Source organism: Gluconobacter sp. P5H9_a (assembly GCF_018812085.1).
Taxonomy (GTDB): domain Bacteria; phylum Pseudomonadota; class Alphaproteobacteria; order Acetobacterales; family Acetobacteraceae; genus Gluconobacter.
This window is the reverse complement of sequence record NZ_JACRVW010000004.1, coordinates 173,015-230,149: the sequence shown is the minus strand read 5'-3', so window position 1 is coordinate 230,149 and position 57,135 is coordinate 173,015. Positions and strand designations below refer to the sequence as shown.

The 57,135-nt window shown below is 54.5% G+C and carries 58 protein-coding genes and 2 tRNA genes (2 of these 60 only partly in view); 30 read left to right on the top strand and 30 right to left on the bottom strand.

All coding sequences use genetic code 11. The annotated features are described in order from the left end of the window. A protein-coding gene (locus KP708_RS06520; protein ID WP_215749455.1) for a transglycosylase SLT domain-containing protein crosses the window boundary here: on the bottom strand, window positions 1–1,256 show its 5' portion. The gene continues 670 nt to the left of window position 1, outside the view; the window shows 1,256 of its 1,926 coding nt (coding positions 1–1,256); the start codon lies at window positions 1,254–1,256; its stop codon lies off the left edge, out of view. Between the two features lie 210 nt (window positions 1,257–1,466). Beyond that, entirely contained in the window at window positions 1,467–2,273 is an 807-nt protein-coding gene (locus KP708_RS06515; protein WP_198150443.1) for a uracil-DNA glycosylase family protein, read from the bottom strand. A 54-nt stretch (window positions 2,274–2,327) separates the two neighbouring features. Between KP708_RS06515 and KP708_RS06510 the strand changes: the two genes are divergently transcribed. Genes KP708_RS06510 through KP708_RS06500 form a run of 3 tightly spaced genes read left to right on the top strand, consistent with a single transcriptional unit; the run spans window position 2,328 to window position 5,398 of the window. Further along, a complete protein-coding gene (locus tag KP708_RS06510) occupies window positions 2,328–4,091 on the top strand; it encodes a tetratricopeptide repeat protein (RefSeq protein ID WP_215749152.1) in 1,764 nt (587 codons plus the stop codon). Continuing rightward, the gene (locus tag KP708_RS06505; RefSeq protein WP_215749154.1) at window positions 4,088–4,984 is read left to right on the top strand and encodes a 4-(cytidine 5'-diphospho)-2-C-methyl-D-erythritol kinase; all 897 of its coding nucleotides are present in this window, start codon (window positions 4,088–4,090) and stop codon (window positions 4,982–4,984) included. Before KP708_RS06510 ends, KP708_RS06505 begins: the two co-directional genes overlap by 4 nt. Before the next feature lie 15 nt (window positions 4,985–4,999). Beyond that, the gene (locus KP708_RS06500) at window positions 5,000–5,398 is read left to right on the top strand and encodes a hypothetical protein (protein ID WP_252347247.1); all 399 of its coding nucleotides are present in this window, start codon (window positions 5,000–5,002) and stop codon (window positions 5,396–5,398) included. A gap of 7 nt (window positions 5,399–5,405) precedes the next feature. Here the strand turns inward: KP708_RS06500 and KP708_RS06495 are convergent, their stop codons facing one another. The 10 genes from KP708_RS06495 to KP708_RS06450 all read right to left on the bottom strand — a co-directional run bounded on the left by KP708_RS06495 (window position 5,406) and on the right by KP708_RS06450 (window position 13,693). Further along, window positions 5,406–5,732 carry a hypothetical protein gene (locus KP708_RS06495; RefSeq protein ID WP_215749156.1) on the bottom strand — a complete coding sequence of 109 codons (327 nt, stop codon included), beginning with the start codon at window positions 5,730–5,732 and terminating at the stop codon, window positions 5,406–5,408. Between the two features lie 4 nt (window positions 5,733–5,736). Beyond that, on the bottom strand, window positions 5,737–6,132 hold the full coding sequence (locus tag KP708_RS06490) for a response regulator (protein WP_202206336.1): 396 nt from the start codon (window positions 6,130–6,132) through the stop codon (window positions 5,737–5,739). Further along, window positions 6,129–7,205 carry a chemotaxis response regulator protein-glutamate methylesterase gene (locus tag KP708_RS06485; protein WP_305798408.1) on the bottom strand — a complete coding sequence of 359 codons (1,077 nt, stop codon included), beginning with the start codon at window positions 7,203–7,205 and terminating at the stop codon, window positions 6,129–6,131. The genes KP708_RS06490 and KP708_RS06485 overlap by 4 nt, the downstream gene beginning before the upstream one ends. After that, window positions 7,202–8,032, bottom strand: coding sequence for a protein-glutamate O-methyltransferase CheR (locus KP708_RS06480; RefSeq protein WP_215749158.1), 831 nt, complete (start codon window positions 8,030–8,032; stop codon window positions 7,202–7,204). The genes KP708_RS06485 and KP708_RS06480 overlap by 4 nt, the downstream gene beginning before the upstream one ends. Then, on the bottom strand, window positions 8,022–8,450 hold the full coding sequence (locus tag KP708_RS06475; protein ID WP_215749160.1) for a chemotaxis protein CheW: 429 nt from the start codon (window positions 8,448–8,450) through the stop codon (window positions 8,022–8,024). Before KP708_RS06475 ends, KP708_RS06480 begins: the two co-directional genes overlap by 11 nt. Window positions 8,451–8,490: 40 nt before the next feature. Beyond that, window positions 8,491–10,515 carry a chemotaxis protein CheA gene (locus tag KP708_RS06470; RefSeq protein ID WP_215749162.1) on the bottom strand — a complete coding sequence of 675 codons (2,025 nt, stop codon included), beginning with the start codon at window positions 10,513–10,515 and terminating at the stop codon, window positions 8,491–8,493. Continuing rightward, complete coding sequence (locus KP708_RS06465) at window positions 10,512–10,871, bottom strand: response regulator (RefSeq protein WP_215749164.1); 360 nt, start codon at window positions 10,869–10,871, stop codon at window positions 10,512–10,514. The genes KP708_RS06470 and KP708_RS06465 overlap by 4 nt, the downstream gene beginning before the upstream one ends. Next, entirely contained in the window at window positions 10,868–11,137 is a 270-nt protein-coding gene (locus tag KP708_RS06460) for an STAS domain-containing protein (RefSeq protein WP_215749166.1), read from the bottom strand. The genes KP708_RS06465 and KP708_RS06460 overlap by 4 nt, the downstream gene beginning before the upstream one ends. Further along, window positions 11,137–12,480, bottom strand: a complete 1,344-nt coding sequence (locus KP708_RS06455) for a methyl-accepting chemotaxis protein (protein WP_371823797.1) — start codon at window positions 12,478–12,480, stop codon at window positions 11,137–11,139. Before KP708_RS06455 ends, KP708_RS06460 begins: the two co-directional genes overlap by 1 nt. Before the next feature lie 256 nt (window positions 12,481–12,736). Beyond that, on the bottom strand, window positions 12,737–13,693 hold the full coding sequence (locus KP708_RS06450) for a retroviral-like aspartic protease family protein (RefSeq protein WP_215749168.1): 957 nt from the start codon (window positions 13,691–13,693) through the stop codon (window positions 12,737–12,739). A 207-nt stretch (window positions 13,694–13,900) separates the two neighbouring features. Here KP708_RS06450 and KP708_RS06445 point away from each other — a divergent pair. Beyond that, window positions 13,901–13,977 (top strand) — tRNA-Asp (locus KP708_RS06445). A gap of 190 nt (window positions 13,978–14,167) precedes the next feature. Further along, window positions 14,168–14,410: a hypothetical protein gene (locus KP708_RS06440; protein WP_215749170.1), complete on the top strand. Its 243-nt coding sequence runs from the start codon at window positions 14,168–14,170 to the stop codon at window positions 14,408–14,410. 11 nt (window positions 14,411–14,421) lie between these two features. Here KP708_RS06440 and KP708_RS06435 read toward each other — a convergent pair whose 3' ends face one another. Both KP708_RS06435 and KP708_RS06430 read right to left on the bottom strand, forming a co-directional pair. Continuing rightward, the gene (locus KP708_RS06435; protein ID WP_215749171.1) at window positions 14,422–15,186 is read right to left on the bottom strand and encodes an ABC transporter ATP-binding protein; all 765 of its coding nucleotides are present in this window, start codon (window positions 15,184–15,186) and stop codon (window positions 14,422–14,424) included. Between the two features lie 4 nt (window positions 15,187–15,190). Beyond that, on the bottom strand, window positions 15,191–16,030 hold the full coding sequence (locus tag KP708_RS06430; RefSeq protein WP_215749173.1) for an ABC transporter permease: 840 nt from the start codon (window positions 16,028–16,030) through the stop codon (window positions 15,191–15,193). Between the two features lie 122 nt (window positions 16,031–16,152). On the opposite strand from KP708_RS06430, the gene queE reads away from it, so the two are divergent. From queE to KP708_RS06415, 3 genes are read left to right on the top strand one after another with little or no spacing between them, the layout of a single operon-like run. Then, a complete protein-coding gene (gene queE, locus KP708_RS06425) occupies window positions 16,153–16,794 on the top strand; it encodes a 7-carboxy-7-deazaguanine synthase (RefSeq protein ID WP_215749175.1) in 642 nt (213 codons plus the stop codon). Further along, entirely contained in the window at window positions 16,791–17,492 is a 702-nt protein-coding gene (gene queC, locus KP708_RS06420) for a 7-cyano-7-deazaguanine synthase QueC (protein WP_064273714.1), read from the top strand. Before queE ends, queC begins: the two co-directional genes overlap by 4 nt. Continuing rightward, window positions 17,489–18,022, top strand: a complete 534-nt coding sequence (locus KP708_RS06415) for a 6-carboxytetrahydropterin synthase (RefSeq protein WP_215749177.1) — start codon at window positions 17,489–17,491, stop codon at window positions 18,020–18,022. The genes queC and KP708_RS06415 overlap by 4 nt, the downstream gene beginning before the upstream one ends. Window positions 18,023–18,028: 6 nt before the next feature. Here KP708_RS06415 and folE read toward each other — a convergent pair whose 3' ends face one another. The 4 genes from folE to KP708_RS06395 all read right to left on the bottom strand — a co-directional run bounded on the left by folE (window position 18,029) and on the right by KP708_RS06395 (window position 21,417). Then, window positions 18,029–18,667, bottom strand: coding sequence for a GTP cyclohydrolase I FolE (folE, locus tag KP708_RS06410; protein WP_046900061.1), 639 nt, complete (start codon window positions 18,665–18,667; stop codon window positions 18,029–18,031). 8 nt (window positions 18,668–18,675) lie between these two features. After that, the gene (gene folK, locus KP708_RS06405) at window positions 18,676–19,563 is read right to left on the bottom strand and encodes a 2-amino-4-hydroxy-6-hydroxymethyldihydropteridine diphosphokinase (RefSeq protein WP_215749179.1); all 888 of its coding nucleotides are present in this window, start codon (window positions 19,561–19,563) and stop codon (window positions 18,676–18,678) included. Further along, window positions 19,560–20,324, bottom strand: a complete 765-nt coding sequence (folP, locus tag KP708_RS06400; RefSeq protein ID WP_215749181.1) for a dihydropteroate synthase — start codon at window positions 20,322–20,324, stop codon at window positions 19,560–19,562. Before folP ends, folK begins: the two co-directional genes overlap by 4 nt. Window positions 20,325–20,652: 328 nt before the next feature. Next, window positions 20,653–21,417: a DsbA family protein gene (locus KP708_RS06395; protein WP_371822667.1), complete on the bottom strand. Its 765-nt coding sequence runs from the start codon at window positions 21,415–21,417 to the stop codon at window positions 20,653–20,655. A 200-nt stretch (window positions 21,418–21,617) separates the two neighbouring features. Here KP708_RS06395 and KP708_RS06390 point away from each other — a divergent pair, with 200 nt between their 5' ends. Then, a complete protein-coding gene (locus KP708_RS06390; RefSeq protein WP_215749183.1) occupies window positions 21,618–23,012 on the top strand; it encodes a gamma-glutamyltransferase in 1,395 nt (464 codons plus the stop codon). Here KP708_RS06390 and fliP read toward each other — a convergent pair whose 3' ends face one another. Further along, window positions 23,013–23,750: a flagellar type III secretion system pore protein FliP gene (fliP, locus tag KP708_RS06385; protein ID WP_215749184.1), complete on the bottom strand. Its 738-nt coding sequence runs from the start codon at window positions 23,748–23,750 to the stop codon at window positions 23,013–23,015. After that, a complete protein-coding gene (locus tag KP708_RS06380; RefSeq protein ID WP_215749186.1) occupies window positions 23,747–24,040 on the bottom strand; it encodes a flagellar biosynthetic protein FliO in 294 nt (97 codons plus the stop codon). Before KP708_RS06380 ends, fliP begins: the two co-directional genes overlap by 4 nt. 206 nt (window positions 24,041–24,246) lie before the next feature. Between KP708_RS06380 and flgB the strand changes: the two genes are divergently transcribed. From flgB to recA, 7 genes are all read left to right on the top strand, one after another. Next, entirely contained in the window at window positions 24,247–24,639 is a 393-nt protein-coding gene (gene flgB, locus KP708_RS06375) for a flagellar basal body rod protein FlgB (RefSeq protein ID WP_046900068.1), read from the top strand. A 13-nt stretch (window positions 24,640–24,652) separates the two neighbouring features. Beyond that, window positions 24,653–25,060: a flagellar basal body rod protein FlgC gene (gene flgC, locus KP708_RS06370; RefSeq protein WP_046900069.1), complete on the top strand. Its 408-nt coding sequence runs from the start codon at window positions 24,653–24,655 to the stop codon at window positions 25,058–25,060. Window positions 25,061–25,063: 3 nt separating this feature from the next. Then, complete coding sequence (locus KP708_RS06365) at window positions 25,064–25,384, top strand: flagellar hook-basal body complex protein FliE (RefSeq protein WP_215749188.1); 321 nt, start codon at window positions 25,064–25,066, stop codon at window positions 25,382–25,384. Window positions 25,385–25,387: 3 nt separating this feature from the next. Next, the gene (locus KP708_RS06360) at window positions 25,388–25,660 is read left to right on the top strand and encodes a flagellar biosynthetic protein FliQ (RefSeq protein WP_086633790.1); all 273 of its coding nucleotides are present in this window, start codon (window positions 25,388–25,390) and stop codon (window positions 25,658–25,660) included. After that, window positions 25,657–26,484, top strand: coding sequence for a flagellar biosynthetic protein FliR (locus tag KP708_RS06355; protein WP_215749189.1), 828 nt, complete (start codon window positions 25,657–25,659; stop codon window positions 26,482–26,484). Before KP708_RS06360 ends, KP708_RS06355 begins: the two co-directional genes overlap by 4 nt. A 3-nt stretch (window positions 26,485–26,487) precedes the next feature. Then, window positions 26,488–27,564: an EscU/YscU/HrcU family type III secretion system export apparatus switch protein gene (locus tag KP708_RS06350; RefSeq protein WP_215749190.1), complete on the top strand. Its 1,077-nt coding sequence runs from the start codon at window positions 26,488–26,490 to the stop codon at window positions 27,562–27,564. A 197-nt stretch (window positions 27,565–27,761) separates the two neighbouring features. Continuing rightward, window positions 27,762–28,799 (top strand): recombinase RecA, encoded by a 1,038-nt coding sequence (gene recA, locus KP708_RS06345; protein WP_046900074.1) that lies wholly within the window; start codon window positions 27,762–27,764, stop codon window positions 28,797–28,799. Window positions 28,800–28,975: 176 nt separating this feature from the next. On the opposite strand, the gene KP708_RS06340 is transcribed toward recA, so the two are convergent. After that, window positions 28,976–29,965, bottom strand: coding sequence for a ferritin-like domain-containing protein (locus tag KP708_RS06340; RefSeq protein ID WP_215749191.1), 990 nt, complete (start codon window positions 29,963–29,965; stop codon window positions 28,976–28,978). Window positions 29,966–30,019: 54 nt separating this feature from the next. Next, window positions 30,020–30,661, bottom strand: a complete 642-nt coding sequence (locus KP708_RS06335) for an ATP-dependent Clp protease proteolytic subunit (RefSeq protein WP_062023155.1) — start codon at window positions 30,659–30,661, stop codon at window positions 30,020–30,022. Between the two features lie 168 nt (window positions 30,662–30,829). Between KP708_RS06335 and KP708_RS06330 the strand changes: the two genes are divergently transcribed. The 7 genes from KP708_RS06330 (at window position 30,830) to KP708_RS06300 (ending at window position 39,594) form a co-directional block, all read left to right on the top strand. After that, window positions 30,830–31,825, top strand: coding sequence for a hypothetical protein (locus KP708_RS06330; RefSeq protein WP_215749192.1), 996 nt, complete (start codon window positions 30,830–30,832; stop codon window positions 31,823–31,825). 98 nt (window positions 31,826–31,923) lie between these two features. Next, entirely contained in the window at window positions 31,924–33,150 is a 1,227-nt protein-coding gene (locus KP708_RS06325; RefSeq protein WP_046900077.1) for an LL-diaminopimelate aminotransferase, read from the top strand. Beyond that, the gene (locus tag KP708_RS06320) at window positions 33,147–34,436 is read left to right on the top strand and encodes a homoserine dehydrogenase (protein WP_215749193.1); all 1,290 of its coding nucleotides are present in this window, start codon (window positions 33,147–33,149) and stop codon (window positions 34,434–34,436) included. Before KP708_RS06325 ends, KP708_RS06320 begins: the two co-directional genes overlap by 4 nt. Next, complete coding sequence (gene glpX / locus KP708_RS06315) at window positions 34,433–35,434, top strand: class II fructose-bisphosphatase (protein WP_202206310.1); 1,002 nt, start codon at window positions 34,433–34,435, stop codon at window positions 35,432–35,434. Before KP708_RS06320 ends, glpX begins: the two co-directional genes overlap by 4 nt. 10 nt (window positions 35,435–35,444) lie before the next feature. Then, window positions 35,445–37,244 carry a single-stranded-DNA-specific exonuclease RecJ gene (gene recJ, locus KP708_RS06310; RefSeq protein WP_215749194.1) on the top strand — a complete coding sequence of 600 codons (1,800 nt, stop codon included), beginning with the start codon at window positions 35,445–35,447 and terminating at the stop codon, window positions 37,242–37,244. A gap of 41 nt (window positions 37,245–37,285) precedes the next feature. Continuing rightward, window positions 37,286–37,361, top strand: a tRNA-Glu gene (locus tag KP708_RS06305). Between the two features lie 328 nt (window positions 37,362–37,689). Continuing rightward, entirely contained in the window at window positions 37,690–39,594 is a 1,905-nt protein-coding gene (locus tag KP708_RS06300) for a hypothetical protein (RefSeq protein WP_408872091.1), read from the top strand. 52 nt (window positions 39,595–39,646) lie between these two features. Here KP708_RS06300 and KP708_RS06295 read toward each other — a convergent pair whose 3' ends face one another. Further along, window positions 39,647–40,387: a siderophore-interacting protein gene (locus tag KP708_RS06295; protein ID WP_215749196.1), complete on the bottom strand. Its 741-nt coding sequence runs from the start codon at window positions 40,385–40,387 to the stop codon at window positions 39,647–39,649. A 45-nt stretch (window positions 40,388–40,432) separates the two neighbouring features. Between KP708_RS06295 and KP708_RS15935 the strand changes: the two genes are divergently transcribed. Further along, on the top strand, window positions 40,433–40,555 hold the full coding sequence (locus tag KP708_RS15935; protein ID WP_256445235.1) for a hypothetical protein: 123 nt from the start codon (window positions 40,433–40,435) through the stop codon (window positions 40,553–40,555). Between the two features lie 26 nt (window positions 40,556–40,581). Here the strand turns inward: KP708_RS15935 and KP708_RS16020 are convergent, their stop codons facing one another. The 3 genes from KP708_RS16020 to exbB are packed head-to-tail and all read right to left on the bottom strand — an operon-like array spanning window position 40,582 to window position 42,571. Then, window positions 40,582–41,418 carry a TonB family protein gene (locus KP708_RS16020; protein WP_215749198.1) on the bottom strand — a complete coding sequence of 279 codons (837 nt, stop codon included), beginning with the start codon at window positions 41,416–41,418 and terminating at the stop codon, window positions 40,582–40,584. Next, a complete protein-coding gene (exbD, locus tag KP708_RS06285; protein ID WP_046900084.1) occupies window positions 41,415–41,849 on the bottom strand; it encodes a TonB system transport protein ExbD in 435 nt (144 codons plus the stop codon). Before exbD ends, KP708_RS16020 begins: the two co-directional genes overlap by 4 nt. A gap of 8 nt (window positions 41,850–41,857) precedes the next feature. After that, on the bottom strand, window positions 41,858–42,571 hold the full coding sequence (gene exbB, locus KP708_RS06280) for a tonB-system energizer ExbB (RefSeq protein ID WP_046900085.1): 714 nt from the start codon (window positions 42,569–42,571) through the stop codon (window positions 41,858–41,860). Between the two features lie 233 nt (window positions 42,572–42,804). On the opposite strand from exbB, the gene KP708_RS06275 reads away from it, so the two are divergent. Next, window positions 42,805–43,488, top strand: coding sequence for a Fe2+-dependent dioxygenase (locus KP708_RS06275; protein WP_202206305.1), 684 nt, complete (start codon window positions 42,805–42,807; stop codon window positions 43,486–43,488). A gap of 64 nt (window positions 43,489–43,552) precedes the next feature. Here KP708_RS06275 and KP708_RS06270 read toward each other — a convergent pair whose 3' ends face one another. The 3 genes from KP708_RS06270 to KP708_RS06260 form a co-directional block, all read right to left on the bottom strand. Next, on the bottom strand, window positions 43,553–44,266 hold the full coding sequence (locus tag KP708_RS06270; RefSeq protein WP_215749200.1) for a tetratricopeptide repeat protein: 714 nt from the start codon (window positions 44,264–44,266) through the stop codon (window positions 43,553–43,555). Between the two features lie 80 nt (window positions 44,267–44,346). After that, window positions 44,347–46,674, bottom strand: a complete 2,328-nt coding sequence (locus KP708_RS06265; RefSeq protein WP_215749202.1) for a TonB-dependent siderophore receptor — start codon at window positions 46,672–46,674, stop codon at window positions 44,347–44,349. Window positions 46,675–46,899: 225 nt separating this feature from the next. Continuing rightward, a complete protein-coding gene (locus KP708_RS06260; RefSeq protein ID WP_215749203.1) occupies window positions 46,900–47,847 on the bottom strand; it encodes a LysR family transcriptional regulator in 948 nt (315 codons plus the stop codon). A gap of 191 nt (window positions 47,848–48,038) precedes the next feature. Between KP708_RS06260 and KP708_RS06255 the strand changes: the two genes are divergently transcribed. The 4 genes from KP708_RS06255 (at window position 48,039) to KP708_RS16015 (ending at window position 54,432) form a co-directional block, all read left to right on the top strand. Continuing rightward, window positions 48,039–49,697, top strand: coding sequence for an MFS transporter (locus KP708_RS06255; RefSeq protein ID WP_215749205.1), 1,659 nt, complete (start codon window positions 48,039–48,041; stop codon window positions 49,695–49,697). Window positions 49,698–49,715: 18 nt separating this feature from the next. After that, window positions 49,716–50,792: an HlyD family secretion protein gene (locus KP708_RS06250; protein WP_215749207.1), complete on the top strand. Its 1,077-nt coding sequence runs from the start codon at window positions 49,716–49,718 to the stop codon at window positions 50,790–50,792. Between the two features lie 32 nt (window positions 50,793–50,824). Further along, on the top strand, window positions 50,825–52,306 hold the full coding sequence (locus KP708_RS06245; RefSeq protein ID WP_215749464.1) for an efflux transporter outer membrane subunit: 1,482 nt from the start codon (window positions 50,825–50,827) through the stop codon (window positions 52,304–52,306). Between the two features lie 323 nt (window positions 52,307–52,629). Further along, entirely contained in the window at window positions 52,630–54,432 is a 1,803-nt protein-coding gene (locus tag KP708_RS16015) for a GGDEF domain-containing phosphodiesterase (protein ID WP_215749208.1), read from the top strand. Between the two features lie 83 nt (window positions 54,433–54,515). Here KP708_RS16015 and KP708_RS06235 read toward each other — a convergent pair whose 3' ends face one another. After that, window positions 54,516–56,783 (bottom strand): TonB-dependent receptor, encoded by a 2,268-nt coding sequence (locus KP708_RS06235; RefSeq protein WP_215749210.1) that lies wholly within the window; start codon window positions 56,781–56,783, stop codon window positions 54,516–54,518. Between the two features lie 180 nt (window positions 56,784–56,963). Here KP708_RS06235 and KP708_RS06230 point away from each other — a divergent pair, with 180 nt between their 5' ends. After that, window positions 56,964–57,135: the 5' end (the start) of a TonB-dependent receptor gene (locus KP708_RS06230; protein WP_215749212.1), read on the top strand. The gene runs 2,093 nt beyond the window's last position; the window shows 172 of its 2,265 coding nt (coding positions 1–172); the start codon lies at window positions 56,964–56,966; the stop codon falls past the right edge of the window.

Sequence of the window (57,135 nt, the reverse complement as noted above, 5' to 3'; positions counted from 1 at the left end):
TCGGACAGATCTTCAAATCCGGCAGTCTGGGCAACCAACTGCAAGGACCGGGACCGGGCACTATCAGGCGCCACGTCCGTCCACATCCGTCGCATCAGCGCCTCAGCGCGTGCACGCTCCCCAATCTGAAGCAGGGCAAACAACTGTCGACCCTGCGGAAGCGCACTGATGGCCTCGACGTCAATTTCCCCAAGAACCGGAACAGGATCACGGAGCGTGATTTCCGTTACGCTGTCTGGCAGGCGGGCATGCCCCTTACGGCCAAGCTCCAGTGTCTGAGCGGCGAGCATCCCATAAAATGTTTCGTGATGGTTCGCTGCACGATGGAGCCAGGACACGTATGCCGCCATTGCGTGACGGCGAATTTCTGCACGTGCAGCCCAGAACGCTGCGGCAGCATGAAGCTCAGGCGATGTTACTGGAGCATTCGCCGCCGATTCAAACAGCTCATATGCCGCATCAAGATGACCCTGACGCCAAGCAGCCAGACCAGCGACATAAGCAGGAAGACCAACCTGATGGCCTCCTCGCTCGAAGCCGGCGCAACCATGACGCAGCGCGCTCTGAGCATCTCCCTGTGAGAGCAGCCCCAGAGAAATTTCTCCGTAAAGCTGCCCTGCATAGGCAGGGGTCATGCCAGGCGTAATATCCACAAGGTGCAGTGCACTGGCTGCGCCCTTCACACCCTGCATCACCCGCTCCTGAACCGTACGATCCAGAAGAGGATTACGCGTGAAGGCATGCGCCAATGGGTCCGCGGGGGAACTATTGGGCAGGTGGACAGTTTCAGGACGATCTTCAGGCGCCAGAGACCTCACAAAATTCTGGACCTGAACTGAGCCTGCCGGAGCAGTCCTTACCAGAAGCCCCTGAATTGCAGGTGCGTCCGGTTGGGTTGAATAGTTCTTCAACCAGTCACGGAGCTGGTCCGCCCCCGGATGAGCACCAGGCGCAAGATAGCGATCTGCCAGAACATCGCCCAGCAGGACGCGATCCGTAAGCAAACGCGTCTGCTCTATGGCTTCTTGCAGGTCACCACGACGCTGCGCCTGCAGGATCAGACGATATCGACTGGCCATAGTGGCCGTCAGAGGGTGTGGCAGCGATACAATGCCGTCCCCACCGAGGCTGGGACGGGCTTCTGCAAACGCTGTTTCATCGCCAGCATGGTCTGGCTGAGGCGGCAAAGTCTGCACACCGTCAGCACGCACCGGGGAGAAAGTTCCACCGGTCAGAATCAGCACACTCACAAGCAACGCTCGCGCCGTGCCACCTGAGATGAAAGGGGTAATCCTTCGCATAGCCGCCGGGTGCTACCCGGTTTCTGGCACGCTGGCAAGTTTTGGTTAACCAGAACAGAACCTCGGACTAAGCGATGATATCGTCACACACTGGAACAATCCAGTGGCAAACACCTGTTTTCGAGTAGTTTTTTGCGTTTTCGCGAAGTTTTTTACAGGCTTAAATCAGGACTTATTTAGTTCTGTATTTTCCGCACCCAATCGCTCCATCAAAACCAGAAGATCCTGCCACGCATTCCGGCGTGCAGCAGGGCTGGCAGCGAGTTGTAACGGGTGTCGCATAGGCAACAGAGCAACCGGCGCATCCAGCTCGGGAATCCGAATTTCCGTCCATTTGCCACGCAGCCGATTCAGCATAGCCTGATCCCCCAGAAGCAGCCGTAGAGGCGTCACACCCATCGTCACCAGAAACGGTGGTCGGCACAGGGCGATCGTTTTCAACAGCAACGGACGACAGGACCGCATCTCCTGATCCGTTACACCACGCCCTCCTGGCGGCCGCCATGGAACGGCTGGTGCCATTGACAGCACCGAGCGTTCCAGCCCCGCAGTCGCCAGCATTCGATCCAGAAGCTCACCGGCACGCCCCGCAAAAAGTTCTCCAGAGCGATCTTCATCCGCGTCCGGCGTCTCTCCGATCAGCATGAAACGAGCAGCATCGACAAAAACAGGCTTGAGCCGGTGCGTTGCCGTCCGCGCCAGAAACAGATCATCAAGCGTTTCGCTCGCCCGAATCAGGGCCGGCAGATCACGTGCCTGTTCCAGCCCGGGCGATACCGGCGCAGGCGACGGCACTTCCCTGGGTAACGCTGGTCGGGCGTGTAAGGTGTCCACTCGGGCAGGCAGACTCCGAGGCACATCAGAGAGGCGGTCAATCGTCTCTTCCGAAAGAACCTCGTCCACACCCCAGTCATATTGCAGCTGTAGCGCGGCAAGCAGTTCTGCCCGGCTCGGAACAGGCTGGGGTGTCATGAAAAATCCGTTCAGGTTGGCGTATGACCACATGCGGTCTAGAATTGACCCATTATGCAGATCACGCGCGGCTGGCCCAGATCAATTCCGGTTTTTTCGCACTCGCTTCGCGCGGGTCTCTCGGCACTTCTGCTGGCGGGAACCCTCCTGCCCTCAGCATTTGCTGCCCCTCCTCCGGAAACAATGCCCGCCATTGATCCTGGGAAATCCCTGACCGGATGGCTGCTGGCGTCGAGCGTCATGATGCAGCGCGGAGAGATCGACGCTGCCTATAACGCGCTTTCACATGTCCTGACGTTATCTTCCCGCGATCTGAAGCTGCGCGAAGATGCTCTGCGCTACGCTGCCATGACCGGACATGAAGATGAGGCTGTGACGTTCGCCAAAACGCTTCCAGCCAGCGATATTGCCACCCTCGTCCTTGCTCAGAACGCAGTTACTCAGAAATCCTGGACGGAAATGCGCCAGACCCTGAGCCGCAACAACCATCGAGGCCCTCTGGTCTCTGTTGCAACGCCAGTTCTTCTGGCATGGGCGCAGGCAGACGAAGGCCATGTCGAGCAGGCACTCTCCACCCTCAACGCTGCTGCGACCTTCGCCCCTACACGCCGCCTGTACCAGTTCCATGCCGCGCTGATTGCAGAGCGACTACCTTCTCAACATCAGGCCGAACTTCTCTATCAGAAGACTGGCAACAGCCCCGATGATCCGCTGACGCTCCAGATTCTTTACGCCCAGATTTATGGTGGCTGGCTTGAAAATCAGGGCCAGCATAAGGCAGCACTTGATGCCGTGGCTGCGCTGGGCGTGAGTTCCCCTCTCGCCTCCATGATTATTGGACCGCTTCAACACAACCTGAAAAAACGTCCTCCCCTTTCTCCCTCTCAAGGTGCGGCAATTCTGAACCTGCAACTTGCCCTGATGATCACGGACGTTATTCAGCAGGAAGGCATTCCTCACGATCCGGCCATCATCGCATTGCAACAGGCCCTCTACCTTGATCCCACCCTCACGGTTGCACGCATTTTCCTTGCCGATACTTTCCGTGACGGCAATCAGATCTCGAAGGGCCTTGAGACACTCAATTCGGTTTCCAGCACGGACTCTCTGGCAGCGCTGGCTGCTCAGGAACGAGTCAATCTGGCCAGCCGCTCCCACGATCTTCCACTTCAGGCCGATGCGCTTCATCGCGCGCTGACCCTGCTTCCGGGTAACCCGCAATTTCTGGTTCAACTGGCTGAAGTTCAGGATCAGATGGGCCATCATGCCGAGGCGATTGATCTTTATACGAAAGCTCTAAAAGCCTCTCCTCCGCGCACGGAGATTGCCTGGCCCATACTTCTCGGTCGCGCCATGGCCGCCCAGGAAAACGGAGACTGGGCCATGATGCAGGAAGATATGCACCATGCGCTGGAACTCGCCCCTGACCAGCCCGAAGTTCTCAATTTCGTCGGTTATGCCAGTATCGAACACGATATTGACCAAGACCACGCCCTGCAGTTGCTCAAGCGCGCGGTGGAACTCCAGCCTAACGACCCCTCTATTCAGGACAGCTACGCCTGGGCCCTTCTCAAGGCCAAAGGTGACCTGAAAACCGCGCTGCCCATTCTTATTCAAGCTGCGGAGCATGCCTCGAGTGATGCCGAAATCGGCTATCATCTGGGGGTTGCCTATTGGTATCTTGGTCGCCACACGGAGGCTCAGGACCAATGGAACCAGTCTCTGGATGACAATCCGCAGCCTCAGGATCGCACTCTCATTCTGAATGCCCTCCAGCAGGGCGGCCCACATCTCAAATCATTCGAACAGAACAAATGACCCGTCTTCAAGATACCGCCCACGCCAAGATCAATCTCTATCTGCATGTCACGGGGCGGCGGCCTGACGGGTATCATCTGCTCGACAGTCTCGCAGTCTTCGCCGGGGCAGCCGACACAATCAGTGTGGGAGAAAAGTGCGATCGGTTTTCTCTGTCCATTGAAGGGCGATTTGGCAAAGGCCTTGAAGCCGACGACAGCAATCTCGTCCTCAAGGCAGCTCGAGCGCTTCAGGCAAAAAGCGGCTCTCATGACGCATACCGGTTGACGCTGAAGAAGGATCTACCTGTCGCATCAGGTATTGGCGGCGGCTCAGCGGATGCCGCGTGCACGCTGCGCATCCTGTCACGCGTCTGGAACGCAACAGAGTCCGATCTTTGCACACTTGCAGAACCTCTTGGGGCCGACGTTCCCGTCTGCGTTCGTCAGCAAGCGACACGCATGGAAGGGATTGGGGAAATTCTGACCTCAGCACCAGAAATGCCGAACGGCGGAATTCTGCTGATTAATCCAGGCGTTGGTGTGTCAACGCCCGATATCTTCCGCAGCTTTGCCGCAATGGGGGGTATCGTCCAGCGTACAAAACCGGTGCTACCCAGCCAATGGTCGTCAATGCGGGACCTTGTGGATCTATTACGGCAAACGGCGAATGACCTTCAGGCGCCCGCGATTGCTCATGCCCCGGTTATTTCTGACGTTCTCACTGCGATTCACAATCAGCCAGATTGCCTTCTTTCACGTATGAGCGGGTCAGGTGCGACCTGCTTTGGCCTCTTCCCGACCCCACAAAAAGCCCGCGAAGCAGAAGAAGCTCTTACCCAAACTGCTACACGCTTGGGTTGGTGGACATGGAGTGGTCCATTCCATCAGAGTTCTCCCGTTGGAACCCCCTGAAAAGAGGCGCTCGAGATGACTAATAACCCGCGCATGCAGGTAACCCGCTCAGAAGACGGGCAGAAGATCATCCTCTCCTTTTTGGATGGAAGTGGCCTGACCGGTGACATTTCGCTGGATGAAGCCCAACTTACCCAGTTGATTACCAGTCTCGGGATGGCCCGCACCGCGCTATTAGAGAAACGCCCTCCAGCGCCCATTGAAGGTGCCCGCTTCGCTCCTGTTTATAAAACGAACTGGGCTTTACAGATTGATGCCTTGACTGAAGGGTCCTTACTGGCCTTTCAACACCCTGCATACGGTCCCGTCGGTTTCGTCTTTACCCCCTCAGACGCGGAACAACTTCTCCGTGGCCTACAGAAGCATCGGACAATGGTTCATTCTCAGCCGGGAGACGCTAGTAAACCAAGCTAAATGGACACTAAAATAATTCTATATCAGCGCCAGGAGCATATGAGGCAATAGGACGCCCTCTGAGCAATCCGCGAAGGTGAGACAGCGTCAAATGTTCAATCGCGCGGTCAGAAATTTGCACACTCTGCACATCTGACTGCATTGAAAGGCGATGACACAACACGCTCATTTGCTCCAATTCCTGCATCAGAACATCCAGTCCCTGCAGGGAAGTACCCTCTTTTTGGCAGCAAGCATCAAGCATAATTGCCTCAAGGCTCCTGCATTCTGAGAATGCTTTCGCGTACTGCATTGCCATTCCTTCCAGTAAAACAGCCAGCTCGACCTGAGCCATGGGGTCAAGCTCCACAGATTGGGCCAAACACTGCCTCGATCCGAGATTTTAACGAACTCGTTGTAAAAGGCTTAGCCAGAAAATTATTTACTCCAGCCGAAATAGCCTGCTGCACCAACTCTTTGTTCGCTTGGCCCGTCAACATGATGAACCCCGTTTTCCCAAACGCAGGCGAAGAGCGAACTGCCTTCAACAACTCCAGACCATCCATATCTGGCATATTGAAGTCTGATATAATCAGATGCGTTGCATTAGCCTTCAGATGGTCAAGAGCCTCCAGTCCGTTACGGACCCCAGAAACTTTGACAAAGCCTAATTGAACAAGACTATTCCTCAACAACGAGCGAATAGATGTCTGATCATCCACAAGAAGAACAGACATGGATGAGGCAGAAATCATTGATAATTCTCCATTGCATGCCGCTCAGCTAGCCGCAAAATAGCAGGCCCGATTTCACTTAAGGGAAGTTGCGTTTCCACAGCACCGCACTCGAATGCGGCTCTCGGCATACCGTAAATGACTGACGTCTGTTGATCCTGGCCGATCGTTCGGGCGCCCGCCTCTCGCATGGCCAATAGCCCTTTAGCGCCGTCAGCTTCCATCCCTGTCAAAATCACGCCAACGGCTTGGGGACCAGCGGCTTGAGCCACAGAGAAAAAAAGAGCGTCAACCGAAGGTCGATGACCATTCCTCGGGGGCTGGGAAACCAGACGGCAAACATAAGAACCAGTTTTTTCGGCCTGAGAAATTTCTGTATGTGCCGGCCCGCCCGGTGCAATCAAAACTTTCCCACGTTCCAGTCGGCAAAAATCCTTAACTAGACCAACTTGTGGGCGTGAAATTGAATTCAGGCGTCGAGAAAAGTTCTCCGAAAACTGCTGTGGCATATGCTGCACAATTACCGTAGGCGGGCAGTCAACCGGGAAACTTTCCAGCACTTCAGAAAGCGCTTCAACCCCCCCTGTAGACGCGCCAATTGCCACAATGACGTTTTGGGCCTCCTCTTCAATTAAAGGAGCCTTTGCATGTCCTCCCGGTCTACAGAATGCCGCCTGAACCACAACGTCTGCCAACCCAGAGAAAGAGTCTTCTCCATGCAGTACAGGTATTTTGGAGAAGCACCGTACAGCACCCATCTGGCGCGCCCGCTCTGTGATTTCTCCATAAGGCGACAAAAGACTGGAGACCATGACGACTGGCATCGGACGTAGGCGCATGATCTTTTCGAGAAACTGCAAACCGTTCATCCCCGGCATCTCAACATCCAAGGTTAATACATCTGGCTTTAACCTGACAATCAGATCTCGTGCCTCCAGTGGTGTACTTGCAGTTCCTACCACTTGAACCCGTTTGTCTTGCTTCAGCGACAGCGTTATGAGCGCTCGACTTGTCAAAGAATCATCTACAACCAAAACTGAAATTGGTTGCCGAGACGACATAAAGTTTGAAACTTTGTAATCTAACCGTATCATAAGACCTTTTTGTACGCATTCGTTCCAATGGGCCGAAGTCCTAACTCTTGAGAATTTGGTATTCGCTCTGAATGTCCAATATAAATCTCACCATTAAGATGAATTCGGCTAGATAACCTCTTCCAGAGAAGATCTGTTGTTTGTTTGTCAAAATAAATTGAAACATTCCTACAAAAAATCGCATGAAATTTTGATCGAAATGGCCAATCCCTTGTAATATTTAATATTTTAAAGGTTATTAAGTTTTTGATATTCTCCGACATAGAGAACGTATCTGTATTGTTTACACAAAATTTGTTAAATTTTTCTGAAGGAATTTTGGGAGCCTGATTTTTACAATAAATTCCGCTTCTCGCCTTCCCGATCATTTCTTGATCGATATCAGTACCAAGAATTTTAATTGTTTTTGAAGGCAAGCCACTCAACGACTCAACTGCCGTCATTGCGGCAGAATACGCCTCTTCTCCACTAGAACATGCAGAAGACCAAATACGAATTTCTTCGCCTGAATAAGCTTCCCTATAAAAATCATGCCGCAAAAGTCTGTCTAAATAATTAAAATGTTTCTTTTCTCTAAAAAATTCAGTTACATTTGTTGTAATGTCAGAAATTATTTTTATCCTTTCATCATTTCCTCTCCTGGAATTAATAAATTTATAATAATCCTCAATACCATTAATATTATTATCCATTATTCTACTTGATATTTTTGAAATAATAAGATTATTTTTTCTTTTTCCTAAAGAAATTCCGGTTAATTCCTTAACCATTTTTGAAATAAGAAAAAATTCGTCTTCTCTTATTAAGAATTTATTTTTAGTCTCCATTGATACAATCTTTTATGAACAACGATTCATCTATTTTAAAAATATTTCTATTATCTAAATTAATAATTCCCTCGAAAAAAGAACAATTTTCATTTAAATTTAAGTTAGAAAAATCTTTCAAATTCTCCTGTTCAAAATCTAATATTTCTAAAACGTCCTCCACAGAGAATGAAATTATTTTATTATTTCCCTCCACAACGATAATTGCTTTTTTTTCATGTTTCATACCAGAAGCATTAATTTTTTTCGAGAAATCAATCAAAGGAATGACAGATCCACGGATATTAATGATGCCTTCAAGAAACTCTGAAGAATCTGGGACAGGTGTCGAATTAATCCAATTTCTTATTTCTTTTACGCAACGTATATCAATGGAGTACTCTTGATTGTTCGATGAAAAAATCAAAATTTGCGACATACTTCCTCTTACACCTCGTCAATAATATTTCTTAATTCAATTAACAATTCGTGAGAGAATCTACGTCGACAATTAACGCCACACTCCCATCCCCCAAAATACTAGATAATGAAAATCCTGATATTTTCTTGTAATTTTTTTCTATAGATTTAATCACAAATCTAGATTGGTCTATTATTTCATCAGCCATTATAGCTACTTTTGATTTTTTTTCATTTTCAACTACAATACATATTGTTTCTTTTTTTGTTTTATCTAAAATTTCATTTTCTTCACTGACGTCTATCGGGATTATTTCATCACGATATGAATATCCCCATTTTTTTTCTGAAATTTTAAAAGTTCTTTTCCTATTAAATACAAAAGCTTCCACAACATTCGGGACAGGTATAATAAATTTTTGATTATTTATTTTAAAAATCAATCCTTCCAAAACAGAAAGAGTTAAAGGAAGAGAAATAGAGAATTTAGTCCCTTCTCTTTCTTTAGAAGAAATTATAATTTTCCCGCCGATATCTGATATTGAATTTTTTACAACATCCATCCCTACACCACGGCCAGATAAGTCCGAAACAATTTCGACTGTAGAAAACCCTGGTGAAAAAATTAAATTTTGAATCTCTTCTTTTTCCATAGGAATTCCAGGAAAAATAACTTTATTTTCGATGGCCTTATTATAAATTTTCTTACAATTCAACCCTGAACCATCATCTTCCACTTCAATAATAACGCGGCCAGAATGATGAAAAGCTCTCAAATAGAGATTTCCTTCATATGTTTTACCTTCCATACTTCTGACATTTGCATTTTCTAGGCCGTGGTCTATTGCATTGCGAACCATATGCATCAATGGATCAAAAAGCTTTTCAAGTATTGATCTATCAATTTCTGTTTCTTCACCTTCTATATGCAATAGGACCTGCTTTCCAGAAAGACGGGCTGTCTCTCTCACAATTCTTCCCATGCGCTGAAAAACAGTCCTGATAGGATGTGCGCGCATTGCCATTACATTTTCTTGCAATTCGTGGGTGAGTTGATTTAACTCCGCGATTACTGCATCGAGCGAAGAACCTGGCTGGATACCGTATGATTGCATCTGGGTGCGAATAGCTCCTTGATTAATAACCAATTCACTTACTAAATCTACGAGTTTATCTACTCTGCGCGTATCAACACGAACTGTAGGGTTTTCTTTATATTCAGCTTTCGAAGTCGGGGAAATTACAGGCGATACAACTGAACTACCCTCGAGATTTTCGTCTCCCACAAACGGATTAGCCACTTTTTCTTGGGTATTTTCCTTATGAAAAAAATCGACAAATCCTACTTTAAGATCTTCTCCTGACCATTCAAATATTTCTTCAATATTTTTCCTGCCCTCAGAAGTCTTTAAGGTAATATTCCACTGTAAATATGTCACATCCGGCTCGAATGCGTCCAAAAGTGGAATTTTATGGGGCTCTACTTCAACAGAAAGAAAACCCTTTTTTTGTAAAAATTCGAAGAGATTTCTTACATCGTCGCCATGAGAATACAACGAAAATAAAGGCTGCACCTCAATATAAAAGGTGTTCTCCACTGGAACATCGATATCTATCTTAACAGGCTGAAAATGAATTCCATCTATGTCTTCCAGGATGGTCGGGTTCAGTTCTGGCTGTGCACATAACGCAGAATTATCTTCCAAGCACAGGCTAAGGTCCCTCCAGACATCATCCTGGTTTTGTAATGGTGTCCCTAAGCGATAAAAAGCGACAATATCAGCTAAAGAATCCGTTGCTTTCAAAAATATTGCAATTTTATCCTGATCGATGCTGCATTGCCCTGAACGGATTTTCTCAAGGACTGTTTCAAACAGGTGAGCAGCGCGCACCAGATTTTCCATGCCAAAAGCACCTGCTCCCCCTTTGATGGAATGAACAGCCCGAAAAATCGTATTAATTTTTTCAGAAGACGAGTTAAACGTCTCAAGTTCATTTTCTAGTGCAGATAAATGCTCTCCGCACTCTTCGAAAAAAACCTGACGAATGCTTTCCAATTCATCCATAGAGCCATTCTCACTCATGGTGACACACGCTCAATAGTCTCAAGCAGACGGTCCGCAGTGAATGGCTTTACTATCCATCCTGTCGCGCCAGCTGCACGACCTTCCTTCCGAGCTTCTGGACTTCCTTCGGTCGTTAAAAAAAGTATTGGTAAATATTGTGTTTTCTTTTCAAGACGCAGCTTTCTGACAAGCTCCAGTCCATTCATCCGTGGCATATTCAGGTCTGTAATAATAATATTCGGATCAAACTCTACTAATTGTGCCAGAGCATCCACACCATCTTCTGCCAGACAAACGATATGCCCTGCCGACTGCAGTACATTCCGCAAAAGATCCCGGATTGTTCTGGAATCATCAACGATCATAATATTCATGGCGTATCGCCTTCTTCTAGCAAGAAGGTTCCACCCATCGTTTCCAATGCTTGCGTGAATTCGGCTGATGGGTTTTGGATTAGAAAACGAGACTGCCGGGCATGAGCTGTCTTCTGAGCTGAAAGTAGAACTTCAAAACATCGTCCTCCCAGGCGTTTAACGCTTCCAGCATTCAACGTAATGTCTGTCGATTGCTCTCTAAGCTCCTGCAAAAGCGTTACCGCAAATACAGTCCCCATATCTTCTGGGAGACAAAGCGCCGCCATTACCGAAATTCCTCCCAGCCTTCATCAGATGTTTGAAAATCATCCGTCGAGAATAGTGGTGACGATGGCACCAAATTATAGTCGGTCTGATGGCGTCCGGTTCCGATCAAGTCACGCTCCCCAACATGAAAATGATGAACAATCTGCACCAGCTCCTTGGCTTCTTCACTAAGGTTATGACTTGCCGCGGTCGCTTGCTCGACCATCGCAGCATTCTGCTGAGTATTCTGGTCCATCTGATTTACGGCCAGACTTATCTCAGAGAGGTCATTTGCCTGGCTTTGCGCTGCAGTCGCAATTTCGCCAATCAGGACACTGATTTCGCCGACATTCTCAACGATCGTCTTCATTGCGGCACCAGTTTCCTGAACGAGTGCTGTCCCTTTGCCGACTTGCTGAGTGCTGGATGTAATCAGATTTTTGATATCTTTCGCCGCATTGGCTGATCTCTGTGCAAGAGCCCGGACCTCAGTGGCGACAACAGCAAATCCCTTCCCTGCTTCTCCCGCCCGTGCCGCCTCGACACCTGCATTTAACGCCAAGAGATTTGTCTGAAACGTAATGTCGTCAATCAGTCCTAAAATTTGACCAATTTGCTTGGACGATTGTTGAATATCCAGCATCGCAGCCGTTGCAGCAGCCATGATTTCACGAGAGCTCTCAGCTCGCTCCCGCGTCTGGGTAACTACAATACTTGCGTGCATCGCCGCATCTGCGGTTTTCTTGACTGTCTCGGTCACACTTCCAACGGAGTGTGTTGTCTCTTCAAGACGACTGACTTGCTGTTCCGTTCTACGGGCGAGGTCATCGGCGGCAGAAGCAATCTCGGCAGATCCAGAAGAAATCGTTCCTACACTATCGTTTAGAGACACCAGGATCTTCTGAAGGTCCGCAAGTGTCTCATTGAAATCTCGCCGCAACCGTTCGTATTTTTCCGGGAATGCCTCTTCCAGTTTCTGGTCAAGACGCCCTGCTTTGAGATTTTTCAAGGCACTCCCGAGCACCTCGATCATTTCATCGCGCGAGCGGGCTTCAGTCATCGCCTCGCTTTGTGACCGACTGGCTTCTTCCTGAGCATGACGGGCGGAAGTCTGTGCTTCAGCAACCTGCCTCTGACTTCTCTCCAGATCAGTTTGAAGACGTTGAAGACGCTCGCGCACGCCATCAAGAGCTGGAACCGTTATAGAGGGAGGAATGCCCTGATCTGCGAGTTGATGCGCAGCCTGTGCAAGCTGTTGAACTGGACGAAAGACTGCAAAGAAAATCAGGATACCAGAGAGGCTTATGCCAAGGAAAATTAAGGCGTCAGGCGCAAGGAACTCGAAGAGCCTGTTGCCCGTCACGCTTCCTGCCATTCCTCGCACACGCCAATATGCCGCACAACAAAGAAGCAGCATGGGGAACAGCAGGCCTATCCACAGCAGCGCTAGAGTTATGCCGCTACTTTTAGTGCTTACGGGCTCGCGCGAGAAAGACATTCCAGATCACCCAGTCAAAACAGAACCTGCCCCCACCGTGCACAGCACAAAGGACATGAAGGACTGTCTTACCCGTGACTGATTGATACTCCGTTAACAGCACTTCGCGGATATTTCAGAGTTACGGCTGTCGAGCCGCACTCTGATCAGCCTCTCCAGCAGGGATGTCTTTATCGTGCTGAGCGTAAAGATAATCATCCCGAGAAATCCAGAGCCGATAGTGTTTCAGGAAATCACTCCCAAGAAGAGCCTCACTGCCCGGAAGGCTTTCAACGACATCCAGCCTGATATTCTTGAATGCGATATCTCCTACCTCCAACGTAGAGAAGAGATGTCGATAAATTTTTATCGGTTCGCGGGTAACACCATAGCCAGGAAAGACAGGATCGTTACTCAGCATCGCTCGAGTGACCCCTGCCCTCCGTGCAACGCTCATTGTCACAAGGCTGGAAGAGGCCCCGGTATCCAGAACAGCATCGGCTGATTTGCCATTGATCTTGATCTGCAGCCTTGTTTTCAACCCATCATTAGCTGAATGGGTGACAGGAATTTTGTGGATTGTGCCTTCCCATCCTGGCGTTGCAACCGCGCAGTCTTCGGTGCGAACCAACTGGACAACATGATCAGGCATGTCGACGATTGTGTCGTAATTGGCAAGAAACTCCTGCCCGAAAAGACCCACCACCGGAAGGCCGTCAGCTTTCTCCCCGAATTTTCCACCTGCAATGGTGACAATATTTCTGGCGCTGGAAGGCCCCATTTCCAAGCTTTTGATCATAACAGCCTGAACAAGCTCGCTTCCCCCCACACCCGTCATAGTGCCCACTGGGCCCATAACTTCCAGTCCAAGGGGCGAAATGTAGGAGCTTCCAATAACCGACGTAGCAGCCCCTGTGTCGATGATGAGTGCGGCTGGGTGACCGTTGATACCAGCCCTGACAATCGGAGATCCCGAGCTATTAATGATTGGCATGACGCCGCTGATATACAGCTTACATTGATGCGGCCCCGTCGGCGCACAAGCCGACAGAGCCACAGCAAGCAGCCCAACGGCTCCCAGTCGCTTCAACACCCACATTCCGGCACACATCCACCAAACGTTTCAAACAGTTACACTGTTCGCACCTCACGTTTTTCCTGCAAGTCATTTTTTTTGCTCGAAAAAAGCATTTTTTTTAAAAACGCTCTTGCCACCCCCAGAGCACACTGCTAAATCACCGCCACCGACCGAGAGGAAGCCAACACGGCCCCGAACGGACGGTCCAAAAATCGCCTAAAGCGATTTGCGGGTGTAGCTCAGTTGGTTAGAGCGCCGGCCTGTCACGCCGGAGGTCGCGGGTTCGAGCCCCGTCACTCGCGCCACTCTTCAAAGAGTGGTGCTGATTAACTCCCCCTAAAAATTCTATCTTTATCAAGCATAGAGCTTTTCCGTTTTTCTCGTATATGGAAAGAAGTGTTACGCTTGGCTACAAAGAGCCATCGGTTTCGTAAGAAATCCCTAACCGGCGAGGCAGACACTCTAAGCATCCCTCATCTTTGCAGGATGCAATTTATGTCTTCCATCTCCTCTCTTGACGCAGTTTCCAATCTATCGACGCTCTATGGCACAGCCGCGAATCAGAGCTCGAACACGACGCCCTCCTCTTCGGCCGAAGAGACAACCACGACGACAAACGCCGATGGCTCTGTCACCACCACGATTACGGATTCTTCGGGCAATATCATTTCTGAAACAACGACGAACAGCCCGTCTGACGCTACAGACAACCACAGGGACCTGGATATTACGGCCTGATCCCAAGGCAATCAGGCCGTCAGATAAACTTCCAGCACCTCATCTGGAGGACCATCCATCCGGATCTTCCCATTTTCCAGCCAGATAACCCGTGTGCACCATTTCCGCATGATGTCTGGCTGATGGGTCGAAATCACAAGAATGTCTGCATGCTGGACCATGCCTTCCAGCCGTTCTCTTGCCTTGTTCATAAAGGCACCATCGCCAGCCAAAAACCATTCATCCATCAGAAGAATTTGTGGCGTCATGGCCGTTGCCAAACCAAAAGCCAGGCGAACCGTCATTCCTGAACTGTAGGCTTTGACAGGCATATCCATATAGCTGCCCAGATCTGCAAATGCCTCAACATCCCGATCCAACTGAGCCGTCTGCTGCGTGGAAAGACCGCCGTGCAGGCCGAACAGGCGGATATTCTCACGCCCAGTCAATTCTGTGTTCATGCCAAGGCTACTATCCAGCAGCGTCCCAATCGAGCCTTCCAGCCGGACACGCCCCTGTACAGGTTCGTAGATGCCTGCAAGCGCACGGAGAAGCGTGGTTTTGCCCGCGCCATTGCGTCCAATCAGACCCAGCCGCTCGCCGGGGGCAAGACTAAAGCTGATATCCTGCAAAACACTGACAATGGTCCGCTCCCGGCCATCCTGCACCAGATGTGCCGCCGGAGAGCCGGGACGAAAACTGGAAAGCTTGTCCCCGACATGCCGCTTCAACGAGCGGCTTTGCCCATGATACAGGGGAAAATCGATCCGAAGCTGATCAACGACAATACTTGGCATTCTATCAGATCCAGTACGGAATACGGGCGCGCATACGACAGAACAGCGCAGCGGCGCCCCCCCAAAGAAGAATGCCCTGCCCGATTGCAGCATACCAGAGGACGGGCCGAACTTCGTATCCCATCAATGGGCCACGCATGATTTCCAAAATGGGGTAGAACGGATCCAAAAGAAGGTACTGACGTCCCACATAGATCAGATCCGGTTTCCAGATCACGGGTGTGACGAAAAAGAATATCTGCAGAAGTGACGCCATGATGGGTGCGATATCTCGAAAACGCGCTCCAAGCATCCCGATCAGCAGAATGATCGAAAAGCTGTCCAGCAGCCAGAGCGGCACACTCAGCAGCAGGCTCCAGCTGTGCTTCGGCCAAACGTGATAGATGCCGAACACAACGACAATGACAACAACGTTGTGGAGCAACATCAGCACGTTACGGACAATCAGTCGAATGACCGGCAGCGTGGCGGGAATCCGTCTGGCATGAAACAGCGATGTACTCTGCGTAAAGGCCGTCGCAGCATCGTTTATGACGCCGCTGATATATCCCCACAATACAATTGAAAGCGACAGGAACGGCAGGTAATGCGGCAGATCCATATGGAAAAGATAGCCGTATACCACCCCCATGGCTGCCGTCATGATGGCGGTCGAAAGTGTCAGCCAGAATGGCCCCAGCACTGACCCGCGATATCGGAGCTTGATGTCCAGCCAGCCAAGAGCAACAGCCAATGGCAGCAGCCGAAAGCCGGCCTTCAGGTCATCCAATGCGGCCCGGATACGGCCGAATCCCTTCTGCGGAGCCAGATCGAGTATGGGAGTACGGGAGTTGCTGTCTTCCATGGGCTTCTCCCTACCATGAAAGACGTTTCTGCCCACCCCTGCGGGCCGTCGAAACATCTGTCCGCAGATAAAAGAATGTTTTCCCTTGCATCTGGCCGCGTCCTCGCCGAAATGCTGCGGTCATGTCTTATGCTGTGAAGGAAATGTTCGTCACCCTCCAGGGAGAGGGTGCGCAGACGGGTCGCGCCTCGGTATTCTGCCGGTTTGCCGGGTGTAACCTATGGTCAGGCCGAGAGCAGGACCGTGAAACGGCAGCATGCCGCTTCTGCGACACGGATTTTATTGGAACCGACGGTGAAGGAGGCGGCCGCTTTCAGGACGTTGCCACTCTGGCGGATACGATCGAACAATGCTGGCAAAGCGTCGCTGATGCTTCGCGCCGCCGTTATGTTGTGTTCACGGGAGGGGAGCCACTTCTCCAACTGGATGCGGAACTGATTACTGCCGTGAAGGCCCGCGGGTTTGAGATTGCCGTTGAAACCAACGGAACAATCGCCGCACCGGACGGGATCGACTGGATCTGTGTCAGCCCCAAACCGGGTGGCGCCCTGGTCCAGAAAAATGGCTCAGAACTGAAGCTTGTATATCCACAAATCGAGCTTCAACCCGAACTGTTCGACACGCTGTCCTTCCAGCACTTCTGGTTGCAGCCAATGGACGGACCTAACCGCCTGGAGAACACGCAGGCTGCTGTTGCGTATTGTCTGGCACATCCGCGGTGGCGCCTTTCCCTGCAAACTCACAAGATGATCGGAATTCCATGAGCAACGCCGCCCTCGTCCTGTTTTCTGGCGGCCAGGATTCAGCAACCTGCCTCGCCTGGGCTCTCTCCCGTTTCGATCGTGTTGAGACGGTAGGTTACGCTTACGGACAACGACATCTTGTCGAGCTTGAGTGCCGTGACACACTGCGCGCGCAGATGGCAGCCCATTCTGCAGAATGGAAAGCAAGGCTGGGTGAAGATCATACCATTGATCTGGCGTCCCTTGGTGCCCTGTCCGAGACCGCTCTGACCCGAGAAGCTGAAATTGGCTTCAACGAAAGTGGTCTGCCCAATACCTTTGTGCCGGGTCGCAACCTGATCTTCCTGACATTCGCAGCCGCATTGGCTTATCGTCGCAACGTCAAGCATATCGTTACGGGCGTCTGTGAAACCGATTATTCGGGCTACCCGGACTGCCGCGACGATACGATCAAAGCATTGCAGGTTGCCCTGAACCTGGGCATGGACCAGCGCTTCGTGCTGCACACGCCCCTGATGTGGATCGACAAAGCTCAAACCTGGGATCTGACGGAAGAACTCGGCGGAAAAGCGCTCGTAGATCTTATCAATCAGGAGAGCCACTCCTGCTATATGGGAGATCGCACACATCAGCACGCCTGGGGTTATGGCTGTGGCACATGCCCGGCCTGCCAGCTCCGTGCTGAAGGCTGGCGCCGTTATTGCGAGAGCAAAGCATGACCGCAGAACTCGTCTTTACGCGCCGTTTCTGCATGGGCCACAGGCTTATTACTGGCACCAGTGAGAAGTGTGCGGTTCCCCATGGGCATAATGAATATGTGAAGGTGACACTCCGGCCCGTTGACGAAAAACGGCTGGATGGTCACCAGAACATGATCCTGCCATTCGCAGAGGCCAAAACCCGCTGGCATGACTTCGTGGACAACAGTCTCGACCATGCTTTGCAGCTATCGGAGCAAGACCCGCTGCTGGCATGGTTTCGGGATCACGAGCCTGAACGCGCACGCAGGATCGTCGTCACGCCAGGCGACCCCACAACCGAAGTCATGACCGCGCTTCTGCTTGCCAAGCTGACAGCTATTCTGGCCGATCAGGGCGGAAAGCTTCGTGTTCATGAAATTGAGCTTGAAGAAACCCCGACCAACACGGTCAAGCTCAGCGGCGATCCCTCATTCTATCTTCCGCAAGTCGAGCGCGCTGCCCAAGCCTGCTGGTGGAACCGGGCAGACATGAGCATATCGGATCTTTAAAGCCTTTCAGCTTCGCAGAAGAGACAGGATCTCCATACGGGCTGCATGGTCATGCTTCCAGGTTCCACGGGCAATCATTGTAACCGTAGTGGAACCAGGCGAGCGTACACCGCGCATGCTCATGCACATATGCTCGGCTTCAATCACAACGAGCACAGCTTCCGGCGCCAGTACATCTTCCATGGCCTGCGCGACCTGATCGGTCAGGCGCTCCTGCAACTGGGGACGTCGAGCAAAACCTTCCACAACGCGCGCCAGCTTACTAAGGCCCGTCAAACGCCCCCCTGCCGGCAGATAGGCCACATGCGCCTTACCGTGCACCGGAAGAAGGTGATGCTCACACATGGAATGGAAATGGATATCTTTGACGATAACAGCACCATGATGCTGGTCTGCTGAGAACTGCGTCTTCAGATGATCGCGCGGGTCTTCATACAGACCTTCGAACACTTCCAGATACATCTTTGCCACGCGCTGAGGCGTGTCATGTAAGCCCTCTCGTTCCGGATTTTCCCCGATCGCTTCCAGAATTGTACGAACTGCGCCCGCAATCCGCTCTTGCGCATCGGCAGGCCGAGACAAGCCTTCGAGCGGGCGCAGATCTTCATTGCTGGCTTTTGCAGCCGTGGCGTTCCGGTCAGTCATGTCGGGTTTCAGGCTCCTTCGTTCCCCGAAGCGGCACGATCCGGGTCACGCCGGGTCACATCTCCGCTGGTTCGAGGCAGGACTGCTAGCGCGTCCGCCACCCGACGTCCACCAATCACACGCTCTGCCGCTATTTCCGCCAGAGGTTCGAGAACAAACGCCCGCTCAAACAGATGGCGATGCGGCAGCGTCAAAACACGGTCAGAAATACTGCATTCATCATAATGAAGAAGATCAATATCGATGGCCCGCGCGCCCCAGCGGACACCCGGCTGCCGACCCAACTCCCGCTCAATCCGCTTACAAATCGTCAGCACCGCATGAGGACGCAGCGTTGTCTGACCCGTTACACACAGATTGACGAATCCCGGCTGATCGATCCCACCCCACGGTGCACTATCGTACAGGGAGGAGACGTTCAGAAGCTGCAAGCCGCTCTCCAGAGACAGGCAATCTGTTGCGACTGCCAGAATTGCCTCACGGTCTCCCAGATTGGCGCCCAGCGAGAACGCAACCTCATGAACCCGCTGGCGCTCAACTGTCGTCGCGGTTTCCGATACCGGATAGGGCACGGGTGCAGACGGCTTACGTACGGTCACAAGAACCTGCTCAACACGACCCAGACGCTTCAAGACCTCATCAGAAATCCGTCCCGCGAGGGCCTCTATCAAGCCCATGGGCTTTCCGGTCACGATGTCAGAAGCGATATCGCACAAAGTGCCGTAGCAGACGGCCTGAAGGTAGTCGTCTGTTTCGATAGCCCCTGAGAGATCTGCACGAATCTCGATATCAATGATGAAGCGTTGCCCGATCCGGTTCTCTTCCGGCAACACGCCATGATAGCCGAACAAACAAAGATCCCGAACGAAGACGGCAGTCAGCGGGGCGGTAATCATTTACAGTCCTTCAGGATCTGGCGCATTGCCAGCGCATCTGCATGCTCCCGAACGTCATGAACACGCAGAATATCAGCACCAGCATCTGCACCGAAAAGATTGGCAGCCAGGGTTCCCGCCAGCCGTTCGTCTACAGGACGGCCCAGAAGATATCCAAACATAGACTTCCGGGAGAGCCCCAGAAGGACCGGCAGACCATACTCCTGTTTCAGAATACCAAGGGAGGCCACGGCCTGGACGTTCTGATCCTGTGTTTTTCCAAAACCAATTCCCGGGTCCAGAATCAGGAAGTCTTTATTTACCCCGGCCTTCTCAGCCAGATTGAGTGAATGATCAAAAAACCGGCGCCAGTCCGCCAGTAGGTCCAGTTGATCATCGCAATCGTGCCGGTTGTGCATGAGAACCGCTGAGGCTCCCCTGTCTGCCACCACGAACGCCATATCTGGATCGGCTTGAAAGCCCCAGACGTCATTAATGACCCGCGCCCCGGCCTGAAGGGCTTTCCGAGCGACCACAGCTTTCGTTGTATCGACCGAGATTGGAACACCCTCAGGCGCAAGACGGTTAATAATCGGCTCAAGCCGTGCCCACTCCTCATCCGCCGGTACTGAGCGAAAACCGGGTCGCGTTGACTCCGCCCCGATATCCAGAATGTCGGCGCCATCAGTGAGCATGGCCCGAGCGTGTGCCAGCGCTGTTTCCGGGGCCTGAAAATGACCGCCATCAGAGAACGAATCCGGCGTAACATTCAAGATGCCCATCAATAAAGGCTGTCCTCCTGAAGGAGAGCCAGAAAGACGTGACGAGCTATTTTCAGACGGGAACAAAGAGAACAGTTTCGTTATACCTTGGGGCAAGAAAAGCTGGGAAAGCCCAGCTTCTTCAACTGTAAGAGACCTGCATCGTAGTCCGCCAGCATGTGAACGGACAGTGGCGAAGTTTCCGCCTTGCTACACGGAAGACGATCTTCACGAGAACGCCTCCATGTTCATATGGCACTCAATTACGGCACTAATTGGGATCCGAAATTTACGCTTTCCACATTTCCTGCGACGGCTCTTTCGGCTCCGAAGAGCTTCTCTTAAGGATTCAGGATTTTCTAGCCTGCTTCAGGAAGGCTTCCATCTGCTCTTCATTGAGAGCGCCCGGAGCGACGGCAGCCGAACCGAAAATAAACGTCGGCGTCCCGTCAAGATTGATCGCACGCCCCTGATCCAGATTGGCCGTAATCAGAGCGACAGTTGCCGGCGAGCTCATGTCTGCTTTCAGGCGATCGGCATCCAGACCGTTTGCCTTCGCAAGCTCCGTAATCCGTTCCATGGTCGGCTTGGTGGTATCTGCCATCAGGGCCTGTCGCATCACGTCATATTTCCCCTGCGCGCTGGCAGCGAAAATAGCCCGGCTATCCAGCACGCTGCCGCTTCCCAGAACGGGAATAACCTTTTCAACCAGACGGACATCTGGATGACGGGCCAGAAAACGATCAACTTCCGGCATCATGGCCCGGCAATATGAGCAGCGCGGATCAAAGAATTCCACCACGGTAATTTTTCCGCGCGGATTACCGCGAACAGCATAGTCAGGAGCCGTCTGCAGATCATGCAGATGCGTTTTTACAGCCTCAAGAGCCGAATCCTGCTTCTGCTGTTCCGCTTTCTCTCGCAGGGAGCGGATGGCATCCGTCAGAATGGAAGGATCTTCTTTCAGAGCCTGGCGAAGGATCTGAACCACTTCGGCACGCTGTGCAGGCGTAAAGTTTTCTGAGGGGCTTCCCGAAGCGGCCATCGCAGCATTCCCGTAGGAAGAAAGCGCAGCAAAAACGGCGAAAACCGTTGCGGACAGGCGATGTTTCACAGAAGGCTCCGGATTGCAGAAGACGCGGCACCGTAACTGTCCGCGGCCATTAATGAAAGACTGTCACAAAGAGAAGCGCCCAAGACCTCTCCCACAACAGAGGGATTACCGTTATGACTGAGCAAACTGAATGTGGGGTCTCTCTACACAGAGAGCATCTCACCTGCCGGACCCGAGACCAGATAGTGGAGAAACGCCAGGTGGCGCACCGTCGAAACCAGATTTCCCTCCGCGGCTCCCGTAAGGCAAGCCGCGTGTCGTTCCACCTTCTGGCTTCGGTAGCCTCAGGGCTTCTGCTGACTGCCTGCTCAAGCATTCCTGGCTTCACGTCCCTCGTGGGCACAGCTCCTGCCCCGGCTCTTACAGGCAGCATCGGCACAGTCGTCGCTGACGAGCCACAGGCAGCGCTGGTCGGGCATGACGTTCTGGCACGCAAAGGTAATGCTGCCGACGCGGCAGTGGCCACAGCCATTGCACTTGGCGTGACCCTTCCTTCCCGCGCATCGCTGGGTGGAGGCGGCGCATGCCTCATATCCCAGCCCGGCGCGCCCGCACAGAGCATCAGTTTCCTGCCCGCCGCTGGCAGCAGTGTGGGCGGCAATCGCCCGGCATCTACTCCCGCTACGCTTCGCGGCCTGTTCCTGATCCATCACCATTATGGCTCGGTTGAATTCAACGACCTGATCGCCCCCTCGATGAACCTTGCCAGCAATGGCATTACCGTCAGTCGCGCTCTTGCCTCCGATCTGGCAGTTGTGCGGACGGCCCTTCTGGCTGACGAGAATGCCCGCGCTATTTTCGGACGTGGCGAAGCAGGAACCTTGGCGTCTGGTGATAATCTGATCCAGCCTCGCCTGGCTGGCTTCCTGGAGCGTATCCGTTCGGCCGGCATTGGTGATTTGTATAATGGTGCCCTTGCAGACGTTTACAGTACGGCTGCTCAAAAAGCTGGTGGGGGTCTCAACACCAGTGACCTGCGGAAAACGCTCCCGGTCGAGACGGTCGCTCTCACCACACAGTCCAACGGCATCAGCGCTTCGTTCCTTGCACCACCCGCTGATGGTGGCCTTGGCGCAGCCATTCGCTATACAACCGGTTCATCAGCCCAGGGTGCTGTCAGCGCCTGGCGCGCTTCGGGCGCAACGGATGTCGCTGCCGCACAGGCGGCTCTGGATAACGGCAAGACGGGCAGCGGCACGCTTCCTGCACTTCCAGCCTCCACATCCTTTGTCGTCACGGACCGTAATGGCATGGCCGTTGCTTGCAGCCTGAGCGAGAACAATCTGTTTGGAACAGGCCGTATCGCTGGCAGCACTGGCATCGTGCTTGGTGCATCTCCCGCCGCGACACCTCGCCCCCTCCTCGCAGCGGCAATTCTGAGAGACCGTCGCGGATTGAAGGCTGCGATTGCGGCATCTGGCCAGAATGACGCTGCGGATGCTGTGGGCGATGCGGCACGGGCTGCAACTCAGGGGGCAGAAATTGCCCATTCCGGCGCAGGTCGCGTCAACGCAGTAACGTGCACTGACGGCAATAACTGCCACGGAAACACTGATCCACGCGGCGCAGGCCTTGCCGCTGGAACGACGAACTGATCACCCGGTAAAACTTCTTACCAAGCTCCCCGCCACCAGCGACCAGCCATCAACGATCACGAAAAAGATTAACTTGAATGGTAGAGACACTGTGCTGGGGGGGAGCATCATCATGCCAAGGCTCATCAAAACACTCGACACAACGAGATCAATGACGAGGAATGGCAGATACAGCAGAAACCCCATTTCAAAACCGCGCCGCAATTCTCCAATCATGAATGCAGGCACCAGAACACGCCATGGTGTGTCCTCAATCTTTTGAGGTGGTTTTTCATGGGCAATATTCAAAAAGGTTGAAATGTCTGCTGGCCGCGCCGTCGCCGCCATGAAATCGTGAAAAGGCTGCGCAGACCGGCTTAACCCTTCCATCTCACCAACCTGCCCCGCCATCATGGGAGCAACGCCTGTATCCCAGGATTTCTGAAGCGTAGGCTGCATCACAAATAACGTCAGAAAAAGCGCCAACCCGATCAGAACGGTGTTCGGCGGCGTGCCCTGCGCGCCGAGTGCGCTTCTGAGCAACGACAACACAATCACGATCCGCGTAAAGGCTGTCACCATCACCAGAAGACTGGGGGCAAGCGACAAAACGGTGATGAGAGCACTAAGCTGCACCAGCCTGCTGGTCGTTCCAGCCCCGCCGGACTGCCCCAGATCAATACTGACGGCCTGAGCATATGCCAAATGCGGGCACAACAGACAGAGCAGGAGCGCAAACAGGAGAAGGCAGGACTTCACGAAGCCTCCTCCAGTGCTGCAGCAAAACCGGTTCTGTCACCACGCCATTCCAGCAGCACATCCTGACTGCCACCAGTCAGTACCAGAACCTCACGGCTACCGTACCGTATGACTGAAAGTCGCCGGGTCCGATCCAAGGCCATCTGTCCCACAAGAGACAGCCCCGCACCGGACTTTCCATGCCCTCCCCGGCGCGAACTGGCGAGCTTCAGCAAAGGCTTCAGACAGACAAGAAGCACAATTATGAACATCAACGCCGAACAGGCAGTTAAACCGTCATGGAGGGTCATGGCACCGTATTTCCTTCACTTTGGAAAAGAGTGCCGGACAAAGATTAATAGACGCCTAATAGCGGCTGGAATTCTGCTCATCACGCCCCCGATTATCATCGGAGGCCGGAGAATCATGGATGCTATCAACCATTCATTAAGCACTTTCCGCCATGATCAACTCTATCGGGCCGAAACAGGGTTCTGCATGGAGGGAAACTGCAGCAATGCGCAACACGGACACCACAGCGACCAGTGGCACAAACCTGTTTGCCCTTGGTCAGGACCGTCTGAACTGGCTTCAGGCGCGTCAGCAGGTTCTTGCAGGTAACATCGCCAATGCAGATACCCCTGATTACACACCCAAGGATGTCTCCCCTTTTGAAGCAGCATTAAGCCAGTTCGAGATCACGCCCACGGCGACGCAGCCTCAACATATCGGCTCATCAGCCTCCGTCACGCATGTGCAAGACGTTGAAACCGAGCAGTCTCTGGATGGCAACCAGGTTTCCCTCGATCAGCAGATGGAACAGGTGGCAGACGTGAGCGACCAGCAGCATCTCGCAGTCAATATCTACGGAAAATACATGAGCATGTTTCAGACAGTTCTCGGCAAATAAGGGGAGCTGACCCATGAACCTCTCCAACACCATCGGCATTTCTGCCAGCGGGATGGATGCTCAGGCCCAGCGCCTGCGGATTGTGGCCGAAAACCTTGCCAACCAAGACACGACAGGCTCCACACCCGGCGCGGATCCCTACCGACGAAAAACCATCACCTTCGCAGAACACGTGGACAACGACACTGATCGTTCCACCGTCGATGTGCAGGAAATCGGCCGGGACATGTCTGACTTCCAGACGAAGTATGACCCGTCTCATCCAGCGGCCAATGCACAGGGCTATGTGAAAATTTCCAACGTGGATTCAATGGTGGAGATGATGGACATGCGCGAAGCCGAACGCTCGTACGAAGCCAACCTCAACACCATGCAAAGCACCCGTACCATGCTGTCCCGCACACTGGACCTGTTGAAATAACTCATGATCACGTCCCTTTCCCAAGCGCATAGCGCATACGCCCAAAGCCTTCAGAGCCGCTTTCAGACAGGAGTGACGGACGACGTTCCTGATGGCACGGCTACCTCGGGCGATTTCGGCTCAGTCATGTCGCAGGCGGTCAGCAGCGTCATCAACACTGGCCATGATGCAGAAGCACAGTCTGCTGCCGGACTGCATGGCGGCGGGGACATGACTCAGATCGTCACAGCCGTATCCAACGCCCAGCTTGCGCTTCAGACGTCCACGGTCCTTCGAGACCGAATGGTGCAGGCGTATCAGGACGTTATGAAAATGACGATCTGACCAATGCAGGCAATCGATCTGGGCGCGATTCTGGAACAGACCTTCATTGTCGCCCTCAAACTGAGCGCTCCGGCTCTCCTCACTGCGCTGGCCGTTGGCCTGTTGGTGTCACTCTTTCAAGCCGTCACGCAGCTGAATGAGAGCACATTGTCCTTTGTCCCCAAAGTAATCGCCATCGGTGTTGTCATGGTGATGGCAGGCTCCTTCATGACGGCAACCCTGCTGACGTTCACCCGACATCTGTTTGATCAGCTCATTCTCGTCGGAACAACGTGACATCATTTCCTTTTCCAACGGATCTGTCAGGACAAGCTCTGACAGAATGGGCCTTAGCGTTTGTGCTGGTTGTTTGCCGAACGGGTGCAACGGTCATGGTGATGCCAGGACTGGGGGAACAGTCACTCCCCATGATGATCAGAGCAGGAATTGCCCTGACGCTTACCTTTCTGATCCTTCCCTTGGTTCTCCCTTTGCTGAACACTTCGCAGCTCGACACGCTCGGCCCGATAGCGCTCGCAGGAATGATATCTGTGGAGCTCTTCGCTGGCCTGCTGATCGGATGGATTGCACGCCTGATTACGATGGCGCTCCCTATTGCTGGTCAGATGATCGCCATGTTCATTGGTATTTCCAGCGTGCTCCAGCCAGACCCCGACCTTGGCTCCAGTAGCTCAGCGCCCGCACGCTTCATGAATCTGCTCGCCCCTCTGATCCTGTTGATCACCGGTGCCTACCTTCTGCCAATTCACGCAGTGATTGGCAGCTACAGCCTCATTCCGCCGGGAGGGGCGCTCATGAAACATGCGGCAGTTCCCCACTGGCCCATTCTGGGAGATGCGGCGCGCAGTATTATTCAGATGACGGGTAAGGCATTTTCCCTTGGGCTAGAGCTTAGCGCTCCATTTCTGATCCTGTCGCTCGTCTGGGAAATGATGCTCGGGATCATGACGAGGCTGCTCCCAAATCTGCAAATTTATAATGCCGCCAACCCTTTACAAATGTTGGGAGGCATTGCGCTCCTGGGGTTAACACTCCAGGCCATGCTGACAGTCTGGCAAGGGCAGGCTTTTGATGTGCTCCGCACACTGCCGGGGCTTTAACGCGTGGCAGACGCGGAAGACAGAACAGAAGCCCCTTCGCAACAAAGGCTCCAGAAAGCCCGAGACGACGGACAAATCGTTCTTTCTCGGGAAGCCATGAGCTTTACTGTCCTGCTCGGCGGCCTCCTGGGTATTTTCGCGCTTCTTCCGTTTTTGGTGCCCAACTTTGTGCACAGCATGAAAAGTCTCATGGACAATGCCGGAACCATTTCGATGGTACAGGGCGGCCTTCTTTCCACAACACAACACACCATCACCGCAGGGCTTGCACTCGCCCTTCCCGTAGCAGGGCTCATCACGGCACTCACGCTCGGTGTGGGCTTTCTGCAAACCGGCTTTCTGATTCATCCCGGATCATTGCTACCCAAAATGTCCCGCGTCTCTCCTATGGGAGGTCTAAAGAGGATTTTGGGCGGTGGCACCTTGCCGGATACATGCAAAGCCCTCGTCAAACTGCTTATTTTCGTAACCGTACTCTGGCACCTGGCGAAAGGCATTATCCCTGACGCCCGCAGTATGACAGGCCTCAACACAAGCGCCATTTTGACGACTGTTATTCGTCTGGGGCTCAGTGGCGCCACAGGCATGATTTTAGCTCAACTTGTGATTGCTGGAGGCGACATCTTCTGGATGCGCTTTCGGCACACAGCCAAACTCAAAATGAGCCGGGAAGAGCTCAAGGAAGAATACCGAAATACTGAAGGCGATCCGCACGTTAAAGGAAAACTGAAAGCCATGCGCGCCAAGGTGGCCAGGCAGCGCATGATGGACGCCGTAAAAACCGCCACGGTCATTGTGACCAATCCAACGCACTATGCCGTCGCACTTGTTTATGAAAAGGGCGCATCAAGTGCCCCTAAGATCGTTGCCAAAGGTGTTGACGACGTAGCTGCGCGCATTCGAGAGCTAGCACAGGACCATCGCGTACCCGTCGTAGCGAATCCTCCTTTGGCCCGCGCTCTTTATCCCTTGCCTCTCGAGAGTGAAATTCCGGCAGAGCATTTCAAGGTCGTGGCCGCAGTTATTGCCTATGTGTGGAAACTCAGAAGGCCAGCCGGCAACCATTCTCCAATCAGATAAAAAGAATCTTCTTTTTTCTAATGCTACCCCCTTGGCGAAGCCTCTTGTTCTCATGATATGGTGACCAGAACATTTGTGAACACGACACATCAGAACACGATGAAATTCTCTCTGGTGAGAGGTGCCCTCCTATGCGGAGGGCGTGGCAAGGTCTATCGTGTTCCTACCCACCAGCCATGAACGATTACGAGGATTGAATGGACAAGACCAAGGCGCTTGAAGGCGCTCTCAGCCAGATCGAGCGTGCGTTCGGCAAAGGGTCGATCATGCGGATGGGCCAGCGCCCGAAAGAGCAGGCTGACGTCATTTCAACCGGTTCCCTGGGGCTTGATATCGCTCTCGGAATTGGCGGCATGCCCCGCGGCCGCGTTGTCGAGATTTATGGGCCGGAAAGCTCGGGCAAAACCACGCTGGCACTGCATGTTCTGGCTGAAGCACAGAAAAAGGGCGGTACGGTCGCCTTTATCGATGCGGAACATGCGCTGGACCCTGGATATGCCAAGAAGCTCGGCGTTAACGTCGATGACCTTCTGCTGAGCCAGCCGGATGCCGGTGAGCAGGCGCTGGAAATCGTCGATACGCTGGTTCGTTCCGGCGCCATTGATGTTCTGGTTGTGGACTCAGTGGCCGCGCTGGTCCCCCGGGCAGAACTCGAAGGCGATATGGGCGACAGCCACGTCGGCCTTCATGCCCGCCTTATGAGCCAGGCCCTGCGTAAGCTGACCGGAACCGTCTCACGATCGAACACACTGGTCATCTTCCTGAACCAGATCCGCATGAAAATCGGTGTAATGTTCGGCAACCCGGAGACCACAACCGGCGGTAACGCGCTGAAATTCTACGCTTCCGTTCGTCTTGATATCCGGCGCATCGGCTCCATCAAGGACAAGGATGAAGTCGTTGGAAACCAAACGCGCGTCAAAGTGGTCAAGAACAAGATGGCCCCGCCGTTCCGTCAGGTTGAGTTCGACATCATGTACGGTGAAGGTATCAGCAAGGTCGGCGAACTTCTTGATCTGGGCGTGAAAGCGAACATCGTCGAGAAATCTGGCGCATGGTTCTCTTTCGATAGCCAGCGCATTGGTCAGGGACGTGAAAACGCCAAGCAGTTCCTGCGAGACCATCCTGAAATGGCGCAGGAAATCGAGCGTCGCGTACGTTCTGAAGCCGGTGTCGTGGCAGAAGCCATGATGACAGGCCCAGAGAGTGATGACGACGCATCAACTGAAGACTGACTTCAGCAAAAAGAGGCTCCGACAAGGGGCCTCTTTTTTTGACTTTTCGTCGAGGCGCAGAAGCCCGCACCTCATTGCCCCCTTCCCCAACCACGAACGACCAAGCTTAATCAGGACATAAAAAAAGGATCAGGCGAACCTGATCCTTTTACCGTGCCGAATTTCCAAAAATTATTTCAGGCAGCAGACTTTACGGGACAGAGCTTGCTGCGCAGGCACGCCCACGTCTTTGCTCCCTTAATAATCGCTCTCGCGATAGCAGGGGTAGTGGTCGGCCGAAGCAACCGCGGATCATAGCCCGCAAAGCGGCGGTCATTCTCATCAAGGCAGAGCTGCATCAGGTCAGGAACATTGACGTCCATATTCGTCATGTCCTTGGCCCCGGTGACCGTGAAATTATTGTCCTGCGTGTGCTCTTCACCGCTCTCGTCGATGCTGCGCGCCAAGCCCATTCGCTCATACGCCAGGAAGATCCAGACGCCGATAACACGCGCTTCAAACCATGGGCGCTTCCAGAGCGGCATTGTTGCCCGGTGCCAGGCCAGCCAGTTCGCAAACAGCAGAATGTGACGGCATTCTTCCTGCATCACAGGCTCAAATGTCTCGATCAGTTCCGGCGGGAAGAGCCCTGCGCGCTCAGCCAAGGCAAACAGGCCAAAGGCGAAGAAACTGTCCACACATTCAGAAAAGCCCGTCACCAGGTAAGCCCATTCCGTGTCTTTCGGCTCCACATAGGGAGGCTCAGGCGCCATCGGAATTTTGTAGGCTTCAACCAGCTTGGTCAGAACTTCCTTATGGCGATTTTCTTCCCAGGCATTGCGGGACAGAGCGTCCTTCATGTCCGGGTCATCAATCATCGCCGCATAGGCGGCCATACGGAGGCGTGCCTTGCCTTCGGTCTGAACAGCAATATCCCAGATTGGCAGGGACGTGATGCGGTGCAGCGTTTCCGGATCAAGTTCTGGCCAATCAATGACCGAGGGCTTGTACGGATTGAACGTGTCGCGAAACATCTGCGCGACGGCCTTCTTGTGCTCTTCCGTTCCCGGCTTGAGAGGCCCCTTGATTGGGCTGCTCCAGTGGCGCGCCTCATAATCGACGCGCTCAAGCGTCTTCTCCGACGGTGCGTCGGGAAGGTGGGAATAGATTTCGGCCAGGCTTTTCATGATAGTCTTCGCGGCGTGCCCTGCGGCACGCCGTGCCCCTTGGAGCTTGTAGTTTTACTTCAGGTCGGTCGCGGAGTGGATGACACGGTTTACAAGCCCGTACTCAATCGCTTCCTTCGCAGACATCCAGTAGTTACGGTCCGTATCCTTGGCGACCTTCTCGTACGTCTGTCCCGTTTCCTTGGCGAAGATCCGGTTCAGACGCTCACGCATCTTGATGATCTCACGAGCTTCAATGTCGATATCCGTTGCCGGACCGCGCACACCGCCCATCGGCTGATGAAGCAGGAACCGCGTATTCGGCAGGCAAACGCGACGCTCCGGGCGGCCCGCTGCATAAATCAGCGCACCTGCGGAGGCAACCCAGCCAGTACCAATCATATTGATGGGCGCAATCGAATCCACGAAGCGGATCATGTCATGGATGGTGTCGCCACTCTCCACATGTCCACCCGGGGAATTCACATAGACGTCGATCGGCTTGTCGGACGAACCGGCCAGCGCCAGAAGGCGCCCCGTCACGTCACGGGCGATCTTGTCGTTGATCCCACCAAAGATCAGAACCTTGCGCTGGTCGAACAGGCGGCTTTCGAGTTCGCTGATCGGGCTGTTCAGCGTCTTGTTGTCGTCTTCCGGGGCCTCTGGGGCATCGGGCTCGTCGTCCAGACGGGTAAGGGTCATTCTGGTGATGTCCATGTCGTTTCCAGATCCATCGTGCGTCTTCATCCCCCTATCCTGCTCTTCGTTTGCCTTCATGCCAAGTCCGGGAAAGACGAAGTCTCGCCATCCCGATCACGAACGGCTAGTCTCCGCCCTGTTCAGAGATTTGGCGAAGGCAGGAACGGCACAGTGGGTTCAGGGAACATGACGCATCCCGGGAAAGCGGTAACGCGCAGAAATGCGGGAAAGATCCCGTTTATACTGCTGCTAGCCACGCCCCTCTTTACCGCCTGCCAGCATCAGGACGCCGTCGATGTTCCAGCTGGATGGTGGCACAGCTTTGAGGGCGGAGAAATCGCCAAGCTGCGTCCGCCTCCTCCGGGGCAGAACGAGCCCTACCCGCATGTAGGGCGCACGCCCACGAAGCTGCCGGAGATGCCGTCCCCCGAAGCTCGCATCAACCTCACGATGCAACTTGAAGCCCAGCGCAATCTTGCCCAGCGTGAAACAGCAGCGCACGGCACGTTGCCGGTAGCGCCGCCACCGCCTCCTCGGACGGCCCCTTCCGCCGTTAATCCAACAGGCACGGACTCAGATGAGCAGAACAGCCTGACCATGACGTCTGCTGGACAGCCCGCTCAGGATCCTGCCGCAACAGATACGTCCGCAACGCCTGCCAAGGCGCCTGCACCGGTGAAAACTGTCAAGTCTGACCAACAGAAGCAGCCAGAAGCAGAGCTTCCTCCCGTCATCGCCAAATCGATCCCGCCGACACCTCCCGGGGAATATCCGCAGATTGGCGCATTACCGCCACCGCCGCCCCAGTTCCCTGGCTTTGATATTCCGATGGACGCCAATCTGAGCGGTCCGCTTCGCCCGGATATTGACAGCTCCACGCCCGAAGGAACGCTAATCCGCTTTCAGCCTTCCACAGATCATGTGGTGGGCGACCCGTCTGGAGATTACCAGCGTCTGCTGTCCCATCGTGGCAAGCAGAAAGTAACGATTCTGGGCTTTGGGGCAGCCATGAGTGCGGATGCAGGGCTTTCCGCCGCAGATCAGGCAAGAGAAATCTCTCTGGGCCTTCTGCGTGCCCGGACCGTAGCTGATGCTCTTGTCAAAAGAGGTGTTCCGGCATCTGACATCAGCATTCATGCGGAAGCCATTGGGGACGGTGTCCGCGTACGGATTGGGGGCTGACCCCTTCCCTGCGCCATGCCCCCGTAAAGGACTGTTCCTCTTACGGAAAAACCTGTCTATCGTGCCTCCTCCCTTAATCTTCTCACCTTGAGCTGGTCATGACCGAAGAGTTCCACCGCATCCGCCGCCTGCCGCCCTACGTGTTCGCTGAAGTGAACAAGGCCAAGGCTGCCGCGCGAGCGGCCGGTGAGGACATTATTGATCTCGGCATGGGGAACCCGGACAGTGCTCCGCCGGCTCATGTCGTGCAGAAGCTGGTCGAAACCGTGGGGGATCCGCGCGCGCATGGCTATTCTGTGAGCCGCGGTATCCCCGGTCTGCGTCGCGCCATGGCAAATTACTATGAGCGCCGCTTCAACGTTTCTGTTGATCCGGAGACGGAAGTCATCGCAACGCTGGGATCCAAGGAAGGTCTGGCCAATCTGGCCGCGGCCATCACCAGCCCTGGTGACACGATCCTCGTACCTAACCCGTCCTACCCTATCCATCAGTTCGGGTTCATCATCGCAGGCGCGTCCGTGCGCTCCATTCCGGCCACACCAGATGAGGACATGCTGCGTGCGCTGGACCGTGCCGTGCGCCATTCCGTTCCGAAGCCGACCGCGCTGATCGTCAATTTCCCGTCCAACCCGACGGCATTCGTCGCCAATCTCGATTTCTACAAGGAAATCGTGGCCTTCGCGCGCCGGGAAAACATCTGGATCCTGTCGGACCTCGCCTATAGCGAGATCTATTTCAACGCAGATGAGCCACCACCATCCCTGCTCGCCGTACCAGGCGCGAAGGATGTGGCCGTGGAGTTCACCTCCATGTCCAAGACATATTCCATGGCGGGCTGGCGCATGGGCTTTGCCGTTGGCAACCCGAAGCTGATTCAGGCCCTGACGCGCATTAAATCCTATCTGGACTACGGTGCTTTTACGCCAATTCAGGTGGCATCTGTAGCGGCTCTGAATGGCCCACAGGATTACGTGTCGGACATCCGCGCCATGTACAAAGATCGCCGGGATGTTCTGCTGCGTGGCCTGAGCGCTGCGGGCTGGGACGTTCCTGCCCCCGCCGGATCCATGTTCGCATGGGCCCCTATTCCCCCCGCTTTCGCTGACATGGGGAGCGTGGAATTTTCCAAGCTCCTGCTGAAAGAAGCTGGTGTGGCCGTCGCACCCGGTCTGGGCTTTGGCGAATATGGCGAAGGGTTTGTCCGGATCGGACTTGTTGAAAATACTCAGCGGCTGCGTCAGGCGACGCGGGCCATCAAGAGCTTCATGAGCCGGCACGGTGCCGGTGCATCGACCGCTGACCTTCTTGGAGCTGCATCATCGTGAAACCACTGCGGATCGGACTGGCCGGACTAGGGACTGTCGGTGTCGGCGTCATTCGTCTCCTGCGGGAGAACGCTGAAACGATTACCGCCCGCGCTGGCCGCCCGATCGAGGTTGTGGCGGTTACAGCACGCAGCAAAAGCAAGGATCGCGGCGTCGACCTGTCTGCCACCCGCTGGCATGAGGACGCCGTATCCGTTGCTCAGGACCCGGAGATCGACGTTGTTGTCGAACTGATCGGCGGCTCTGAAGGTCCGGCGCGCGACATGGTGGAAACAGCCCTGACGCGTGGTCTGCCTGTCGTGACCGCCAACAAGGCGCTCGTGGCCCTGCATGGCTCCACACTGACACGTCTTTCAGCCGAAAATAATGCGCCTCTGCTGTTTGAAGCCGCTGTTGCTGGCGGCATCCCTGCCATCAAACTTGTGCGTGAAGGTCTGGCTGCAGATCGTCTCCACAGCGTGGGTGGCATCCTGAACGGCACCTGCAACTACATCCTCACGGAAATGCGCACGACTGGCCGGGATTTCGGAGATGTTCTGACCGAAGCTCAGGCCAAAGGCTATGCGGAGGCTGAACCTTCCACGGATGTGGACGGATGGGACACGGCTCACAAGCTGGCCATCCTTGCCGGCATCGCGTTTCAACCCATCGAATTCGACACCCTTCCTGTCCATGGTATCCGAGATGTGACAGCGGCAGATCTGACGTTCGCCAACGAACTGGGATACCGTATCAAACTGCTCGGCATGGCTCGTGCCAGCAAAGACAGCGGGATCGAGGCGTGGGTTCGCCCATGTCTGGTCCCCGCCAAGGCAGCCATCGCCGCCGTGGAAGGGGTATTCAATGCCGTCACCACACAAGGCCCGTTCAGTGGTCCTATCACCATTTCCGGTCGTGGAGCGGGCGAAGGCCCGACAGCCAGTGCCGTGGTGGCAGACCTGATCGATCTGGCCCGCGGTGCAGACCTTCCGGTCTGGGGCGTTCGAAATACACCAGCCCCCGTTGCCTGCACCAGCCTCGGGGAACTGAGGAGCGCCTTCTATATTCGTCTGGATGTGGAAGATCGCTCGGGTGTCATGGCTGATCTGACATCGGTTCTCCGGGACCATGATGTTTCCGTGCACTTTGTCTCGCAACATGATGCTGCAGCGGGACGTGCATATCTGGCCCTGGTGACGCATCAGGCCCCAGAAAAGGCTATTTCTGCAGCTATCACAGCACTTTCCGCGCTCCCTGTTGTTAAGGGAGCTCCCCTGGTGCTCAAGATCGAGGATTCTCTCCAGTGATCGATCCTACAAATGTTCTTCCCTACCGCGTAACTGACCGCAACCTGGCGCTGGAGCTTGTCCGCGTCACGGAAGCGGCCGCCATTGCCTCTGACCGCTGGACAGGCCGCGGCCTGAAGAACGACGCCGATGGTGCGGCTGTTCAGGCCATGCGCGCCGCCTTTGATACGGTCGCCATTGATGGCGTCGTCACCATTGGTGAAGGCGAAATGGACGAAGCGCCGATGCTTTACATCGGCGAAAAAGTCGGCTCCGGCGGCCCAGCCATGGACATCGCGGTCGATCCGCTTGAGGGCACGAATCTGTGCGCCAAGAGCCTGCCGAATGCCATTACGGTGGTCGCCCTCGCCGAGCGCGGCAAGTTCCTGCACGCCCCGGACATCTACATGGAAAAGATTGTCGTCGGCCCGGACCTGCCGGACGATGTCGTCAATCTGGACTCTTCCATCGAAGAAAACCTGCGCAACCTGGCAAAAGCCAAGAAGCGTGATGTTTCTGACCTCGTGCTCTGTACGCTAGACCGCGAACGCCATGAAGAACTGATTGCCCGTGCCCGTCAGGCTGGGGCCCGCGTTCAGCTTCTCAGCGATGGTGACGTTGCTGCGGCTATTGCAACCTGTATCGATGGCGGCGGCGTGGATCTTTATGCTGGTTCCGGCGGTGCTCCCGAGGGTGTTCTGGCAGCCGCAGCAATCCGGTGCATGAATGGTCAGATGCAGGGCCGTCTGCTGTTCGAAGACGATGCACAGCGTGAACGCGCCCGCGAGATGGCTGATGGCAAAGATCCAACACGCCTTCTTGGCTTGCACGACATGGCCGCCGGTCACGTTTTGTTTAGCGCTACAGGTGTGACAACTGGCTCCCTGCTGAAGGGTGTGGAACGGATCAGTCCAACCCGCGCCAAGACGCATTCGATCGTCATGCGTTCAAAATCCGGCACAGTTCGCTATATTGAAAGCCATCACGACTTCAGCCTGAAGACAAATCGACCATCCTGAATGGAGTAGCATGTTAGAAGACGATACGGGCCTGGTCCTCGGCGTATCCCGCAGCGCAGGCAACCGTCGGTGGATCTGGCGTGATCCACGTCTGGCAGAGGCGGATAACCGCCTTGCCCTTGGAATGGCTCAAAGAGCGGCCATCCCGGAACTTCTGGCCCGTATCCTGACTGCCCGTGGTGTTACAGCCACGGAAGCAGCCTCCTTTCTGGACCCGCGCCTGCGGGATCTCATGCCTGACCCTTCCTGTCTGCAGGATATGGACAAAGCTGCCGACCGGCTTGCTCGGGCTGTCCGCAACCATGAACATATCGGCCTCTTCGGCGACTACGACGTGGATGGCGCCTGCGGCACTGCACTGGTTTGTGACACTCTCCGGGAACTTGGTTGTACCGTCAGCACACACATCCCAGACCGCATGACCGAGGGCTACGGCCCCAACACTCCAGCACTCGAAAAACTGGTTTCCGAGGGCGTAACCCTGCTCGTCTGCATTGATTGCGGCACAGCAGCGATCGACATTCTGAACGGCTTTCACGGCCAAACGGACGTCATTGTCCTTGATCATCACAAGCCGGATGGTTCGATCCTGCCAAACGGCATTGTCGTTAACCCGAACCGCCTCGACTGCACCTCTGGTCTTGGCGCAATCTGCGCAACGGCCGTCGCTTTCCTGACCATGGTCGCCACCGTACGTCTTCTTCGGCGAGATGGCTGGTTTACGGATGGACGCGTTGCCCCTGACCTTCTTAAGCGTCTGGATCTTGCGGCTCTTGCCACGATCTGTGACGTCATGCCTCTTACCGGGCTGAACCGTGCACTTGTCATGCAGGGTTTGCGCGTCATGGCGCGCGGAGAGCGCCTGGGATTAGCCACACTGTCTTCTGTGGCGGGCGTGAAGGAAGAAGCCAGCGCGATGGCTTGTGGCTTCGCTTTGGGGCCACGCATTAACGCGGGAGGCCGTATTGCCAAGGCCAATCTTGGTTTGCGACTTCTGCTTTCCGAAGACGTCGTGGAAGCTCGCGCTCTTGCGGATGAGCTGGACAACGTGAACCGGCAACGTCAGAGCGTCGAAGCTGGCATTCTTGCTCAGGCGATGGAGCAGGCTGAACAGCAGATCGAAGCCAATCATGCGGTGATCTTTCTGCATGGTGAAACCTGGCACCCAGGTGTTGTAGGCATTGTTGCGGGGCGACTGAAGGAGCGATTCAATCGTCCGGCTTTGGTCGGCGCTCTCGCGGACGGAATTATCAAAGGATCTGCCCGGTCTGTTCCTGGGCTGGATATCGGCGCTGCAATCATCGCTGCCAGACAGTCCGGGCTTCTCCTGACAGGTGGTGGCCATGCCATGGCTGCCGGCTTCTCGCTGGAAGCAGGCAATGCGGCCACTTTCCATGAACTGCTAGACAACACGCTTTCCGAAGCACGCGCTCTTCCGGTTCAGGACGCATTACGGATCGATGGCCTAACCACACTTAGAGGAGCCTCGCTTGAAGTCGCTGCTCAGCTTGCGCGATTGGCTCCTTTTGGACCCGGTAATGAAGAACCTGTTCTGGCGATCAGCAATGTGCGATGCGTCAAAACCGACCGGATTGGCAAAGACGGCAACACACTGCGGGCAATGTTGCAGGGCGAGGACGGCGGAACCCGCCTGAAGGCGCTCGTCTTCCGTGCAGGAGACAAACCATTTGTCCCATTGCTGGAAGATCGGACGATGCCGCTGCTGCATTTGGCAGGGCATCTCAGGGTAGAAACCTGGCAGGAACGACAAAATCTAACTTTTTTCATTTCTGACGTTTCAAGTGCTTGACGGCAGAAATAAACCCCCTTATACACCCGCTCACGCCTCCAGTCCCGTTCGTCTAGAGGCCTAGGACACTGCCCTTTCACGGCGGCAACACGGGTTCGAATCCCGTACGGGACACCAAGCTTTTCAAAAGCTTACAGGCACATTTCTCAAAATGAAATGACGCAGATATCCAGCTTTGATCGTACTCTGTACGGTCTCAGAGCTGGAATTTTCTGTTTGTGCCCTCTGCATGAGACCGCGCTTATCGTTCAGGCATCTCAAGACTACCCCTTCCTAAAAATCGTCGTCCGGCTCTGAATTTCTCCTGAAGTCTGAAACCTTTTTTAACTCCTGCGATCACGATTCCGTGTCATAGACCAGACATCTTTTGACATGGAGAGCGTACTTGTCCCGTTTCCCCCTGCACATGGCCTGCCGCTCTGTTTTGTCCATTCGCGGCTTCCTGATGATGGGCACAGCGTTCGGTCTGCTCGCAGCACCTTCGCAGGCCTACGCAGATGATGATGTGATGTCTCGCATGGAAAAGGAGATGCACCGCCTTCAGGAAGCGCAGGCGCATGTTCAGCAGGAACAGGAAGAGATTAATCGCGATCTTGTCATGCTCCGCTCAGAGATGGCCAAGCATCATCACACGGTTCAGCCAGCAGACAAGACAACGACGAACACGACAATCGTCGCTCGCGGCACGCCTTCGAAGTCCGCCATTCATGGAGTTGCACCTCACGCGCCACAACTCCATTCGTCCCCGCACCCAACAGAACTTGCTTCAGAAGCAACATTCGCATCCAACGCCAACTCGCCTGAAGGACACGTCTCCCGCGCGCTCCCCTCATCAGAATCAAGAGACCGCGTCGCACGAGATCGTCGCGACCACGGGGTGACTGAGTCTGGCGCCGGATCTGAACTCGCCGTGGTCGGGAAGCGGACGGAAGATGTCATGGTGCGCTTTGCTGAAAACGGCGTCGGTCCCCATCCGCGTGAAACAATCGGCGCGCAGTCCGCAGGCGCCGTGGGCGACCATGGCGTGTTTCACCTTGGTCCTGTCACGCTCATGCTGGGTGGCTTTGTGGACATGGCGGCCGTTCTTGAGAACCGCCATGTCGCGTCCGGCACATTCAATTACTGGCAGGACATGCCGTATCCGAATGAACCGCGGTATCATACCAACAATTTTGACGGGAGCGCCCGATATAGCCGCCTCTCTCTTCTGGCGCGCGGCAACATCAATTCCGAAGCCACCATTTCAGGCTTCTTTGAATCCGATTTTGGCGCCGGTGCAGTTACGACGGATCCATATGAAAGCAACAGCTATGCGTTCCGGATGCGTCAGGCCTATCTGGCCTATGATGATAACAAAGCTGGCTGGCATTTCCTTGGCGGACAGGCTTGGAGCCTTCTGACGCCCGGCCGTATTGGTATCGTGGCCCGTCAGGAAAGCCTTCCGGAAACCATCGAAGCCTCCATGCTGGCGGGTCAGACATGGGCTCGCCAATGGCAGGTGCGCGTCGTCAAGGATTTCATGGACCACCGCCTCTGGGCCGGTTTCTCCATCGAAAACCCAGCAACCCTGTACGATACCACTGGCTTCACGAACACCAACGGCACGGTGTCCCTTCCAAACGGCAACACGGCCACGATTGGCGAAAATGGCGTTGGCCTGACGAATGACACGGCGAATTTCTCAAACGAAATCGCGCCAGATCTGATTGGCAAACTGGCTTACGATCCCAGCTGGGGTCATTACGAAGTCGAAGGGATTCTACATTTCCCGCATGATCGCGTGACCATCAATCATACAGGCCACAACAACGCCGCCATTGCGGGTGGCGCAGGGGGATCGCTGATCCTGCCCATCATTTCAGGCAAGCTGGAATTCCGCGCGGCCGGCCTCGCGGGATGGGGCATCAACCGCTACGGTTCAGTGCTGCTTCCGGACGCGACACTGAATGCCAAGGGCGACCCGGTGCCCCTCTTCGGTCTTCAGGCGCAGGCAGGCCTGATTGCACATCCCAACCCGCATATTGATGTGTATGGATATTTTGGCACACAGCGCGTGGGACATGCTTATTTCAACAGTGAAGGGTCGTCTTACGGCTACGGCAACCCGCTGTACTCAAATGCGGGCTGCCTCCAGGAGCTTTCGTCCCTCACCTGCTCCGCCAATACACGCGGCGTTTCAGAGGCGACGATCGGTGCCTGGTGGCGGTTCTTCAAAGGTCGCTTTGGCACTGTTGAAGGCGGCACCCAGCTTGCCTATGCACGGCGGGATATCTGGAAAGGTATCGGCGGTGATCCGCATACCAGCATGAGCCAGATCTTCTTCGACTTCCGATATCTACCCTTCCAGTAGCGCACGCCCGCACCAAAAGTCACGTGCACAGCGCACGCGGCTTTTTCCATTTTCAGCCCTTCGTCCAGTACCCGGACGCCTTGATCCACTGCGGCGAAATTCCACGCTCGTTTTCCAGAACACTCCGGATAGCGCGTGCAACGGATGCTTCGGCCGCAACCCAGATGAAGGTCTGAGGCGCGATCTGAATGGTTTTCAGGGCGCCTAAGAACGGCTCGGCCTGATGCGCCTGTTCGCTTGGACGATGAACCCAGACAGGTGTGTAGGACGCCTTCGTTTCGAAGGACTGTTCCTCTGAGGCATCTGTCACCGCAGCCAGTGTGGTGACAGGCGTTCCGGCATCCAGTTCCTCGACGCGCCTGCCAATAGCGGGAAGTGCGGTTTCATCCCCAATCAGAAGCCAGTTGCGAATATCTCCCGTAATGACGCGCGATCCTTTGGGGCCACCAATGGCCAGATGATCGCCGGGCTTGGCGCTCCGGGCCCAGTCCGCGGCCGGTCCGCCATCATGATCAACAAAATCCAGAACCAGCGTCCCAGCAGCGCGGTCAAACACGCGCGGCGTGTAATCCCGACGGGCCATGTCCCCATCACTCTGCGGAACAAAGATTTTGATGTGATCATCCGGCGACAGGCTGGGAAAATCCCGAAGGCTCTCATCCTGAAGCGTGATGCGGATCATATGTGGCGTCACACGCCCGACGTCCACAACAGTCAGGTCACGGCGTTGCAGCTCATGCATGACGCGACGGATTTCCGGGGGAGCAATGGTTGTGGTGTCAATAACGGTCATCTTCTCATCCTTGAATTACCCCTGAGTAACGGGTCTGAGGACTGCATGACGACAGACGCACAGGCCCGGCACAGCGCAGGGGCTGTTCGGTTCTGTGCGTTGATTGACGTTAACGCTTACGGAAACTGGAGACGTCCAGCCTCGATGTCATCTCCAGCCATGATCTGACTGGAGCATTCCTTCAGCTTTTCCCTTTACTGGTCCTCGACCGAAAATTCGATCGGAACAGTGAGGGACACTGTCGCCCCTGCAATCTCTTCCGGCGGCGGCGGGAACGGTTCTGCACGCCGGACAACCGCCAGTGTTTCTTCGTCCAGCAAAGCAAAACCACCACTTTTCCGGATTTTTGCAGACAAAACATGTCCACGCCGATCCATGACGAAAAACAGCACAGGAGTTCCCTCCTGATGCTGCGCCAGAGCTTCTGCGGGGTAACGCTTGAAACGTTCCAAACGCGCCAGAATATCGCCCTGCCAGGTCACGGGCGCGTTGCTGGAATGACTCGCGTGAGAGGCAGACGCCGCGCTGCTGCTCTGGGAGGGCGTACTATCGGCAGCAGGCGGAGCGGTCATCTTGTCAGCAACAGGAGCCTGCATCGCGACCGGTTTCACCGGCTGAGGCAGGCTCTTTGCTGTTTTCTTGTGAACCTTGACCTTCTCCACCTTTGGAACTGGCACGGGCGGATGCGGTGCCGGAGACGGCGGGGCATCCACCTGCTGAGGCGTATCCGGCTGCGGTTCCGGCGGCGTGACCATCTGCTGCGGCCCGGGATCGACATCCTGTGGAGGAGCAGGCGCAGGTGTCGGCATGGGGGACATGTCAATTGCAATGGCAGGCGGGGGGGCAGCACTTGGGGCCGCAACCTGTGGCGGCGCATGCGTCACGGCCCACCAAAGTGCCGTGCCTGTCAGAATAGTCATGGCGGCACCAGACAGGCCCCAGACACGGACACTTCGCTGGTCTTCGGTCTGCTGATACCATTGATACCAGTCGCGAAAGGTCGTGGGGAGAGACGCGTGTGAAGAACTCACGGCCCTTCCCCAGCCTCCTGCCCCTGAAGCGTGACAAGTGCGACCTTAAGGAAACCAGCCTTCCGAAGCTGCCCCATCACATCCATCAGCGTTCCATAATCGACGGTCTTGTCCGCCCGCAGGAAAATACGCTCCTCCTTGTTTCCCTTACTGGCTTTGCCGAGTGCATCAATAAGCTGATCCGAGCTGACGGCATCTTCGCCCAGAGCCAGCGTATGGTCAGCCTTGACGGTCAGGAAAACCGGTTCGTCCGGGCGGGGAGCAGGTGTTTCGGTTGAAGATGGCAAATCAACCGGCACGTTGACCGTCGTCAGAGGTGCAGCAACCATGAAGATCACGAGCAGAACGAGCATGACGTCGATAAACGGCGTCACGTTGATTTCATGCGCTTCCAGCACCGCCTCATCGGCATGACGAATATGAATAGCCATGCCTGCGATTACTCCGCAGCAGCCATGAAGCGGACGACATTGCCGCTTGCTGCAAGCGCCGCACGGGCCAGATCACGGGAGACCAGACGCATCACAAGTGACGTCAGATCCGCGACGCAGGCACGACAAGCCGCCGTCTGACGAGCAAGATGGTTGTAAATCACAACGGCAGGAATGGCAGCGACCAGACCAAGCGCCGTGGCCAGCAGGGCCTCTGCGATACCAGGAGCAACAACAGCCAGACTGGTCGCATGAGCAGCGGCAATGCCCGTGAAGGAGGACATGATGCCCCACACCGTTCCGAACAGGCCAATGAAGGGCGACGTCGCGCCAATCGTGGCGAGCACGCCAGTCCCTCGCATCAGGCGACGGCCCTCAGCAGCTTCCAGACGCTCAAGATGCAGAACAATCCGCTCCTTGATGCCGTCACGATCGGCAGGAATATCTTCCGAGCGGCGGCGCTCCGCTTCTGCGGCCAGCACCATGGCATGAGCGATACCCGCACCGTCGCGCGTCCATTCTTCTCCCAGATGCAGTGTGTCTGCGTCTTCCAGCGCCGTTTCTGATTTTTTGAGCTGCGCCCGCAAACGAATCAGCTCAACAGTTTTGGCAATGAAGATCGTCCACGTGACGACGGATGCCGCTGCCAGAAGCGTCATGACGCAGCGGACAACCGGCCCGGCGCCCAGAAACATCTGCCAGGGAGAGAACGTAAGAGACATCAAATAGGCCTGTCGGGGCGACTCTATGCGCCCTCCTGTCTCGAGGTTGGAACACCATATCCTTGCAGAAAACCGACATCTGTCTCGCGCAGTCCGGGCGACACGCACCACATGGATTGCAGAAACCCGCAAAGACCTTTAAGGGACGATAATGAGAGTCATTCTTAATTACAAGCAAGATTCTTAACCGCTTTGAAAAAAGCCCCGAGAGCCGTCCAAGGAAGAACACACCCATGTTGATCCACATCCCGAACGTCCTGTCTCCTGAAGAGGTACGCTATTGCCGCGACCAGCTTGAGACGGCGCAGTGGACAGACGGACGTGTCACAGCGGGAGAACAGTCTGCAAAGGCAAAACTGAACCTTCAGATTCCGCAGGATTCAGATGTGTGCCGTGAACTGGGCGAAATTGTTCTGAGGGCTTTAGGACGCAATCCAACTTTTAATAGCGCGGCCCTGCCCTTGCGAGTTTATCCCCCGCTTTTCAACCGATACGACACCGGAATGCATTTCAACGCACATGTTGATAATGCCATCCGCCCTATTCCAGGCGCTGGCTTCCGCATCCGGACAGATGTTTCCTCCACACTGTTCCTGTCTTCTCCAGAAGATTACGACGGCGGAGAACTCGTCATTCAGGACACGTACGGCAACCAGAACGTCAAACTGCCTGCGGGTGACATGGTGGTCTATCCGTCTACCAGCCTGCACAGCGTTAACCGCATTACGCGCGGTAGCCGCTGGGCATCGTTCTTCTGGTCGCAATCCATGATCCGCGACGATACAAAACGCGCTCTTATGTACGATTTTGACCGCTCCATCATCGAGACCCGCAAGGCGCTTCCCGATGATCACCCAGCGGTTCTGGGTCTGACCTCAACCTATCACAACCTTCTGCGGCAATGGGCTGAGCTCTGAAGTCGTCAGCCCTCCCTTAAAACGAATGAACCAGCACCCGGTATGATCTTTCGCCGGGTGAGATTTATGCCGGAACAGCGCTGAGCCGTTTCACGAGACCCAATTGACGCACAGCCTGTGCACCAATGCTTTTCAAAGCAGGATCAGCATAAGGTTGGACAGCAGCAATGATTGCTCGACAAACATCTGGCAGCCCTGTCTTCAAAGCTCGTTGAAGACAGGAGGCTGCCGCTGCGATGTCCTGATGAGCGAGCGCAAGACGTGAAAGATTAATCTCGGCCCAGCAATCTCCCCCCTCAGCCGCTGCTTGAAAAAAGATTTTTGCACCTTCCAGGTCGGGCGTTCCGGCAATCCCTTCCTCATGAAGCAAACCAAGCATATTGAGCGCTTTTGCATTTCCTTTTTCAGCAGAAAATACATACAGCCGATATGCTCGCGCACGGTCTTTGGGAACCCCATCGCCGAGTAACAGAAGATCGGCCAAGTTAAACATGGCCCACGCATCCCCGAGCTGTGCCGCTTCTTCAAAATATAAAGCTGCCTGCCCTGTATTCCGGACGACGCCCCAACCGCGCTCATAGGCGCGTCCCAGCATGTTCAATGCCGTAGGATGACCACTTCGCGCAGCCGCTTCAAAGTATGGGAAAGCGTCTGCAAACCGTCCTGTATCCACATGCATCTGGCCAAGAAGAAGCTGAGCCTGCACCTGAGGAGGACAGGTGATGGCCGGTATTTCCCGTTCAGCACAAAATCCGACTGACTGCTCGCACGAAGCCATATTTATCTACCGTTAATTCAGCAGAAAGCCCTCCCGGCCAGAAGCCGGAAGGGCTGAAACTACTTTTGTCGTGACTAACCTCAGAAATTTAGGCCAAAGCTTCCCATGAACGTCCGCCCCGACATGGGAACGGCACGCCCTGTGTTGAAAGCCGAACCATAGTTCAGATGGTTGGTCAGATTGTTGGCATTAAACTGCGCATGGTAACGACCGTAGTCGTAGGACACGATGCCATTCAGCGAGAAGTTGTAAGGCATCCGCGCTGTATTGGCTTCGTTAGCCCAGTAGCCTGAACTGTACTGAGCACCACCGCCAGCCTTCAGAGTGCCCTGCCCCGCTCTCAACACAAGATGGGACAGGTTATAGGTGCTCCACACCGAGAACGAATTGTGCGGAAGCTGGGGCGCCTGATTGCCGTGCAGCGTAGCGCTATGCGTCACCTTGCCGCCCATGTAAGCGTACGTCGCATAGAGGTCCCAGTTCTGGGTAATCTTTCCAGTTGCGCTCAGTTCGGCACCACGAATGCGACGGCCGGTTCCCGCATCCTGGAAGCCTGTGATGATGTTGCCATCGTCATCATAGGTATAGGAATTGTTCTGATTGATCTGGAACAGGGCGCCCGTTACGCCAAGGCGCTTGTTAAAGAAGTCGAGCTTACTTCCAACTTCAAACAGATCACTACGCTGTGGCTTGAGGTCACGCCCGTTATTCGCGACATCCGCGCTCCCGGCATTATTCGTCACAATAGACGAAGCATCCGTCCCAACCGGCTTATACGAGCGCGCGAACGTGAAATAAACGGTGGCATCCTTGGTGATGTCATACATCACGCTCGCAGATGGGCTGAACTTGTTAGAAGACTGGGATTGCGTTCCCGCGGCAGACGTCGTCGCACTCCAGAACTTGCTCTGATAACTGTCCCACCGGAACGTTCCGAACACGGACAACTTGTCGGTCAGATGGATCTTGTCTGCAAAGAACAGGCCCAGATCCCGAAAATCCGTCATGCGCCGTCCGGTTGATGGCCACGTGATGTATGTTGAGGGAGAGGAATAGTAAGGGCTACGGATTGTCTGATTGTTTGATCTGTTGACGTAGGTTCCCATGCTACGGTCATCCTTGGTGTAATTGATATCCACACCAGCCCGGATGTCGTGCTTCAGGAAGCCTGTATTGAATTTCGAACGCCCCATCATGACATTCTGAATGCCCCAACCATCCTGCTGGTAAGCAACGCCGCCACCTGCGCCATAGGGGAGAGTAGGATTTCCACCAGATAGAAAACTCGAAGCACATGCGCCGGAACACGCACTCGGGGTCGTCGCGGCATATTCACGATGATAATGGCTGAAGCGCGTGTCGTTGCTCAGCGTCAGCCACCGGGCAATTTCGGTCGCAAACTTTGAGGTGACCATGTGAATATTAGAATTGTCGCGGTCAAAGCTGCGCGTATATGTCGTATCGCGATTCAGCCCGTGTTCTGTAATGGGCGAATACGTATTGCCCGTCAGGATCATTGGCACGCCATAATCCGGCATTCCGCGGCTGCCGAGCCACTGATAGTTCAGGTGATAGGTGGTTTTCGTTCCCAAACCAAAACCAAGATCAGCCGCCACACCATAACGATCTGACCGCACATTGTTCCGGTCTGCCACATCCTGCTTGTTATACATGCCATTCACACGAAGGGCTGTATGCTTGCCAAGCTGGTAATTGACGTCTGCTGCACCGCGATACTGCATGCCGCTGCCAATCGACTGATCAAAAGCATAATGGTTTCCCAGATGCGCCTTTTTCAGCGTCTGGTTGATCACGCCACCAACGTTACCGGCACCGAAATATTCACCACTCGGTCCTTTAACCACTTCAACACTTTCCGTATTGAACGTGTCACGAACATACGTTCCAAAATCACGCAGACCGTCTTCGTAAATATCGCCACGCGCCTGCTGACCACGAATGCGGAACTGGTTGCCATTCATGCCACCATTGCCCTCCCCCGTAGACATCGTAATACCGGGAACATTGGCCAACGCCTGATCCAGAGTGAACAGACGCTGCTGTTCGATCAGAGCCTTGGGCACAACGCTGATGATCTGGGGCGTCTCCCGCACGGTATCCGGCATACGCCCGATATCCAGTGTCGTGTTGTTCGTATTCGTGGGTTCGGGTGTGGCCGTTTCGGTCTGTCCGTGAACCTTGACGGCAGGCAGACTGACAGACGCCGTATCATTCGTAACTCCGGCATCCTGCGCGTCTGCTTCTCCGGTTTCCGTCACACCGAGACCCGCGCCTAAAGCCAGAAGCACCAGTTTCTGCCACTTCCCAGAGGAAGAATGAGCTGCCTCAGTGAAAACCTGGCCCTCTGTCAGAGCGTGCGGGCTAAAATGTTCGTTTTTCGACGGCATGGAATCACCTGAACTCATGGACCTGACAATGTGCCGAAACAGAAACAGGCAGCTGGCCCGGGGATGGCACTCCCTTCCGTCACGATGGGTACATCGTCTCCAGGAATTCAGAGGTCTCTCATGGTCAGGCAAAGCCCAGGTTCAGCACACTGAAACTGGCGCTATCTTCCTCAGAAGAGTTGTTAATGCAACTGATTCTCATTAACCTGGCTATGACATAACATTTCACCTGACTCCCAGGCGTCCCATTTCCCCACGAATGGCCTGTGAAACCGTATCCCGCATCCATCGATGAAGCTGATCCATGTCCAGTCGTGGATGCCAGGCCTGAAACGCGTGGACTGGTGGAAGTACAAAAGGAAAATCAAACGTTTCAAGACCCATCTCCGCCAATGGCAGACAGTCAATAACGATCCGCGGTAAAGGAAGGATCATGTCTGTTCCACGCAGTGATTCGATAAGCGAATAATACGTCGGAACCACCATCGCGATGCGACGTGAGAGAGCATATCGCTCCTTCAGGATGACATCGATCGGGCCAAACGCACGCCCTTTCCGCGACACACTGACATGATCGTAAGCCACAAGTGCATGAGGGGTGATTTTTCCCTTAAGGATCGGATGCCCTGCCCGGACGAGGGCACTGAAAGACGTGTCGAACAGGGCCTTGCGCATGATTTCCGGACGCAGATCGTCAGTCGCCCCAATATAGAGATCTATGTGGCTTCCACGCAGGGCTTCACTGGCGGTCTCTTCAGACTCCGGGGAGAAAACAATGCGACATTCCGGGCAATCCTTCCGAAGGGCCAGAAGAATTGCAGGCCCGAAGGCACCCACAACAATATCATTGGCGCGAATGGTGAACTTTGGAGACATCGCCTTCAGATTCAGCTCCGCCCCTTCATTGAGCAGATCATCCGCATCTTTCACCAGTCCCTGAACACGGTCCCGGATACGGTTGGCGAAAGCCGTTGCAACCATGCGCCGACCGGACATGACAAGGATGGGGTCATTAAAAACACTTCGCAGACGCGCCAGATGCCGGCTCATGGCAGGCTCACTAACCTGTAATCTACGCGCGGCAAGCGAGACGCTCTGCTCTTCCACCAGCACCTGGAGATAACGCAACAGATCCAGGTCGTAGCGGCGGCCTCCTGACTTCCGGTTTGCCATGCACTTATCTCCCCTAATCGTGAGCGCCCTGTTCCAGCCGCATCAAACAGGAATAACGCAGTCCAACATACAGAAATGAAAGGCTTAAGAGAAACACTTCCAGAAAGTGGAATCCTCATCTGCCTGAAGTGTGGGTTTTTCTCCACCTGCGCATCGCCGATAGAAGCTCTCTGGCATCACGAGAGCACCTTATGGCTTTACCTTCACCCACCGCAGCAGCACCCGAACAACCCTCCTACATACCGCCGTTCGGAATGCGGACCATTATAGGGTGTCTTGGCATGTTGCTGGCTGTGCATGTTGCCGGATTCAACGAGCACATTACCGAAATCGGCCTGTCAGACATTCGCGGCGCCATGCATATCGGTCATGACGAAGGCACGTGGTTCATCTCGACCTACGAAGCCTTCAACATTGCCGCCATGGCCTTCACGCCATGGTTCTACATGACATTCTCGATCTACCGGTTTTCAATCTTCATGACAGCAGTGCTTGCCCTGCTGTCCATTCCGCTGCCGTTTATGCCGGATATGATTTCCCTGTGTTTCCTGCGCGCTGCACAGGGTCTCAGTGCAGGGTGTCTGCCGCCCGTCCTCATGACCGTGATGCTCAAATACCTGCCGCCGCCCATCAAGGTGTTCGGTGTGGGTGGATACGCCATGAGCGCGACATTCGGCCCTAATCTGGGTGGCCCACTGGAAGCCCTGTGGTTTGAGCATTTCGGCTGGCACTGGCTGTACTGGGAAGTCATTCCCCTCAGCGCCATTGCCATTGCCATGATGGCTTATGGCCTTCCCAAAGACCCTGTGCATCTCGAACGGTTCATGAAGTTCAACTGGCGCGGCTTCTTCATCGGTGTGCCGTCCATTTTATGCGTCGTCACAGTCCTTTATCAGGGTGATCGACTGGACTGGTTCCGCTCTCCGATTATTTCCCATCTGACGTTCTGGGGTGGGGCACTGTTTGTGGGCTTCCTGTTCCACGAATGGCACCATCACAGCCCGTTTTTCCGACTTCAGTACTGGAAGAACCGTAACATCGCGATGGCCATGCTTACCCTTGTAGGCGTTCTGGTCATCTGCAGTCTGATGATACAGATTCCGTCCACCTATCTGGCGGAAGTTCGCGGATACCGTCCGTCCCAGACAGCCCCTATCGCGCTGATGGTCGCTCTGCCACAGCTCATCATGCTTCCGTTGACTGCAGCCCTCTGCAACATGCGCTCGGTGGACTGCCGCTATCTGCTCGGCATCGGCATGAGCTGCCTCGGGCTGGCGGCGTTCCTCGGAACCTGGCTCACACCGGACTGGGTACGGGATAATTTCTATCTTCTGCAGGGCCTACAGGTAGTGGGGCAGCCCATGGTGGTCATTCCCGTTCTGGTGCTTGCAACCATGTCCCTCGGGCCGGCGGATGGGCCATTCATTTCCGGCATGGTGAACATGCTCAAGGGAATGGCCAGCGCCGTAGCTGCGGCTCTATTCGAGGTGCTGCTCAGACGTCGTGAGCAATATCATTCCAACATGCTGCTGGACAGGTCCGGCAATAACCGGACGTCCCTGTCCGGCATGGGAAACCCGATCGAAAACGCGATCCAGAACACCTCGCCAGATACAGCGCATGTCTCCCGCAATGCGTTGGAAATCTTCCATGACTACCTGCACGAGCAGTCTGTCGTGCTTGCTCTGGCCGATATCTACCTCGTCGTTGCGGTGGTGTGCGCCATCTACGTTGTTTTGAATTTCATTCTTCCGAAACGCGTCTATCCACCCGGCAAAGGCCCGGCACCAAAACCTGCAGCAACTCCCACTCCTGTTCCGGCGGCTCCCGTGACCGCCCCCGCACATTAAGATCCGGATCTCTCAGACATGATTTATGGAAAGCCTCTTCTTCTCGCCGGTTGTGCAGTCGTGGTTCTGACCGGACTGGCATGGAGCGCCGATCGTTTCTTCGTGGGTGATGGCGTTCACCAGAAAACCAATGATGCCTATGTCACGGCAGACTTCACGACCGTTGCTCCCAAGGTTGCGGGCCGGATCGACCGCGTGCTGGCGGAAGATAATGAAAACGTTCACGCTGGCGAAGAACTCGCCCATATCGAAGACGATGACTATCGCGCAGCCCTTGCCGCCGCCAGGGGTGACGTGGCAGCCGCAGAAGGTGATGTGAGCAACCTTCAGGCCATGTTGGCCCGTCAGGACAGCCTGATTGCCGCCGCTGCGGATACTGTTAAAGCTGACGAAGCCAGTCTGGCCTTCGCGCAGCAGAACGCCACCCGCTATCACAATCTTTCTGCAGGTGGGGCCAGCACGCTCGAGCAACAGCAGGGTGCCGATGCTCATCTTCGGGAAGCCATGGCAGCCCTCGCCCGCGACAAGGCTGGCGTTGACAGTGCCCGACAGCAGATCCCGGTTCTTCAGGCACAGATCCAGCGTGCACAGGGCGCCCTTCTCAAAGCACAAAGTACCGAACATCAAGCCGAGCTGAACCTGTCCTACTGCACCATTCCAGCACCGGTAGACGGCATTGTCGGTGAGCGTGGCGTGCGCGTTGGTGCTTATGTGCATCCGGGTACAGGTCTACTCGCTGTGGTTCCGGTTCAAAAAGCCTATGTGCTGGCCAATTTCCAGGAAACCCAGCTGACCAAGATGCAGACAGGTCAGCGGGCCACCATCTGGGTTGATACCTTCCCCGGTCATCCGCTCCACGCGCATGTGGACAGTCTGGCCCCAGCAACGGGCGTAGCCTTCGCTGCGATTCAGCCAGATAATGCGACAGGCAACTTCACGAAGGTCGTCCAGCGCGTTCCCGTCAAACTGACATTCGATGCAGGGCAACCACTGGCAGCCAGGGTTCGCGTCGGCATGTCTGTTGAAGCGGAAGTGGATACGGCCTCGCAGCCGGAAGGCCCACATGCCCGTGACAACCGCTACGCCTGGCAGTGAGACAGTCCATGCGCTTTTCCCTATCGCCGCGAATGGCTTTCCTTCTGTCTGTTACAGCGTTGAGCGCCTGTACGGTCGGACCGGACTATCATAAGCCCACTGACAACGCGCCCGCGCACTACCATGAGAGTGTTGCTCCAGCGACAGACCACCCGACAGAAGCCACTCTCGATCCGCAGTGGTGGCACCTCTACAACGATCCGGTACTGACACAGCTTGAAGCGGACGTTGTTCGCAGCAATCTGGACCTGCGGACAGCCGCGCTGAACCTGGCTGAAAGCCAAGCAGAGCGCCGGATTGCGAGTGCCGCGCAAATGCCCCGCCTGGATGGCGCAGCCTCCTACGCACGGGAGCGCGCCAGCACCAACGGTATTCTGGGGCTACTAGGAACAACAGAACAGGCTAGCCCTGGCGATATTGCCAGTGGTGCACAGGGGTTTGGCCCAGCCGCTGCCGACGGCGCCAAGGGAAATCCAGCCTTTAACCTGCCTCAGTATGGGTTAAGTGCCTCTTGGGAAGTCGATTTCTGGGGACATGTCAGAAGGCAGGTTGAAGCAGCCACAGCAGCCATGCATGCAACGGAAGACATGCAGCGCAATGTTCTGGTCTCCCTGATGGCCGAGACAGCACAGGACTATATTGCGCTCCGCAATGTGCAGGCACAGATTGCCATTACCCAGCAGAGCATCGAAACTGCCCGTCACAGCGTGGACCTGACAACACTGCGCTTTACACAGGGAACCGCTACCAAACTGGACGTCGCCTATTCCCGCGGACAGATGCACAGCTTCGAAGCACGGTTGCCGCCCTTAAAAAGCCAGAGCGTGCATCTCATCAATGCCCTTAGCTTCCTTGTCGCACGCGAACCGGGAGCGCTGGCCAGCACGCTGAATAAGCCCGGCATTATTCCACCCGTGCCAACCAATATTCCGACGGGCCTGCCGTCTCAGCTCGCGGACCGGAGACCGGATATCCGCGCGGCAAGGGAGCGTCTGCATGCTGCAACGGCGAGTATTGGTGTGGCTATTGCAGACTTCTACCCCCGCGTAACGCTGTCCGGCAGTTTGGATATTCAGGCTCTCCAGTTCAGCGGACTTGGGTCCTGGGCATCGCGTCAGTATGGCTTTGGCCCAACCATGACGCTACCGCTCTTTGAAGGCGGCCGCCTTACAGGACAGCTTCATCTTCGGAAAGCGCAGCAGAAAGAAGCCGCCATCGCGCTTCAAAAGACAATCCTGCATGCATGGGAAGAAATCGATGATGCCATGACGGATCTGAGCACGGCTCAGGAGCGCCAGAAACGGCTGGAAGAAAGCGTCACCGAGAACGAAACGGCCGTTCACATTGCCCAACTTCAGTATAGTCAGGGTGCCGGGGACTTCCTGAATGTCCTGACGGCACAGAGTGCGCTTCTCTCAACGCGAAGCGCCCTGTCAGAAGCCCGTGCAGGCGTCTCCGTCTCAATGACGCATCTTTACCGCGCTCTAGGGGGCGGCTGGGAAGGCTCTCTTTAAGCGTACCGGGTATTTCCCAACACTTCATTCTGTCGTTCGGCAAGAGACATCGCAGCCGGACGACAGATCTGACACCCCTCACGGTGCATCCCCGGCTGAGGATAAATTCAGCAAATCCATGAAATACCGCGTCCTTAGGACTTTTTGTATTTTCCTGACGGCCTTTTCTACCGAACAAAAAGATTCTGCCTTGACGCTTTTGGCTTAAAAAAGGTCTTTTTGTGATATTATCTTTCAGATATACCCACTCAAAAGCACCTTGTTAGTATTTTTTTAGTGTTTTCTCGCGACACTCGGACCTATGGCCAAGCGGGACAGACTTAGTGAACACCTATCAGGAACAGAATTTCGGAACTTATCTTGAATCACTTCAGGCATGGTCCGAAAGTTCTCATGATTCCTTTGTTCTCCATGCTCTTGATTGCTCGGCTATTGTCGCCGTAACGAATACTAAAGGAAAAATTCTCTCAGTTAATGAAAAATTTGTCGAGATCAGTGGCTATTCCAGAGCTGAACTGATCGGACAGGACCATCGAATGCTTCACTCGGGCGTTCATGATTCCAGTTTCTTTCAAAAAATGTACCGAACCATTGCACAGGGGGGCGTCTGGCATGGTGAAATCTGCAATAGAAAGAAAAACGGAAAACTATACTGGGTCGATACAACAATTGTTCCCCGATGCAATGAAAAAGGGAAAGTCATTAATTATGTGGCCATCCGCTTTGACATCACTGCCCGCAAACGTGCCGAACAACGCCTGACAGCCAACCGGCTGAAATTGCAGGAAGCCGTCAATACTGACTTCCTCACGAATATTTCCAACCGCACGTCATTCTCACAGTACCTGAAAGTGCTTTTCGCACAGGAACATCCAGACAACCGGCATTTCTGTCTGTGCCTGCTCGATATCGATACGTTCAAAATCATCAATGATACATCTGGCCATGAATCCGGTGATCGCCTGCTAAAGAAAATTGCAGGGCGCCTGAAGACTTTCCAATCTCCCGACTGTTTCATTGCCCGTATTGGTGGCGACGAATTTGCCATCATCATGGTGTCAAACGACCCGCAGACATTTGAACTCAAGCTCCAGAAAATTCTTGAGGCTATGCGCTTTCGGTTTCGTAGCGGAAGTCTGACGCATCTTTGTAGTGCCAGTCTGGGCTATGCGGTCTCCAAGCTGAACGACAGTCGAAAACGCGAAATTCTGCGCTGTGCAGACCTTGCGCTGTATGAAGCCAAGGCGGACGGTCGCAACAGAATCAAAAAATACGCGCCCTTCATGAAAGAGAAAACCGAGCGCCGCTCTCGACTGAGAACAGCCATGCAGGCCGCTCTCAAGAAAAAGCAATTCAAACTTTTCTATCAGCTTGTTCTCCCCTTAAATCAGGACAGCCCGCCCTCTTTCGAAGCTCTCCTGCGCTGGGATCATCCAGAGCGCGGACTGCTGAGCCCACAGTATTTTTATGATGCTTTTGACGATGCAGAACTGAGCATCGCAATCGGAAATTTCGTCTTGCGGCAGGCACTCACGGATATCCGGTATCTTCTGCAGCACAAAATCCCGTTTGACCGCATTTCCATCAACGTAACGTCAGATGATTTTCGGGATCACAATTTCACGGAACGGCTTTTCCGTGAAATGAAAAAACATGGTGTTCCGGCTGAAAAACTGACCATTGAGATCACAGAGAAAATTCTCTTTGGTCAGCACAATCAGCATATTCTGGATGAACTCAAGAAACTCCATCGTGCTGGTGTTCAGATCTCATTAGATGACTTTGGTACCGGATTTGCGTCTCTGACCCATCTACGCACCGTGACGTTCGATCATATCAAGATTGACCGGGTCTTTACGTCAGGCGTTACGGAGCGCGGCATTGATACGGCCATTATCCGCGGCGTTATCGATATTGTTCACAGCATGAACCGTGTCGTTGTGGCCGAAGGCGTGGAAACGGCCGAGCAAGCCGAAGAACTGCGCCTGATGGGATGTGACTTTTTACAGGGATGGCATTTTTCAAAGGCGGTTCCACTGTCCCAGATTCCACATGTTCTCAACATGGATGGACCACCCTGGATCAAAAGTGAGTCGATCGTCCCTGAAATGGACGTTGCAGAATAGGTCGTCCCACCTCTCGATATAAAAAACGGGGGCAAGCTGCTTTCGCAACCGCCCCCGTCTTCAACTTCAGACAGTCCCTAAAATTAGAACCGCTGATCAATGCCGGTCAGGATGGTACGACGCAGGCCATACTGTGGCGCACCCACGCCAATGCCGCTGCCATCACGCAGCAGGTACGTCCTGTCGAACAGATTGGTGACATCCAGACGAAGCTGCGTCTGCTTCAGGAATGGAACGTGGAACAGATCCTTGAAGGACTGAACCAGAGACAGATTGAATGTCGCATACTGCGGCACAGAAGCACCATTCGGCGTCGCGCCATCAGCTCTCAGACCACTTCCATAAACCATTGTCGCAGACAGGCGCAGCGGGTGGCCGGTTCTGTAGAAAGCGGTGTAGCTTGTCCCCGCAGACGCCGTCCAACGTTGGTCATGATCAAGATGCACCCAGCGGTTCTTGATGTAAGACAGATCTTCAGGATCGAAGTTCCACTCACCCGACACCACGTCCTTACCGATGGCACGTGACCAGGAGAAATTGCCATAAACACTGAAGGCACCACGCGTGTAATCCGTGGAGAACTCGTATCCGTGCACCTGTCCACGACGGTAGTTGAACACTGACAGAATAACAGGCGAGCCAAACTGCCCCTCATCAATCATGTTCTTCGCCAGTTTGACGTAGGCATCAAACGAAGCGTGCCAGCCTGGCAGGATCGTTTGAGAGAAACCGGCGTCAAAGTAGTGATCGCGCTCAGACTTGACCGTGCTGTTCTTGTAATTGGCAGGCTCAGCAGAGGTTCCCGTGTATTTATACAAAGCCGTTCCGGTCACGAGTTCAAACGGCGGCGGCGTGAAGTAACGGGAATAGCCTGCGTGGAAAGTCCCCCCGTGCCAGGGCTTGTACACGATATTGATACGCGGGCTGACCTGCTTTGAGTGGGTGTATTCATCCACACCATCAAACCGCAGACCATAATTGATGGTCAGGTTCTTGATTGGGCGCCATTCATCCTGAGCGTACAGCCCGTACATCCAACCCGTACGGCCGGAGCCATCATGGATGTTCGCCGTATCGCCGGAGTAAACAGCGTTGCCGTCCTCGTCCTCACCAGTTTGCGTATAAACTGTTGAGTCAGACTTGGACGTATTACGCTCAACATAGATCTGATAGCCGAAACGAACGGTATGATTTCTTGCAGCCTGCCAGGTTGCATCCGTCTGTGTTCCGGTTGAGAAGACGGATCGGGCAGCACGTTGTGCAATGCCGTTATACACCAGATCGCCTAGCGGATCAGGTGAGTATCGCAGAGAGCTGTATCTCAGCACGGCGGACGTCTGGAAACTGAGACGCCCCATATCCTTCTGCAAGGACAGGATGCCGAAATCCGTGATTTCCTTTTGATGCTCACTCAGGCTGCTGCTGTCCCCTGTGCCATACTGGTTCTGGGACAGGGTGCTGCCGAGATAGGACGGGTTGGCGAACTGACGCTGCTGACCCGGATTATTCGGAAGCTGATACTCAGCATTCGAAACACCGGCAGTTAAACTGATCCGGGTATTTTCATCAACCGTGTACCGAGCATGCCCCAGGAAGTGGTACTGGTTCGTCAGATCGTGGATCGCATTGAAGCTGGGGGTCGTGTTTTCAATGCCAACACGGTTGTGAATATAGTCAGCGGTAGCAAACCAATCCCACTTCCCCTTGTGGCCACCATATTGCAGTGACGGAAAGAAATAGTCCCGGGCGCCGCCATAAATGGAGACACTGCCGCCCGCATCGGAATAGCCATTCTTGGTGTTAATATCGATCACACCGGCCTGAAGAAATCCGTACTCGCTGGGAAGCGCGCCCGTCGTGAGGGACATGGAATGTGCAAAGCGGGTCATGAGCGCCTGACCGAAAACACTCATGCCTTCTGGCAGCGCCACACCATCCAGACGGAACTGGACTTCGTTATGGTCGCCACGGATATGAATCTGACCGTAACTGTCCTGCGCGACGCCTGGTGCCTGAAGAAGAACAGACGTCAGGGGCGCGTTATCGCCACCCGGATTCGTTTCGATGTCCTGACGGCTGAAACGATAGGTCGTGGCCCCTGTGGAAGACTGAAGAGCGTCCCGGGCCCGTTCCAGATGAGCATTGACGACAAGATCGTCTTCACCCGTCCGGCTCGTTTCCGTCACGGTCGTTCCGTGCTGGTTGTCAGAATGACCGAAACTGGAACGAGAGGTTTCCGTATCGGTACCTGTCGTTCCAGCCGTTGTTTCCTGAGCATGAGCAGCGCCACACAGAGCCGTCGTGCATCCAAGAAGCACAAGGAAAGATCGGGCAGACACAAAAGGCAGCATGAGGTCCTCAACAGACGAAAGGTATTTTCAGCGCCAACTCTCTATTATGTTATATCATAACAGATCAAGCAGAAGCGGACCTTTTTCCTCCTGATTGTTTGCTCTGGCATCCCGGTGAGATATAAAAGCCACAATTCTGCCGCTGCCCGGCATTTTCCTTTCAGAAGAGCATCTTTTTCCATGGCGTTTCGCAGAGTTCTTTTTCTTGGCGTCAGTCTCCTGGGAGCGTCTTCAGTTTTCGCGGCAGCGCCTCCTGTTCAACACAATAAGAAACAGCGTCACGCTGCTCCGAAATCTCTTGAAGCTCATACGGACGAAACCATTAAAGTCAGTATCAAGAGAACGGATTTTG

Bases quoted from the DNA above. Each gene is read 5' to 3' on its own strand.
- KP708_RS06260 (WP_215749203.1), bottom strand. From the start codon at position 47,847: ATGGCAAACCGGAAGTCAGGAGGCCGCCGCTACGACCTGGATCTGTTG.
- exbB (WP_046900085.1), bottom strand. From the start codon at position 42,571: ATGTCTCTTACGTTCTCTCCCTGGCAGATGTTTCTGGGCGCCGGGCCG.
- flgB (WP_046900068.1), top strand. From the start codon at position 24,247: ATGCGCAACACGGACACCACAGCGACCAGTGGCACAAACCTGTTTGCC.
- flgC (WP_046900069.1), top strand. From the start codon at position 24,653: ATGAACCTCTCCAACACCATCGGCATTTCTGCCAGCGGGATGGATGCT.
- KP708_RS06360 (WP_086633790.1), top strand. From the start codon at position 25,388: ATGCAGGCAATCGATCTGGGCGCGATTCTGGAACAGACCTTCATTGTC.
- KP708_RS06340 (WP_215749191.1), bottom strand. From the start codon at position 29,965: ATGAAAAGCCTGGCCGAAATCTATTCCCACCTTCCCGACGCACCGTCG.
- queE (WP_215749175.1), top strand. From the start codon at position 16,153: ATGTCTTATGCTGTGAAGGAAATGTTCGTCACCCTCCAGGGAGAGGGT.
- KP708_RS06330 (WP_215749192.1), top strand. From the start codon at position 30,830: ATGACGCATCCCGGGAAAGCGGTAACGCGCAGAAATGCGGGAAAGATC.
- KP708_RS06300 (WP_408872091.1), top strand. From the start codon at position 37,690: ATGATGGGCACAGCGTTCGGTCTGCTCGCAGCACCTTCGCAGGCCTAC.
- KP708_RS06440 (WP_215749170.1), top strand. From the start codon at position 14,168: ATGTCTTCCATCTCCTCTCTTGACGCAGTTTCCAATCTATCGACGCTC.
- KP708_RS06475 (WP_215749160.1), bottom strand. From the start codon at position 8,450: ATGTCGCAAATTTTGATTTTTTCATCGAACAATCAAGAGTACTCCATT.
- KP708_RS06325 (WP_046900077.1), top strand. From the start codon at position 31,924: ATGACCGAAGAGTTCCACCGCATCCGCCGCCTGCCGCCCTACGTGTTC.
- queC (WP_064273714.1), top strand. From the start codon at position 16,791: ATGAGCAACGCCGCCCTCGTCCTGTTTTCTGGCGGCCAGGATTCAGCA.
- KP708_RS06505 (WP_215749154.1), top strand. From the start codon at position 4,088: ATGACCCGTCTTCAAGATACCGCCCACGCCAAGATCAATCTCTATCTG.
- KP708_RS06485 (WP_305798408.1), bottom strand. From the start codon at position 7,205: ATGATACGGTTAGATTACAAAGTTTCAAACTTTATGTCGTCTCGGCAA.
- KP708_RS06500 (WP_252347247.1), top strand. From the start codon at position 5,000: ATGACTAATAACCCGCGCATGCAGGTAACCCGCTCAGAAGACGGGCAG.
- KP708_RS06450 (WP_215749168.1), bottom strand. From the start codon at position 13,693: ATGTGGGTGTTGAAGCGACTGGGAGCCGTTGGGCTGCTTGCTGTGGCT.
- KP708_RS06480 (WP_215749158.1), bottom strand. From the start codon at position 8,032: ATGGAGACTAAAAATAAATTCTTAATAAGAGAAGACGAATTTTTTCTT.
- KP708_RS06430 (WP_215749173.1), bottom strand. From the start codon at position 16,030: ATGGAAGACAGCAACTCCCGTACTCCCATACTCGATCTGGCTCCGCAG.
- KP708_RS06495 (WP_215749156.1), bottom strand. From the start codon at position 5,732: ATGGCTCAGGTCGAGCTGGCTGTTTTACTGGAAGGAATGGCAATGCAG.
- exbD (WP_046900084.1), bottom strand. From the start codon at position 41,849: ATGGCTATTCATATTCGTCATGCCGATGAGGCGGTGCTGGAAGCGCAT.
- KP708_RS15935 (WP_256445235.1), top strand. From the start codon at position 40,433: ATGACGACAGACGCACAGGCCCGGCACAGCGCAGGGGCTGTTCGGTTC.
- KP708_RS06275 (WP_202206305.1), top strand. From the start codon at position 42,805: ATGTTGATCCACATCCCGAACGTCCTGTCTCCTGAAGAGGTACGCTAT.
- KP708_RS06250 (WP_215749207.1), top strand. From the start codon at position 49,716: ATGATTTATGGAAAGCCTCTTCTTCTCGCCGGTTGTGCAGTCGTGGTT.
- KP708_RS06465 (WP_215749164.1), bottom strand. From the start codon at position 10,871: ATGAATATTATGATCGTTGATGATTCCAGAACAATCCGGGATCTTTTG.
- KP708_RS06460 (WP_215749166.1), bottom strand. From the start codon at position 11,137: ATGGCGGCGCTTTGTCTCCCAGAAGATATGGGGACTGTATTTGCGGTA.
- KP708_RS06265 (WP_215749202.1), bottom strand. From the start codon at position 46,674: ATGCCGTCGAAAAACGAACATTTTAGCCCGCACGCTCTGACAGAGGGC.
- KP708_RS06435 (WP_215749171.1), bottom strand. From the start codon at position 15,186: ATGCCAAGTATTGTCGTTGATCAGCTTCGGATCGATTTTCCCCTGTAT.
- recA (WP_046900074.1), top strand. From the start codon at position 27,762: ATGGACAAGACCAAGGCGCTTGAAGGCGCTCTCAGCCAGATCGAGCGT.
- KP708_RS06510 (WP_215749152.1), top strand. From the start codon at position 2,328: ATGCAGATCACGCGCGGCTGGCCCAGATCAATTCCGGTTTTTTCGCAC.
- KP708_RS06270 (WP_215749200.1), bottom strand. From the start codon at position 44,266: ATGGCTTCGTGCGAGCAGTCAGTCGGATTTTGTGCTGAACGGGAAATA.
- folK (WP_215749179.1), bottom strand. From the start codon at position 19,563: ATGATTACCGCCCCGCTGACTGCCGTCTTCGTTCGGGATCTTTGTTTG.
- KP708_RS06470 (WP_215749162.1), bottom strand. From the start codon at position 10,515: ATGAGTGAGAATGGCTCTATGGATGAATTGGAAAGCATTCGTCAGGTT.
- folP (WP_215749181.1), bottom strand. From the start codon at position 20,324: ATGGGCATCTTGAATGTTACGCCGGATTCGTTCTCTGATGGCGGTCAT.
- recJ (WP_215749194.1), top strand. From the start codon at position 35,445: ATGTTAGAAGACGATACGGGCCTGGTCCTCGGCGTATCCCGCAGCGCA.
- KP708_RS06515 (WP_198150443.1), bottom strand. From the start codon at position 2,273: ATGACACCCCAGCCTGTTCCGAGCCGGGCAGAACTGCTTGCCGCGCTA.
- KP708_RS06335 (WP_062023155.1), bottom strand. From the start codon at position 30,661: ATGGACATCACCAGAATGACCCTTACCCGTCTGGACGACGAGCCCGAT.
- KP708_RS06365 (WP_215749188.1), top strand. From the start codon at position 25,064: ATGATCACGTCCCTTTCCCAAGCGCATAGCGCATACGCCCAAAGCCTT.
- KP708_RS06235 (WP_215749210.1), bottom strand. From the start codon at position 56,783: ATGCTGCCTTTTGTGTCTGCCCGATCTTTCCTTGTGCTTCTTGGATGC.
- KP708_RS06415 (WP_215749177.1), top strand. From the start codon at position 17,489: ATGACCGCAGAACTCGTCTTTACGCGCCGTTTCTGCATGGGCCACAGG.
- KP708_RS06490 (WP_202206336.1), bottom strand. From the start codon at position 6,132: ATGATTTCTGCCTCATCCATGTCTGTTCTTCTTGTGGATGATCAGACA.
- KP708_RS06255 (WP_215749205.1), top strand. From the start codon at position 48,039: ATGGCTTTACCTTCACCCACCGCAGCAGCACCCGAACAACCCTCCTAC.
- KP708_RS06295 (WP_215749196.1), bottom strand. From the start codon at position 40,387: ATGACCGTTATTGACACCACAACCATTGCTCCCCCGGAAATCCGTCGC.
- KP708_RS06380 (WP_215749186.1), bottom strand. From the start codon at position 24,040: ATGACCCTCCATGACGGTTTAACTGCCTGTTCGGCGTTGATGTTCATA.
- KP708_RS06245 (WP_215749464.1), top strand. From the start codon at position 50,825: ATGGCTTTCCTTCTGTCTGTTACAGCGTTGAGCGCCTGTACGGTCGGA.
- folE (WP_046900061.1), bottom strand. From the start codon at position 18,667: ATGACTGACCGGAACGCCACGGCTGCAAAAGCCAGCAATGAAGATCTG.